Origin of the sequence: Serratia sp. BNK-12, from assembly GCF_047456085.1 — a bacterium.
Taxonomy (GTDB): Bacteria; Pseudomonadota; Gammaproteobacteria; order Enterobacterales; family Enterobacteriaceae; genus Serratia; species Serratia liquefaciens.
In genome coordinates this window covers 2,179,632-2,237,302 of sequence record NZ_CP179896.1, presented here as the reverse complement: position 1 = coordinate 2,237,302, position 57,671 = coordinate 2,179,632, and the positions used below count along the sequence as shown (strand labels likewise).

The 57,671-nt window shown below is 53.3% G+C and carries 52 protein-coding genes, 2 tRNA genes and 3 other RNA genes (1 of these 57 only partly in view); 28 read left to right on the top strand and 29 right to left on the bottom strand.

The features are described from left to right. Window positions 1-129, top strand: the final stretch of a protein-coding gene (locus ACMGG1_RS10305; protein ID WP_128864684.1) for a DUF1937 family protein. It extends 228 nt beyond the left edge of the window; 129 of the gene's 357 nt are visible here — the last part of the coding sequence; the start codon falls outside the window, past its left edge; the stop codon is at window positions 127-129. Window positions 130-199: 70 nt separating this feature from the next. On the opposite strand, the gene ACMGG1_RS10300 is transcribed toward ACMGG1_RS10305, so the two are convergent. The 9 genes from ACMGG1_RS10300 to ACMGG1_RS10260 all read right to left on the bottom strand — a co-directional run bounded on the left by ACMGG1_RS10300 (window position 200) and on the right by ACMGG1_RS10260 (window position 11,814). Next, the gene (locus ACMGG1_RS10300) at window positions 200-1,417 is read right to left on the bottom strand and encodes an FAD-dependent oxidoreductase (RefSeq protein WP_414161346.1); all 1,218 of its coding nucleotides are present in this window, start codon (window positions 1,415-1,417) and stop codon (window positions 200-202) included. Then, a complete protein-coding gene (locus tag ACMGG1_RS10295; protein WP_130016747.1) occupies window positions 1,414-2,811 on the bottom strand; it encodes an NAD(P)/FAD-dependent oxidoreductase in 1,398 nt (465 codons plus the stop codon). Before ACMGG1_RS10295 ends, ACMGG1_RS10300 begins: the two co-directional genes overlap by 4 nt. A gap of 287 nt (window positions 2,812-3,098) precedes the next feature. After that, entirely contained in the window at window positions 3,099-4,100 is a 1,002-nt protein-coding gene (oppF, locus tag ACMGG1_RS10290) for a murein tripeptide/oligopeptide ABC transporter ATP binding protein OppF (protein ID WP_020827182.1), read from the bottom strand. Further along, window positions 4,097-5,113, bottom strand: a complete 1,017-nt coding sequence (locus tag ACMGG1_RS10285) for an ABC transporter ATP-binding protein (RefSeq protein ID WP_020827183.1) — start codon at window positions 5,111-5,113, stop codon at window positions 4,097-4,099. The genes oppF and ACMGG1_RS10285 overlap by 4 nt, the downstream gene beginning before the upstream one ends. A gap of 11 nt (window positions 5,114-5,124) precedes the next feature. After that, window positions 5,125-6,033 carry an oligopeptide ABC transporter permease OppC gene (gene oppC / locus ACMGG1_RS10280; RefSeq protein ID WP_020827184.1) on the bottom strand — a complete coding sequence of 303 codons (909 nt, stop codon included), beginning with the start codon at window positions 6,031-6,033 and terminating at the stop codon, window positions 5,125-5,127. A 14-nt stretch (window positions 6,034-6,047) separates the two neighbouring features. Beyond that, complete coding sequence (oppB, locus tag ACMGG1_RS10275; RefSeq protein ID WP_020827185.1) at window positions 6,048-6,968, bottom strand: oligopeptide ABC transporter permease OppB; 921 nt, start codon at window positions 6,966-6,968, stop codon at window positions 6,048-6,050. Between the two features lie 83 nt (window positions 6,969-7,051). Continuing rightward, window positions 7,052-8,689, bottom strand: coding sequence for an oligopeptide ABC transporter substrate-binding protein OppA (gene oppA, locus ACMGG1_RS10270; protein ID WP_020827186.1), 1,638 nt, complete (start codon window positions 8,687-8,689; stop codon window positions 7,052-7,054). 151 nt (window positions 8,690-8,840) lie between these two features. After that, the gene (locus ACMGG1_RS10265; RefSeq protein ID WP_410528762.1) at window positions 8,841-10,478 is read right to left on the bottom strand and encodes an ABC transporter substrate-binding protein; all 1,638 of its coding nucleotides are present in this window, start codon (window positions 10,476-10,478) and stop codon (window positions 8,841-8,843) included. A gap of 691 nt (window positions 10,479-11,169) precedes the next feature. Next, the gene (locus ACMGG1_RS10260) at window positions 11,170-11,814 is read right to left on the bottom strand and encodes a YchE family NAAT transporter (protein ID WP_020827188.1); all 645 of its coding nucleotides are present in this window, start codon (window positions 11,812-11,814) and stop codon (window positions 11,170-11,172) included. Between the two features lie 524 nt (window positions 11,815-12,338). Between ACMGG1_RS10260 and adhE the strand changes: the two genes are divergently transcribed. Then, the gene (gene adhE, locus ACMGG1_RS10255; protein WP_020827189.1) at window positions 12,339-15,011 is read left to right on the top strand and encodes a bifunctional acetaldehyde-CoA/alcohol dehydrogenase; all 2,673 of its coding nucleotides are present in this window, start codon (window positions 12,339-12,341) and stop codon (window positions 15,009-15,011) included. Window positions 15,012-15,145: 134 nt separating this feature from the next. On the opposite strand, the gene ACMGG1_RS10250 is transcribed toward adhE, so the two are convergent. Further along, window positions 15,146-15,730 (bottom strand): thymidine kinase, encoded by a 585-nt coding sequence (locus ACMGG1_RS10250; protein ID WP_122079517.1) that lies wholly within the window; start codon window positions 15,728-15,730, stop codon window positions 15,146-15,148. A 701-nt stretch (window positions 15,731-16,431) separates the two neighbouring features. Between ACMGG1_RS10250 and hns the strand changes: the two genes are divergently transcribed. Beyond that, entirely contained in the window at window positions 16,432-16,839 is a 408-nt protein-coding gene (hns, locus tag ACMGG1_RS10245) for a histone-like nucleoid-structuring protein H-NS (protein ID WP_006321188.1), read from the top strand. A gap of 206 nt (window positions 16,840-17,045) precedes the next feature. Here the strand turns inward: hns and ACMGG1_RS10240 are convergent, their stop codons facing one another. The 5 genes from ACMGG1_RS10240 to rssA form a co-directional block, all read right to left on the bottom strand. After that, window positions 17,046-18,056: an NAD-dependent epimerase gene (locus ACMGG1_RS10240; protein WP_128864688.1), complete on the bottom strand. Its 1,011-nt coding sequence runs from the start codon at window positions 18,054-18,056 to the stop codon at window positions 17,046-17,048. A 9-nt stretch (window positions 18,057-18,065) separates the two neighbouring features. Beyond that, window positions 18,066-19,409, bottom strand: a complete 1,344-nt coding sequence (locus ACMGG1_RS10235) for a UDP-glucose dehydrogenase family protein (RefSeq protein WP_061069108.1) — start codon at window positions 19,407-19,409, stop codon at window positions 18,066-18,068. A 43-nt stretch (window positions 19,410-19,452) separates the two neighbouring features. Continuing rightward, window positions 19,453-20,370: a UTP--glucose-1-phosphate uridylyltransferase GalU gene (gene galU, locus ACMGG1_RS10230; protein WP_130016750.1), complete on the bottom strand. Its 918-nt coding sequence runs from the start codon at window positions 20,368-20,370 to the stop codon at window positions 19,453-19,455. 197 nt (window positions 20,371-20,567) lie between these two features. Then, a complete protein-coding gene (rssB, locus tag ACMGG1_RS10225; protein WP_041415428.1) occupies window positions 20,568-21,581 on the bottom strand; it encodes a two-component system response regulator RssB in 1,014 nt (337 codons plus the stop codon). Between the two features lie 105 nt (window positions 21,582-21,686). Then, window positions 21,687-22,592 (bottom strand): patatin-like phospholipase RssA, encoded by a 906-nt coding sequence (rssA, locus tag ACMGG1_RS10220; RefSeq protein ID WP_122079521.1) that lies wholly within the window; start codon window positions 22,590-22,592, stop codon window positions 21,687-21,689. A gap of 143 nt (window positions 22,593-22,735) precedes the next feature. On the opposite strand from rssA, the gene ACMGG1_RS10215 reads away from it, so the two are divergent. From ACMGG1_RS10215 to ACMGG1_RS10170, 10 genes are all read left to right on the top strand, one after another. Next, window positions 22,736-23,200 carry a YchJ family protein gene (locus tag ACMGG1_RS10215; RefSeq protein ID WP_046373374.1) on the top strand — a complete coding sequence of 155 codons (465 nt, stop codon included), beginning with the start codon at window positions 22,736-22,738 and terminating at the stop codon, window positions 23,198-23,200. Between the two features lie 110 nt (window positions 23,201-23,310). Next, complete coding sequence (gene purU, locus ACMGG1_RS10210; protein ID WP_020827197.1) at window positions 23,311-24,159, top strand: formyltetrahydrofolate deformylase; 849 nt, start codon at window positions 23,311-23,313, stop codon at window positions 24,157-24,159. Window positions 24,160-24,317: 158 nt separating this feature from the next. Further along, window positions 24,318-24,402: transfer RNA gene (locus ACMGG1_RS10205), tRNA-Tyr, on the top strand. A gap of 96 nt (window positions 24,403-24,498) precedes the next feature. Further along, window positions 24,499-24,583: transfer RNA gene (locus ACMGG1_RS10200), tRNA-Tyr, on the top strand. A 44-nt stretch (window positions 24,584-24,627) separates the two neighbouring features. Continuing rightward, a non-coding RNA gene (locus ACMGG1_RS10195) (RtT sRNA) lies at window positions 24,628-24,754 on the top strand. A gap of 44 nt (window positions 24,755-24,798) precedes the next feature. Continuing rightward, window positions 24,799-24,925, top strand: a non-coding RNA gene (locus ACMGG1_RS10190) — RtT sRNA. Between the two features lie 44 nt (window positions 24,926-24,969). Next, window positions 24,970-25,096: non-coding RNA, RtT sRNA (locus ACMGG1_RS10185), on the top strand. Window positions 25,097-25,247: 151 nt separating this feature from the next. After that, window positions 25,248-25,820, top strand: coding sequence for a TIGR00730 family Rossman fold protein (locus ACMGG1_RS10180; protein WP_020827198.1), 573 nt, complete (start codon window positions 25,248-25,250; stop codon window positions 25,818-25,820). Window positions 25,821-25,922: 102 nt separating this feature from the next. Continuing rightward, window positions 25,923-26,729 carry an exodeoxyribonuclease III gene (gene xthA / locus ACMGG1_RS10175; RefSeq protein ID WP_020827199.1) on the top strand — a complete coding sequence of 269 codons (807 nt, stop codon included), beginning with the start codon at window positions 25,923-25,925 and terminating at the stop codon, window positions 26,727-26,729. 49 nt (window positions 26,730-26,778) lie between these two features. Next, a complete protein-coding gene (locus tag ACMGG1_RS10170; protein WP_130015427.1) occupies window positions 26,779-27,180 on the top strand; it encodes a pyrimidine (deoxy)nucleoside triphosphate diphosphatase in 402 nt (133 codons plus the stop codon). Window positions 27,181-27,198: 18 nt separating this feature from the next. Here ACMGG1_RS10170 and ACMGG1_RS10165 read toward each other — a convergent pair whose 3' ends face one another. The 5 genes from ACMGG1_RS10165 to ACMGG1_RS10145 all read right to left on the bottom strand — a co-directional run bounded on the left by ACMGG1_RS10165 (window position 27,199) and on the right by ACMGG1_RS10145 (window position 32,287). Further along, on the bottom strand, window positions 27,199-27,492 hold the full coding sequence (locus tag ACMGG1_RS10165; RefSeq protein ID WP_129940711.1) for a DUF1496 domain-containing protein: 294 nt from the start codon (window positions 27,490-27,492) through the stop codon (window positions 27,199-27,201). Beyond that, window positions 27,489-29,414, bottom strand: coding sequence for a DNA topoisomerase III (locus ACMGG1_RS10160; protein WP_414161345.1), 1,926 nt, complete (start codon window positions 29,412-29,414; stop codon window positions 27,489-27,491). Before ACMGG1_RS10160 ends, ACMGG1_RS10165 begins: the two co-directional genes overlap by 4 nt. Then, complete coding sequence (gene mnmH, locus ACMGG1_RS10155; RefSeq protein ID WP_176983480.1) at window positions 29,414-30,532, bottom strand: tRNA 2-selenouridine(34) synthase MnmH; 1,119 nt, start codon at window positions 30,530-30,532, stop codon at window positions 29,414-29,416. Before mnmH ends, ACMGG1_RS10160 begins: the two co-directional genes overlap by 1 nt. Continuing rightward, window positions 30,532-31,575: a selenide, water dikinase SelD gene (selD, locus tag ACMGG1_RS10150; RefSeq protein ID WP_414161344.1), complete on the bottom strand. Its 1,044-nt coding sequence runs from the start codon at window positions 31,573-31,575 to the stop codon at window positions 30,532-30,534. The genes mnmH and selD overlap by 1 nt, the downstream gene beginning before the upstream one ends. 160 nt (window positions 31,576-31,735) lie before the next feature. After that, a complete protein-coding gene (locus ACMGG1_RS10145; protein ID WP_020827205.1) occupies window positions 31,736-32,287 on the bottom strand; it encodes an NAD(P)H nitroreductase in 552 nt (183 codons plus the stop codon). Window positions 32,288-32,447: 160 nt separating this feature from the next. Here ACMGG1_RS10145 and sppA point away from each other — a divergent pair, with 160 nt between their 5' ends. The 4 genes from sppA to ACMGG1_RS10125 all read left to right on the top strand — a co-directional run bounded on the left by sppA (window position 32,448) and on the right by ACMGG1_RS10125 (window position 37,583). Next, complete coding sequence (gene sppA, locus ACMGG1_RS10140) at window positions 32,448-34,304, top strand: signal peptide peptidase SppA (protein WP_020827206.1); 1,857 nt, start codon at window positions 32,448-32,450, stop codon at window positions 34,302-34,304. 93 nt (window positions 34,305-34,397) lie between these two features. Continuing rightward, window positions 34,398-35,414 carry an asparaginase gene (gene ansA, locus ACMGG1_RS10135; RefSeq protein ID WP_041415430.1) on the top strand — a complete coding sequence of 339 codons (1,017 nt, stop codon included), beginning with the start codon at window positions 34,398-34,400 and terminating at the stop codon, window positions 35,412-35,414. Window positions 35,415-35,438: 24 nt separating this feature from the next. Next, window positions 35,439-36,071, top strand: coding sequence for a bifunctional nicotinamidase/pyrazinamidase (gene pncA, locus ACMGG1_RS10130; RefSeq protein ID WP_413510114.1), 633 nt, complete (start codon window positions 35,439-35,441; stop codon window positions 36,069-36,071). A 231-nt stretch (window positions 36,072-36,302) separates the two neighbouring features. Then, complete coding sequence (locus ACMGG1_RS10125) at window positions 36,303-37,583, top strand: glycoside hydrolase family 18 protein (RefSeq protein ID WP_201896319.1); 1,281 nt, start codon at window positions 36,303-36,305, stop codon at window positions 37,581-37,583. Between the two features lie 38 nt (window positions 37,584-37,621). Here ACMGG1_RS10125 and ACMGG1_RS10120 read toward each other — a convergent pair whose 3' ends face one another. Then, window positions 37,622-37,894 carry a YeaC family protein gene (locus ACMGG1_RS10120; RefSeq protein ID WP_020827210.1) on the bottom strand — a complete coding sequence of 91 codons (273 nt, stop codon included), beginning with the start codon at window positions 37,892-37,894 and terminating at the stop codon, window positions 37,622-37,624. A 65-nt stretch (window positions 37,895-37,959) separates the two neighbouring features. Beyond that, window positions 37,960-38,373 carry a peptide-methionine (R)-S-oxide reductase MsrB gene (msrB, locus tag ACMGG1_RS10115; RefSeq protein WP_020827211.1) on the bottom strand — a complete coding sequence of 138 codons (414 nt, stop codon included), beginning with the start codon at window positions 38,371-38,373 and terminating at the stop codon, window positions 37,960-37,962. A 348-nt stretch (window positions 38,374-38,721) separates the two neighbouring features. Here msrB and gapA point away from each other — a divergent pair, with 348 nt between their 5' ends. Next, a complete protein-coding gene (gene gapA, locus ACMGG1_RS10110; RefSeq protein ID WP_012145453.1) occupies window positions 38,722-39,717 on the top strand; it encodes a glyceraldehyde-3-phosphate dehydrogenase in 996 nt (331 codons plus the stop codon). 80 nt (window positions 39,718-39,797) lie between these two features. Then, window positions 39,798-40,673 (top strand): D-hexose-6-phosphate mutarotase, encoded by an 876-nt coding sequence (locus tag ACMGG1_RS10105; protein ID WP_020827212.1) that lies wholly within the window; start codon window positions 39,798-39,800, stop codon window positions 40,671-40,673. 115 nt (window positions 40,674-40,788) lie between these two features. On the opposite strand, the gene ACMGG1_RS10100 is transcribed toward ACMGG1_RS10105, so the two are convergent. Together ACMGG1_RS10100 and ACMGG1_RS10095 are read right to left on the bottom strand one after the other, a co-directional pair. Continuing rightward, a complete protein-coding gene (locus ACMGG1_RS10100; RefSeq protein WP_130015429.1) occupies window positions 40,789-41,553 on the bottom strand; it encodes a MipA/OmpV family protein in 765 nt (254 codons plus the stop codon). A 108-nt stretch (window positions 41,554-41,661) separates the two neighbouring features. Beyond that, window positions 41,662-41,901, bottom strand: a complete 240-nt coding sequence (locus ACMGG1_RS10095; RefSeq protein WP_414161343.1) for a hypothetical protein — start codon at window positions 41,899-41,901, stop codon at window positions 41,662-41,664. 82 nt (window positions 41,902-41,983) lie between these two features. Here ACMGG1_RS10095 and yeaG point away from each other — a divergent pair, with 82 nt between their 5' ends. Beyond that, the gene (gene yeaG / locus ACMGG1_RS10090; protein WP_020827214.1) at window positions 41,984-43,918 is read left to right on the top strand and encodes a protein kinase YeaG; all 1,935 of its coding nucleotides are present in this window, start codon (window positions 41,984-41,986) and stop codon (window positions 43,916-43,918) included. 189 nt (window positions 43,919-44,107) lie between these two features. Continuing rightward, window positions 44,108-45,376, top strand: a complete 1,269-nt coding sequence (locus ACMGG1_RS10085; RefSeq protein ID WP_020827215.1) for a YeaH/YhbH family protein — start codon at window positions 44,108-44,110, stop codon at window positions 45,374-45,376. A 30-nt stretch (window positions 45,377-45,406) separates the two neighbouring features. On the opposite strand, the gene ACMGG1_RS10080 is transcribed toward ACMGG1_RS10085, so the two are convergent. Beyond that, window positions 45,407-45,886, bottom strand: coding sequence for a GNAT family N-acetyltransferase (locus ACMGG1_RS10080; RefSeq protein WP_240504876.1), 480 nt, complete (start codon window positions 45,884-45,886; stop codon window positions 45,407-45,409). A 614-nt stretch (window positions 45,887-46,500) separates the two neighbouring features. Between ACMGG1_RS10080 and ACMGG1_RS10075 the strand changes: the two genes are divergently transcribed. Then, entirely contained in the window at window positions 46,501-47,073 is a 573-nt protein-coding gene (locus ACMGG1_RS10075; protein WP_128864696.1) for a type 1 glutamine amidotransferase family protein, read from the top strand. 99 nt (window positions 47,074-47,172) lie between these two features. On the opposite strand, the gene ACMGG1_RS10070 is transcribed toward ACMGG1_RS10075, so the two are convergent. Both ACMGG1_RS10070 and ACMGG1_RS10065 read right to left on the bottom strand, forming a co-directional pair. Next, window positions 47,173-47,862 carry an alpha/beta hydrolase gene (locus tag ACMGG1_RS10070; protein ID WP_128864697.1) on the bottom strand — a complete coding sequence of 230 codons (690 nt, stop codon included), beginning with the start codon at window positions 47,860-47,862 and terminating at the stop codon, window positions 47,173-47,175. A 519-nt stretch (window positions 47,863-48,381) separates the two neighbouring features. Next, window positions 48,382-48,540 carry a YqaE/Pmp3 family membrane protein gene (locus ACMGG1_RS10065; protein ID WP_020827220.1) on the bottom strand — a complete coding sequence of 53 codons (159 nt, stop codon included), beginning with the start codon at window positions 48,538-48,540 and terminating at the stop codon, window positions 48,382-48,384. Between the two features lie 223 nt (window positions 48,541-48,763). Here ACMGG1_RS10065 and ACMGG1_RS10060 point away from each other — a divergent pair, with 223 nt between their 5' ends. Further along, window positions 48,764-48,940 carry a GhoT/OrtT family toxin gene (locus ACMGG1_RS10060; protein ID WP_020827221.1) on the top strand — a complete coding sequence of 59 codons (177 nt, stop codon included), beginning with the start codon at window positions 48,764-48,766 and terminating at the stop codon, window positions 48,938-48,940. Window positions 48,941-48,995: 55 nt separating this feature from the next. On the opposite strand, the gene ACMGG1_RS10055 is transcribed toward ACMGG1_RS10060, so the two are convergent. After that, window positions 48,996-51,113 carry a TonB-dependent siderophore receptor gene (locus ACMGG1_RS10055; RefSeq protein WP_414161342.1) on the bottom strand — a complete coding sequence of 706 codons (2,118 nt, stop codon included), beginning with the start codon at window positions 51,111-51,113 and terminating at the stop codon, window positions 48,996-48,998. Between the two features lie 438 nt (window positions 51,114-51,551). Then, window positions 51,552-51,845, bottom strand: a complete 294-nt coding sequence (locus ACMGG1_RS10050; RefSeq protein ID WP_130015432.1) for a hypothetical protein — start codon at window positions 51,843-51,845, stop codon at window positions 51,552-51,554. 170 nt (window positions 51,846-52,015) lie between these two features. Here ACMGG1_RS10050 and ACMGG1_RS10045 point away from each other — a divergent pair, with 170 nt between their 5' ends. From ACMGG1_RS10045 to ACMGG1_RS10025, 5 genes are all read left to right on the top strand, one after another. Next, window positions 52,016-52,498, top strand: coding sequence for a hypothetical protein (locus ACMGG1_RS10045; RefSeq protein ID WP_122079535.1), 483 nt, complete (start codon window positions 52,016-52,018; stop codon window positions 52,496-52,498). 318 nt (window positions 52,499-52,816) lie between these two features. Next, the gene (locus ACMGG1_RS10040) at window positions 52,817-53,626 is read left to right on the top strand and encodes an ABC transporter ATP-binding protein (RefSeq protein WP_128864699.1); all 810 of its coding nucleotides are present in this window, start codon (window positions 52,817-52,819) and stop codon (window positions 53,624-53,626) included. 4 nt (window positions 53,627-53,630) lie between these two features. Continuing rightward, entirely contained in the window at window positions 53,631-54,422 is a 792-nt protein-coding gene (locus tag ACMGG1_RS10035) for an ABC transporter ATP-binding protein (RefSeq protein ID WP_414161341.1), read from the top strand. Between the two features lie 18 nt (window positions 54,423-54,440). After that, window positions 54,441-55,949 carry an ABC transporter substrate-binding protein gene (locus ACMGG1_RS10030; protein ID WP_414161340.1) on the top strand — a complete coding sequence of 503 codons (1,509 nt, stop codon included), beginning with the start codon at window positions 54,441-54,443 and terminating at the stop codon, window positions 55,947-55,949. After that, the gene (locus ACMGG1_RS10025; RefSeq protein WP_414161339.1) at window positions 55,949-57,667 is read left to right on the top strand and encodes an ABC transporter permease subunit; all 1,719 of its coding nucleotides are present in this window, start codon (window positions 55,949-55,951) and stop codon (window positions 57,665-57,667) included. Before ACMGG1_RS10030 ends, ACMGG1_RS10025 begins: the two co-directional genes overlap by 1 nt. The last annotated feature ends 4 nt before the right edge of the window (window positions 57,668-57,671 follow it).

The following is a 57,671-nucleotide window of genomic DNA, read 5'->3' as shown; positions in this document are numbered from 1 at the left end:
GAAGAGTTGATTATTTTGGATCTTCCCGGTTGGGATCAAAGCGCAGGCATTAAACGAGAAATTGAGTTCTATCAATCACGCAATCAACGCGTAAGTCTGTGGTCAGAGGTTGAACACGAATTCAAATAGCTCTCTGGGCATCAGAATAAACCAAGCCTGCATATGCAGGCTTTTTCATTGTGCTGAGTGGGGAAAATCGCTATCGGGCGATAACGGTCAAGTGACTGTTCGGTGTGAGATCGGAAATATCGATATTTTTAAGAAGAATGCGACGTTCAGGCAAGCAGCGGTGCTTTCCGCGGTAAAGCTCTTTTTCACCGTCGCGTACGATGATTTCGCCTTTATGGTAACGGTTAACACGGACATTGAGCGTGACGCGATCGGCGGCCAGTGCTGACACGGAAACCCGATTTGGCGCAGCAAGACGGAATACCTCGTCCAGTTGAATAGGAATCTCAAATCGCACGGCGTCATCCTGTTGCAGAGATCGGGTAACTTGCCGACCTACGCGCAACCCTTCCTGGTAACACTGATCGCCCATATCGGCGGGGTGCGTCATATTACCTGCAACATAATAGGCCGGATCGGAACAGCGACCGTGCTGGTCGAACCATGGGCGGCCAGTCTCAGGCTCATAGGCCAAATGGCTGTTACGGATCAGCGTATACTCGCCGGTAAAGCGTCCGGTAAAAATAATGCTGTCGCAGGCCAATTGTTGTGAGCTGCCGTCCGCGGCGGTAAATTCGATACTTTCCACCCGCTCGCCGCCATTGATTTGAGTGATGTGCGCACCCAGATGGAGCTTAACGCCCATAATACGGGCATATAACGCGGCCACGCGGAACGCCGTTGGCCGGGGGTTTTCATCAATCAGAGCCAGCGCCTTGATGCCCGCATTGCGCAGCGTCCAGATAGTGGAAAAGCTGACCAGCTCAGACCCGACGATCACCGGCTTAATGCCCGGCTTGAGTTTTTTCAGATAGATAAACTGCTGTAACGCCCCTGCGGTCAGAACCCCCTGCGGCCTTACGCCGCTGACCAGCCTGGCATGGCGTGGCGTTTCGCGCACGCCCGTGGCAATAATCACGCGTTTGGCACGCAAGGTTTCAAGGCCCCGATCGCCAGAGATGATTACCTCACCGCCGGGCTTGATATTTACCACCGTGGTACCGGTTCTGATTTCACAATTGTTTTGCACCAGATTCAGAATGCGCTCGGCCCAGAGGTGCCCTTTCATCGGCCGGTAGAACGTCTGCATGCCGAACGTAGGATGACGGCAATGGCGCGGTACGCCACCCGCCTGTTTTTCTCTTTCCAACAGCAGAACGCGATTTACGCCTTCATCCCATAAAGCGCGGGCGGCGGCCAAACCGGCCGGCCCGGCGCCAATAATAATCACGTCATATGACTGACTCATTCCACCCTCCCAACGACCAGCGTGTTGTCCAGACGATCGCCCACGATTTCGGCAACCTGATTACTGCAGAAAAAGCCGTTGCAGCGTCCCATCATGACGCGGGTACGGCGACGCAAACCACCGATACATTCAGGCGGTACCGCCGAGTGGAATGCCGCCTCCAGCTCACGCCGCGTGACCAATTCGCAGTGACAGACAATGCCGCCATTGCCCGAACAGGCATAATCACGCGGCTGATAATCAGACAGCATCGGCATCACCGGCCACTGGAGTTCAGCAGGCGGTTGATCGGTAAAGAGTGGGTTAAAATGGTCGTGATAAAGTGTTTCTACATGGGCGGCAATCCCCAACGCAGCCGTCAGCCCGGTAGAACGGATCCCGCCCACGCTGATCCAATTTTCCTGCGGATAGTGATAAATTCGGTACTCTTTCTTTTCCGTTGCCGGCCGTAGCCCAGCGTAGGTGGCGGTCACGCCGTATTGCGTCAAAGTCGGCAACATCCGGCTGCCTTTTTCAATCAGCCCTTTGAGCACCGATTCATCGACATCGGCCCGGTTACGGTCGGTTTGCTCTTCAGCCGTCGGCCCCAGGATCATATTGCCGAAAATGGTTCGACACAGCAGAACGCCTTTGGTGGTGGGCGTTGGAACCGGCAGGATGATGGCATTGATATCCGCCGCGGCGGCTTTGTCATAGACCAGAAACTGCCCTTTCCTTGGGCGGATTTCATAATCCGGTTTCCGCCACAGGCCATCGATCAAATCGCCATGGTTACCCGCACAGTTGATCACCAACTTAGTACGCACGCTGCCTTGGCTAGTCTGCAATAACCAACCTTGCTCATCGCGCGTCGCCTTGGTCACTTCACAGTTAAAACGGTAAGCCCCACCGTGCATTACGGCCTGCGTAACGTAAGCGAGCGGCGCACTCCAGGGATCGATGACATATTCACCGGGGACTAATACCCCACCCAGCACGCCCTCCGCTAATTTTGGCTCTCTCTGGTAAACTTCGGCGGCAGAAATCTGCGCCACGTCCGTCACCCCATTTTCATGTGCCTGTTTCACTATGCCAGGCAGCGCCGCGAGCTGTTCTTCGTTCCAGGCCACCACGATGGCCGTGGTCTGCAACAGCGGAAGGTTCATCTTTTCTCTGATCGCCAAATACTCGTCGTAACCCGCCTGCATGCATTGCAGCTCCAGGCTTCCCGTCGGCGCATCAAAACCGGTATGGAGGATCGCGCTGTTGGCCTTGCTGGCGCCGGACAAGATATCGCCGCCTCGCTCCAGCAATAACGTTTTCGCGCCCATCAGGGTGAAACGTCGGAAAACGGCGCATCCCACTACGCCGCCTCCGATAACTACCACATCAACATTTTCATTTAGCTGTGTCATACGCGTTTTCTCACCACGAAACATGTGATAATAAAACCACATAAACCACACCATTACAACATCAAAACCACATTTTAAAATCGCAAAGGGAACAACAAAAACCATAGATAAATAGAATTACCCATTGAAATTTATTTATTATTTTAAATGAATACGATGAACTTCATTTTTAGCCGCGTGCGTTATTTGTGGTTTTTGTTGGTTTTTCCTTGTGGCGGAAATGCCATAAAAAAAGGGTTCATGCAAACATGAACCCTTCAGGCAACAAAATGGAATGAAATGGCCGTTTACAGCGGATCGACCTTCAGACAGGACACGGCATGGCGGAAGCTGCCTTCCAGCAGCGGACGCGTCTTGGCACATTCCGGCCCGGCGATCGGGCAGCGGGTGCGGAACACGCAGCCAGAGGGCGGGTTGATCGGCGAAGGCAGTTCCCCTTCCAGTAACTGGATCTGCTTTTCCTTCTCCTTGTCCGGATCCGGGATCGGCACCGCCGACATCAACGCTTTGGTGTAAGGATGCTGTGGATTGTGGTACACCTCATCATACGTACCCAGCTCCACCGCATGGCCCAGATACATCACCAACACACGGTCGGAGATGTGTTTGACCACCGCCAGATCGTGGGCGATAAAGATCAGCGACAGGCCCATTTCACGCTGCAGCTGCTGCAGCAGGTTCACCACCTGTGCCTGAATCGACACGTCTAACGCCGAGACTGGTTCATCGCAAATCACCAACTTAGGTTCGAGGATCAAGGCGCGTGCAATGCCGATACGCTGGCACTGACCGCCAGAGAACTCATGCGGATAGCGGTTGATCAGGTTAGGCAACAGACCAACCTTCAGCATCATCGCCTTTACCTTGTCTTTCACTTCCTGACGCGGCATTTTTGGATAATAGGTACGCAGCGGTTCCGCGATGATTTCACCGATGGTCATGCGCGGGTTCAGCGAAGCCAGTGGATCCTGGAAGATCATCTGGATATCACTGCGGGTTTTGCGCCAGTCGACATCGCTCATGCCAAGCAGGTCTTTACCCAACCAGGCCACGCGGCCGCTGGTAGCCTTCACCAAGCCGATAATGGCGCGGGCGAACGTCGATTTGCCACAGCCTGATTCGCCCACCACGCCCAGGGTTTCCCCTTCGAACAGGCGCAGCGTCACGCCATCAACGGCCTTGAGCGTTTTTGGCGGCTGCCAGAACCACTGTTTGTCATCATGAATGTCGAAGTGCACTTTCAGATCGGCCACTTCGAGCAGCACTTTCTTGTCGGTTACCGCAGTCATACCAACGCCTCCACCGGTTTAAAGCAGGCGCGCAGGCGCCCTTCACCAAACTGCTCCAATGGCGGAGCGCTCGAACATTGCGCCATCGCGTACGCACAACGCGGTTGGAACGGACAGCCCTTCGGCAGGCGCAGCAGATTCGGCGGGTTGCCGGGAATGGTCATCAGCGCTTCGCCTTCGGCGTCCAGACGCGGTACCGCATTCAGCAAACCAATGGAATAAGGATGGCTCGGGTGATAGAACACATCCCGTGCGCTACCGTATTCCATGGTACGTCCGGCATACATCACCAAGACCTTATTACAGATACCGGCCACAACGCCCAGGTCGTGGGTGATCATGATGATCGCGGTATTGAACTCGCGCTTCAGCTCGTTCAGCAGCGTCATGATCTGCGCCTGCACCGTCACATCCAATGCGGTGGTCGGCTCATCGGCAATCAGCAGCTTGGGCCGGCACAGCAGTGCCATGGCGATCATCACGCGCTGGCGCATGCCGCCGGAAAACTCATGCGGGTACATGCGCATGCGCTTGCGCGCTTCCGGCATTTTGACCGCATCTAACATGCGAACCGACTCTTCGAAAGCTTCGCTTTTGCTCATGTTTTTATGCAGCATCAGCACTTCCATCAGCTGCTCACCAACGCGCATATAAGGGTTGAGCGAGGTCATCGGGTCCTGGAAAATCATCGAAATTTCTTCTGCCCGCAGCTTGTTGAGCTGTTTTTCCGGCAGGTTGAGGATTTCACGACCGTTAAATTTGGCCGAACCGCCAATGCGGCCATTGCTGGCCAGCAGTCCCATCAACGCGAAGGCGGTCTGGGATTTGCCGGAACCGGATTCGCCCACGATACCCAGCGTTTCACCGGCGCGCAGATCAAAATTCAGATCGTTCACTGCCGTCACGTCACCGTCCGGGGTGCCGAAGGTCACGCGCAGATCTTTTACATCCAGCAACAGCGACGACTTCACGCTGCCGGCGGTTTGCAACTGCGGATTTTCAATGGTGCTCATGATTGCACTCCTTAACGATCTTTCGGGTCGAGGGCGTCACGCAGGCCATCGCCGATAAAGTTGAAACAAAACAGAGTGACAACCAGGAAACCCGCCGGGAACAGCAGCAACCACGGTGAAACTTCCATCGAGTTGGCGCCATCGCTCAGCAATGCACCCCAGCTGCTTAACGGCTCTTGCGTACCCAGCCCCAGGAAGCTGAGGAAAGATTCGAACAAGATCATGCTCGGTACCAGCAGTGAGGCGTAAACCACCACCACACCCAGCACGTTCGGCACGATATGGCGCAGCACGATGTTGCGGCTCGAAACCCCACACACCAACGCCGCTTCGATAAATTCTTTACGCTTCAGGCTCAGAGTTTGGCCACGCACGATACGCGCCATATCCAGCCACGACACCATGCCGATAGCGACAAAGATCAGCAGGATATTCTGCCCGAAGAAGGTCACCAGCAGGATCACGAAGAACATGAACGGGAAGGAGTTGAGGATCTCCAGCAGACGCATCATCACCGAGTCGATTTTACCACCCAGGTAACCCGACATTGCGCCGTACAGGGTGCCAACAATCACCGCCACCAGCGCAGCCGACACGCCAACCATCAGCGAGATACGCCCGCCAATTGCCACGCGCACCAGCAGATCGCGCCCCGACGAGTCCGTACCGAAGTAGTGCGCCGATTCGAGACTTGGTGCGGCCGACATCATCGCCCAATCGGTATCGTCATAGGCAAACTGCGACAGCCACGGCGCCGCAATCACAAACAGAGTAATCAAAGCCAATACGAACAGGCTGCTGAGCGCCGCCCGGTTGTGCACAAAGCGGCGACGGGCATCCTGCCACAGGCTGCGTCCTTCCACTTCGAGCTTCTCGCTGAAGTTCTCCAGAGCCTCGCTGTTCTTTTTCGTCAACATCATTTGCGTGCTCCAGCTTAATAACGAATTTTTGGATCGATAACGGCGTACAGCACGTCCACGATCGCGTTAAACAGGATAGTCAGAGCGCCAACCAGAATGGTCAGACTCAATACCAAAGAGTAGTCGCGGTTAAGCGCGCCGTTAACAAACAGCTGGCCGATACCCGGCAGGCCGTAAATGGTTTCGATAACCATTGACCCCGTGATGATGCCGACAAACGCCGGGCCCATATAGGAAAGCACGGGCAATAACGCAGGCTTCAACGCATGGCGCAATATAATGCGGCGCATAGGCAAACCCTTGGCGCGCGCGGTACGGATAAAGTTTGAATGCAGCACTTCAATCATCGAGCCACGCGTGATACGGGCGATACTGGCGATATAGGCCAACGACAGCGCCACCATTGGCAAGATGATAAATTTCGGTGCCCCGCCGTTCCAGCCCCCACCCGGCAGCCATTTCAGCGTGATGGCGAAGATCAGTACCAGTAACGGCGCCACCACGAAACTGGGGATCACCACCCCGGTCATGGCAAAACCCATCACCGTATAGTCCCATTTGGTATTTTGATTCAGCGCAGCCACCACACCGGCGCTAACCCCCAGGATCACCGCCAGCAAAAATGCGGCCAGGCCCAGTTTGGCAGAGACCGGGAATGAAGCAGCCACCAGATCGTTGACCGAATAATCTTTATATTTGAATGAAGGGCCAAAATCGCCCTGCGACAGCTGGGCCAGATAATGGCCGTACTGTTTCCAGATAGGATCGTTCAAATGATATTTGGCTTCGATGTTGGCCATCACTTCCGGCGGCAACGCGCGTTCGCCGGTAAATGGGCTGCCGGGCGCCAGGCGCATCATAAAGAAGGAGATGGTGATCAGAATAAATAGTGTCGGGATCGCTTCCAATAAGCGACGAAATATAAATTTAAGCATTGCCCTAACCCTGTGTTGCAGCCTGATAACGGCTTATTATTCACAACATGGGCCGGCGGTTAACACCGCCGGCACTTACCGTATCAATGCTTGATGATGTACAGGTTTTTATCGTATACGTTATCAAGCGGGTCTTTACCGGTGTAACCCCCAACATAAGGTTTCACCAGACGGGCATTCACGTAGTAATAAACCGGAACGATGGCAGAATCTTTATCCAGCTGAACTTCGGCTTTCTGATACAGCTCGGCACGTTCTTCTTTGGTTTTCGCCGTCAGCACATTGGCCATCAGCTTATCGAATTCGGCGCTCTTATAGTGCGGGGTGTTACTGCTGCTGTCAGACAGCATCATGTTCAGGAACGAGCTAGGTTCGTTGTAGTCTGCACACCAGCCGGCACGCGCAACGTCGTAGGTCCCCTGATGGCGGGTATCCAGGAAGGTTTTCCACTCCTGGTTCACCAACTTCACATCCACACCCAGGTTTTTCTTCCAGATGGAGGCTGCGGCAATCGCCAGCTTCTTATGCAGATCTGAAGTGTTGTACAACAGGGAGAAGGTCAGCGGTTTGCCTGGGCCATAGCCTGCATCGGCCAGCAGCTTTTTCGCCACTTCATTGCGTTTTTCTTGCGTCCAGCTGAACCACTCAGGCGGAGTCAGTTTGGCGCCGTCGGTGTATGGTGGTGTGAAGCTGTAAGCCGGCAGATCGCCCTGGTTTTTCACTTTATTGGTGATGATGTCGCGATCCAGACCCAATTTCAGCGCTTCACGCACGCGTGCGTCGGTAAATGGCGCTTTCTGGTTGTTGATTTCGTAGTAGTAGGTACACAGATAAGGATCTACGTGAACCTCTTTCGGGATCTCTTTTTTCAACTTCTGGAACAGTTCGATCGGCATGTTGTTATAGGTCATGTCGATTTCGCCGGTGCGGTAACGGTTAACGTCGGTCACTTCCGAAGAAATTGGCAGGAAGGTCACTTTGTTGATGATGGTTTTCGCGTTATCCCAATATTCCGGGTTACGTTCCAGCACAATACGTTCGTTAACCACCCAATCTTTCAGTTTGTAAGCGCCGTTGCTGACGTAGTTGGCCGGTAAGGTCCACTTCTCGCCAAACTTCTCGACGGCTTCTTTATATACGGGCTTCATCGCATAGTGCGGCGTCATTTCAACCAGGTATGGCACCGGCTCGGTCAGAGTCACCTGGAAGGTATGGTCATCAATGGCTTTCACGCCCAGGGTAGACTTATCTTTCTTGCCGGCGATGACGTCATCCACGTTTTCTACGTGGGCATATTGCAGGTAGCTGGCATAAGGTGATGCGGTTTTTGGATCCACCACGCGCTGCCAGCTATACACGAAATCTTGCGCCGTGACCGGCTTGCCGTTCGACCATTTTGCGTCTTTACGCAGATGGAAGGTCCAGACTTTAAAATCTTTGTTATCCCAGCTTTCCGCTACGCCCGGGACAATGGAACCATCCAGGCCGTTGTTGGCCAGGCCTTCCATCAGATCGCGCGTTACGTTGTTTTCAGGTACGCCTTCGATTTTATGCGGGTCGAGCGATTGCACTTCCGAACCGTTGTTCTTAACGATCTCTTGTTTGTCCGCCAGTTGCACGCCCGCCGGCACGTCGGCCGCAAAAGCACTTCCGGTTGCTGTGATACCCAGCGCGGCAATAATGCCGGCCGCAAGGATGGTTTTTTTCGTGATGTTGGTCATGTGTATACTCCAGTTTTTATTATCACAGGCTCATCGTGGAGCCTGCGTTGCCCGTGAGCGGACCTTGTTATACCGGCTGCCGCTGAACGAATACGGCAGGCGGCCTTCCCTGTATTACTCCACCGCTGATGGCGTGGCGTAATACCCCTCGTTACTGCTTGATGATGTACAGATTTTTCACATCGGTGTAGTCCAGCGGATCTTTACCGGTAAAGCCCCCCACCGACGGTCTGATCAGGCGGGCGCTGACGCGGTAATACACCGGAATCAACGCCGAATCTTTATCTAACTGAGCTTCTGCCTGCTGATAAAGGGCGGCGCGTGTAGCCTCGTCCGGCGCTTTTAGCGTGCCGCCCATCAGGGCGTCAAACGCCGGGCTCTTGTAAAAAATGGTGTTGATGCTGCTGTTGGAAAGCACCAGATTGAGGAATGCGCTCGGCTCGTTATAGTCACCGCACCAGGTGGCACGCGCTATGTCGTACTGACCCTGATGGCGGCTTTCAAGCGAGGTTTTCCATTCTTGATTGCGCAGTGTCACCTCAGCGCCGAGGTTTTTCTTCCACATCGAAGCGGCGGCGATCGCCTGCTGCTTATTTTGGTCGGAGGTGTTGTACAGCAGCGTGAACTTAAGCGGTTTGGCGGCGCTGAAACCGGCTTGCTCCAGCAGCTTCCTGGCCTCGGCATTGCGCTGTTCCTGGCTCCAACTCGCCCACGCCGGCGCGGTGAATTTGGCGCCCTCAGTAAAGGTTGGGGTGAAACTGAACGCCGGGATCTGCCCCTGGCCCATGATTTTGTTGGCGATAATGTCGCGGTCCAGCGTAAGTTTCACGGCAGCGCGCACTCGCGGATCGGTAAAGGGCGCACGCTGGTTGTTAATCTCGTAATAAAAGGTGCACAGATAAGGGTTAACGTGCAATTGCTCAGGGATCTCTTTCTTCATCTTCGCGAACAGGTTCGGCGGGATGGCGCTGTTGGTGATATCAATTTCACCACTGCGGAAGCGGTTAACGTCACTGACCTCGGAGGCGATCGGCAAGAACGTCGCCTTATCGATCACCGTTTTCTTGTTGTTCCAATAGCTCGGGCTGCGTTCAAGCACAATACGCTCATTCACCACCCACTCTTTCAAGCGATAGGCTCCATTGCCGACATAGTTCGCCGGTAGCGTCCATTTCTCGCCAAACTTCTCGATCACCGAACGTTTTACCGGCTTCAGCGAGGTGTGGCTCAGCATGCTAATGAAGTAAGGCACCGGTTCGCTCAGCGTGACCTGCAGCGTTTTATCATCGATGGCTTTAATGCCCAGGCTTTGCGGCCCTTTCTTGCCGGTCAGGATGTCGTCGATATTTTCAATTTTTGCGTACTGCAGATAGCTGGCGTAAGGCGAGCCGGTTTTCGGATCGGCCAGGCGCTGCCAGCTATAAACGAAGTCCTGTGCGGTAACCGGGGAGCCGTCGCTCCACACCGCGTCCGGACGCAGGTGGAAAGTCCAGGTTTTGAAATCCTGATTTTCCCATTGGGCTGCCGCCGCCGGTACCACATGCCCATTGGCATCGGTGCTGACCAGCCCTTCCAACAGGTTAAGAATAATATTACTTTCCGGTATCCCCTCGACCTTATGCGGATCCAACGAAGCCACTTCCGTGCCGTTGTTAATTACAATGTTCTGCTGCTGAGCCAATTGCACTCCGGCCGGAACGTCGGCCGCCTGAGCAGAATATACGGCGCTGATACTCAGCAAGCCGGCAATGAACATAGCCAATGGAGTGCGCTTTCGGGTTTGCTGCATGGTCGAGGCTCCTTTTCACCAACAAGCATTGCTTATCGATATTCGTGAAGTATTTATAAGAATTCTAAATAAACAGACACCAGCAAAAATCATTCCCACTTTGACGACGCAATCGCGTTAATTGCGCGTAGAAAGTTGCTCGGAAATTAGCAGAAGGCAAATTCCATAGCCAATAATTTTTACAGAAATGTTAAGCAATTCTCTTTTATTGCATCAAGCCCGATCTGTACCCCCCGGACGAGGGTGACAGTTGCACAACATAACTAATTGATTTTAATCAGATAAAATAAAGCAAGCCTTATCCTGACGGCACGAAGCAAACTGGCAAAACAGACAAAGAAACATTCAGTTAACAAACCAGCCGTTCAAAGAACAAACACCTGCTTATGTGCGGTTAATCACTAATAACACCTGGATGAAAGCGAGACAAGCCCTACAGAATGATGTGATTAAATTAACAGCGGATTTGATGTTAGGAGGCAGAAAAAGGGCAAAAACTGGGGAGGATAAGGGGTAAAAACAACGCTTAGCGTTTTTATTGAGCAACAAATTGAGATTTATGCCACATCCTGGTGCAAGTGAATAAAATTCATTCATATTGCGCACTATATTAATGCGAACCAATAATTGATTTTAATTTTTAAAATTAATTTGAGTCGCGAATCGCCCTATTCACGACTCCGTCGCCGGATTACAACAGTCCCGGGAATATGGCCTTAATACCGGTAACGATAAATTCGATACCCAAAGCCATCAGCAATAAACCCATGATTCGGGTGATGACGTTAATGCCGGTTTGCCCCAATAAACGCACCAACAAAGGCGCGGCCCGGAACAACAGCCAACAACAAAAGGCAAACAACGCGATAGCAAGAGTAAAGCCCAACAGGTTCTGCCAGCTATGGTAGCGGGAACTCCAAACGATGGTGGAGCTGATCGCACCCGGCCCGGCCATAAGCGGTAATGCCAGCGGCACGACGCCAATGCTTTCGCGGATCGCGCTTTCTGATTTTTCCTGTTTGTTCTGTTTGTCTTCCCCCAGTTTGCCGCTGATCATCGACATCGCAATGGTAACCACCAGGATGCCACCGGCAATGCGGAAGGAATCGATTGAGATGCCGAACATGCGCAAAATCCCTTCCCCCAAAAATAGTGAGGTCCACAGGATAATGGCGACCGACAGATTGGCGGTCAGGTTGGTTTTGTTGCGCCCGGCAGCTGCCTGGTAGCTGGTCATGCTGATAAATACCGGCAAAATGCCCACCGGGTTCACCAGCGCAAACAGGCCGACAAAAAATTTAATGTAGCCGGAAAAATCCAACAGAGATTGGCCCACAAATGACTCCGCTTTAATAGCTTTAAAAGTGACACTGCCTACGCGCGCTAATGTAATGGAATTACCACAGGTTATCCATTGGTCATCAGCAGGATTTTTATCTATTAATGCGTGTATTGATAAAGCAAATCACCATTGTTAACGCAATGTACGGTTTATGATTTTTTATGTTGAAAAAAGTGCCTGACATCGCAGTTATTAAGAATGGTTCTCAAAAACCATGGCTGAATGGTGTCAGCATGCGATTTTTTTGATTTAAATCACATAATCACTACCCAAGAGTAGTTAAGCTCTTAGTCGTAGTCAGGGAGTAGAACAGGTTAAGGAAAAAGTGGCATCTCTGTTCGGCCCGCTGTCTTCTCCTGCTGAGGCATCGGGTAAAGCTCTTTAAGCAAATCAGCAACATGCAGCACAAAAAGATGGGAAACCTTTGTTTTTAAAACAGCATTTTCCACCGATCTGTCTATACTAGTTGCTCGCACGGCTGATTTACTGAAAGAGTTTAACATTATCAGGAGAGCATTATGGCTGTAACAAATGTCGCTGAACTGAACGAGCTAGTTGCACGTGTCAAAAAAGCCCAGCGCGAATATGCCAACTTCACTCAAGAGCAAGTTGATAAAATTTTCCGCGCTGCTGCCCTCGCCGCTGCCGATGCCCGTATTCCTCTGGCTAAAATGGCCGTTGAAGAATCCGGTATGGGTATCGTTGAAGATAAAGTGATCAAGAACCACTTCGCATCAGAGTTTATCTATAACGCCTATAAAGATGAAAAAACCTGCGGTATCCTGTCTGAAGACGATACTTTCGGTACCATCACCATCGCCGAGCCTATCGGCCTGATTTGCGGTATCGTGCCCACCACCAACCCAACTTCCACGGCCATTTTCAAAGCGTTAATCAGCCTGAAAACCCGTAACGGCATCATCTTCTCTCCGCACCCACGTGCGAAGAACGCCACCAACAAAGCGGCTGATATCGTGCTGCAGGCAGCGATTGCCGCCGGTGCGCCAAAAGACATCGTCGGCTGGATCGATCAACCTACCGTTGAACTCTCCAACCAGCTGATGCACCACCCTGACATCAACCTGATCCTGGCCACCGGTGGCCCAGGCATGGTGAAAGCAGCCTACAGCTCCGGCAAACCGGCCATCGGCGTGGGTGCGGGTAATACCCCGGTAGTGGTTGACGAAACGGCGGATATCAAACGCGTCGTGGCCTCTATTCTGATGTCTAAAACCTTCGACAGCGGTGTGATTTGCGCCTCTGAGCAATCCGTCATCGTGGTTGACTCCATCTATGACGCAGTGCGCGAACGTTTCGCTTCCCATGGCGGCTACATGCTGCAGGGTAAAGAGCTGAAAGCCGTACAGGACATCATCCTGAAAAACGGTGGCCTCAATGCGGCTATCGTCGGTCAGTCAGCACCGAAAATCGCTGAAATGGCAGGCATCAAAGTCCCGGCAAGCACTAAAGTGCTGATCGGTGAAGTGAAGCTGGTCGATGAGTCAGAACCTTTCGCTCACGAAAAACTGTCGCCAACGCTGGCTATGTATCGCGCCAAAGACTTTGAAGACGCCGTCAGCAAAGCGGAAAAACTGGTCGCCATGGGCGGTATCGGTCACACCTCTTGTCTGTACACCGACCAGGATAACCAGCCGGAACGCGTAGCCTTCTTCGGCGACAAGATGAAAACCGCGCGTATCCTGATCAACACCCCTGCTTCTCAGGGTGGGATCGGTGACCTGTACAACTTCAAACTCGCTCCGTCTCTGACGCTGGGCTGCGGTTCCTGGGGCGGTAACTCCATCTCTGAAAACGTCGGTCCAAAACACCTGATCAACAAGAAAACTGTAGCGAAGCGAGCAGAAAACATGTTGTGGCATAAACTTCCGAAATCAATCTACTTCCGCCGTGGCTCACTGCCAATCGCGCTGGAAGAAGTAGCGACCGACGGGGCAAAACGCGCCTTCATTGTGACCGACCGCTACCTGTTCAACAACGGCTATGCAGACCAGATTACCTCCGTTCTGAAATCGCACGGCATTGAAACAGAAGTATTCTTTGAAGTTGAAGCGGATCCAACGCTGTCCATCGTGCGTAAAGGCGCTGAACAGATGAACTCCTTCAAGCCAGACGTGATCATCGCGCTGGGCGGCGGTTCACCGATGGATGCTGCGAAGATCATGTGGGTGCTGTACGAACACCCTGAAACCCACTTCGAAGACCTGGCGCTGCGCTTTATGGATATCCGTAAACGCATCTACAAGTTCCCGAAAATGGGCGTGAAGGCAAAAATGATTGCCGTCACCACCACCTCAGGTACCGGTTCAGAAGTTACGCCGTTTGCAGTAGTGACCGACGACGTAACCGGCCAGAAATATCCTCTGGCGGATTATGCATTGACACCAGACATGGCGATTGTTGACGCCAACCTGGTCATGAACATGCCGAAATCCCTGTGCGCCTTCGGTGGCTTGGATGCGGTAACTCACGCGCTGGAAGCTTATGTTTCAGTCCTGGCGAACGAATACTCCGACGGTCAGGCGCTGCAAGCGTTGAAACTGCTGAAAGAGTATCTGCCAACCAGCTATAAAGAAGGTGCCAAGAACCCGGTAGCCCGTGAGCGCGTGCACAATGCTGCGACCATCGCCGGTATCGCGTTCGCCAACGCCTTCCTCGGGGTTTGCCACTCAATGGCCCACAAACTGGGCTCCGAGTTCCACATCCCACACGGTTTGGCCAACGCCATGCTGATTTCCAACGTCATTCGCTATAACGCGAACGACAACCCAACTAAGCAAACGGCTTTCAGCCAGTACGACCGCCCACAAGCGCGTCGCCGCTACGCTGAAATCGCTGACCATCTGGGCCTGAGCGCACCGGGCGACCGTACCGCACAGAAAATCGAGAAGCTGCTGACCTGGCTGGACGAAATCAAGGCCGAACTGGGCATCCCTGCTTCAATCCGCGAAGCCGGCGTGCTCGAAGCCGATTTCCTGGCGAAAGTAGACAAGCTGTCTGAAGACGCCTTTGATGACCAATGTACCGGCGCTAACCCTCGTTATCCGCTGATTGCTGAACTTAAGCAAATCATGCTGGATACCTTCTACGGCCGTAAATTCAGCGAAGCGGTTGATGAAGAGGTTCTGGCCGCACCGGTTGTCGCCAAGACGGTAAAGAAGACCAAAAAATAACGGTTCATTGAGTTGAGCCAACAAAAAACCGCCGAAAGGCGGTTTTTTTATGCGGTGATATTATTCATCAATCCGGTAGTGTCTACGCAATAGCGTCAAAACGAGCTGCAAGGCTCTCTGTTGCACGCTGGAGGCTATTCCAATGCCTGTATCGCTTCTTTGTAATGTTTGCGGCAGACGGAGACGTAGCTTTCGTTACCGCCAATCACCACCTGTTCACCGGCATGCATCGCCTTCCCGCTCTCATCAAGTCGCAGCACCATATTCGCCTTGCGCCCGCAGTGGCAAATGGTTTTCAGCTCCACCAACTTGTCTGCCCAGGCCAGCAGATATTGACTGCCAATAAACAGTTCCCCCAGGAAGTCGGTACGCAAACCGTAACACAGCACCGGAATATCCAACTGATCGACAACATCGCACAATTGCTCGACCTGCTGTTTCGTCAGGAACTGGCTTTCATCAAGCAAAACGCAGTGCACAGGTTGCTGCTGATGTTCCTGCGCAATCATCGTAAAAAGCATAGAGTCATTATTATACAGCTGTGCCTGGGAAGACAGGCCGATCCGCGAGCTCACCTTACCCACGCCAAAACGGTGATCTATTTCGGCGGTAAACACCAGCGTACGCATACCACGTTCTTGATAATTATATGAAGATTGCAGCAACGCGGTAGATTTCCCTGCATTCATAGCAGAGTAATAAAAATAAAGTTGAGCCATGGGCCCGCTACTCCAATGGTATAAGAAATATTCAGCGGTTGATTCAGCAGCCAAGTGTACCATAAGGCGACAACCGGCTTACACCTCGGGATTAATCAATATCCGGGCCAGACGAATAGTCGACTTTCAAATGAAACATTCCGTTCTGCTACCATAGCGCTTTTACATCTATTTACAGGATGGTTTCTGTCCGTCATCACATTTAATTACTACTAATGATTAGCGCCCAACATTAATGGTTATGCCAATGCCGTGAAGCGGCCCTGCAACAGGTGCCAGCGCGTAAGATTAAATCTATTAACCCCTCCAGACGCCGCGCCTGAGTATTTAATGACATAAAACAGACCGGGTACAGTTCTTGACGTTACCTTTACTGATATACCCCTATTGTTTACAGTGTTGGCAGACTAAAACTCGTGATTTAACCCACAGAATTCAGAGTTATATTGATATAAAACACAATTATAACTTAGCCATGAATGCCTTTGTGGCGCAGCAAACATAGCGCTGCTGTAGAAAATTTGACTTAAAAAGGGAGGTTGTAATACTTATCTCCCCCGCTTATATTAGCCAGAGAGTTCTGGTTAGGTCTTTTAAAAGGTAAATTTGAGCGTTCCTTTCAATTTGGCTATTGCAGAAAAGAAAAGAGCACTCTATTATTATCCAGACGCCCCCCACCAATATAATTTGAGACTAGGACAATGAGCGAAGCATTAAAGATTTTGAACAACATCCGTACTCTCCGCGCTCAGGCAAGAGAATGCAGCCTGGAAACGCTGGAAGAGATGCTTGAAAAACTGGAAGTTGTTGTGAACGAACGTCGCGAAGAAGACAGCCAGGCTCAAGCAGAAGTTGAAGAACGTACCCGTAAACTGCAGCAATATCGTGAAATGCTGATTGCTGACGGTATTGATCCAAATGAACTGCTGCAAACTATGGCTGCAACTAAAGCCGCAGGTAAAGCGAAACGTGCAGCACGTCCAGCTAAATACCAATATAAAGACGAAAACGGTGAACTGAAAACCTGGACTGGCCAGGGCCGTACCCCAGCAGTGATTAAGAAAGCTATCGAAGAGCAAGGTAAATCTCTGGACGATTTCCTGCTGTAATAGCATTCCAGTCACATGTTAAAAAGGCTCCCAAGGGAGCCTTTTTGTTATGCTTATTTTCAGGTTTCTTAGAGCCCCCACTGGGCTTTGCGTAATTATCCTAATGGACAGCCCCATTTATCCGCCAGCTAACGGCAGAGCCTTTCATTTTTCCAAAGCATAAAAAAAGGGGCCTGAGCCCCTTATAGCATTAACGCACTGCTCAATTACTGAGCTTTATAAAATGATTTATACCATTCAACAAAGCGTTTCACGCCTTCTTCAACGCTGGTTTCCGGTTTAAATCCAATCACGCGATAGAGCTCGGCGGTATCGGCACTGGTATCTAACACGTCGCCAGGTTGCATAGGCAGCATATTTTTACGCGCTTCAATCCCTAACGCCTGTTCCAGTGCACTGATATATTTCATCAGCTTCACCGGGCTGCTATTGCCGATATTATAAACATGGTATGGGGCAGAACTGGTCGCCGGCGATCCCTGCTCTACCGTCCAGTCAGCATTTGGCTGAGGAATAACCGCCTGCAAGCGGACAATAGACTCGGCAATATCGTCGATGTAGGTAAAGTCACGGTGCATCTCACCGTGGTTATATACATCGATACTGTCACCCGCCAATATGGCCTTGGTGAATTTGAACAGCGCCATATCTGGACGCCCCCACGGGCCATAGACGGTAAAGAAACGCAGGCCGGTGGTTGGGAGACCATACAGGTGAGAATAGCTGTGCGACATCAACTCATTGGCTTTCTTGGTTGCCGCATACAATGATACAGGGTGATCGACCGAATCTTCAGTCGCAAACGGCAGCTTACGATTCAGGCCATATACCGAGCTGGACGAAGCATATAACAGATGTTCGACCTTATTGTGTCGGCAGCCTTCCAGCACGTTTAAATGCCCGATGAGATTTGCGTCCGCATACGCCAGTGGATTCTCCAGCGAATAGCGCACGCCAGCTTGCGCACCCAGATGGATCACTCGCTGGAACTGGTGTTCTGCGAATAACTGCGCCATCCCCTCTCGATCGGCCAAATCCAGCTTAATAAACTGGAAAGCTGGCTTATCCGCCAGCAGCTCAAGACGGGCCATTTTCAGGCCCACATCGTAATAATCATTCAGGTTATCGATACCGACAACCTGATGCCCCGCAGCTAATAGCCGCTCAGCAACGTGAAAACCGACAAAACCGGCCGCGCCCGTAACCAGGAATTTCATAGTTAACCCTTAAATAACCGGCTGAATGGACGCACCGCGACCAATCGCATAATAAGTGAAGCCTCGGCTTTCCAGACGCTCTGGATCAAACAGGTTGCGACCATCAAAGATCACCGGCTGCTTCAGCGCACCCTTAATCACATCGAAGTCCGGCGCACGGAAATTCTGCCACTCAGTACAGATAACCAACGCATCAGCCCCATGCAGCGCCGCTTCTTTGGTCCCTACCAGCTTCAGATCGTCACGTTGACCGTAAATACGTTGCACTTCATTCATCGCTTCAGGATCGTAAGCCTGAACGATAGCGCCCGCTTCCCACAGTTGCTCCATCAGCACCCGGCTGGAGGCTTCGCGCATATCGTCGGTATTCGGTTTGAATGCCAAGCCCCATAGCGCAAAGGTTTTGCCTTTCAGGTCATCACCGAAATGCTGCTTGATAAATTTGGTCAGCTTATACTTCTGCTGGTAGTTAACCTGCTCTACGGCCTGCAACAGTTTTGGCTGGTAGCCAATATGTTCCGCAGTGCGGATCAGCGCCTGAACGTCTTTCGGGAAACAGGAGCCGCCGTAGCCGCAGCCTGGATAGATAAAGTGATAACCGATACGGGAGTCTGAACCGATACCCTGGCGTACTTTCTCAATATCCGCCCCCAGCATTTCGGCCAGGTTGGACATTTCGTTCATAAAGCTGATTTTGGTCGCCAGCATGCAGTTGGCGGCATATTTAGTCAACTCGGCACTGCGAATATCCATCATGATCATGCGATCGTGATTGCGGTTAAACGGCTCGTACAGTTCACGAATAGGCTCGATCACATCTTTGTTATCGGTACCGATTACGATGCGCTCAGGACGCATGCAGTCTGCTACCGCTGCCCCTTCCTTCAGGAACTCTGGGTTGGAAACCACATCGAAAGGCACTTTGCTGCCACGTTTTTGCAGGGTTTCTTCCATCACCTGGCGGACTTTATCTGCGGTGCCGACCGGCACGGTAGATTTGTCGATCACCACTTTGTGTTCGGTCATGTGCTCCGCGATGGTGCGCGCAACGGCAGTCACGTATTTCAAATCGGCAGAACCGTCTTCATCCGGCGGTGTTCCCACCGCGATAAATTGAATGGCACCATGCGCCACCCCAGCCTTGGCATCGGTGGTAAAATGCAGGCGGCCGGCTTCATAGTTCTGCTGAACCAATGGCGTTAAGCCTGGCTCAAAAATAGGGATATTCCCTTTCTTCAGGTTTTCGACTTTACGTTCGTCTATATCAATACACATAACGTCATGGCCGACTTCAGCCAACACCGCAGCCTGCACCAGGCCAACATAGCCAATACCAAAAACTGTTACTTTCATGGGAAAATCCTAGTTTTTCAAATTAAGACGAAAGATAAATAAATTATTCTTTATCAGCGGCGAGTAACTGATTCAACCACTGCGAAAAATCTTTGCCGAGTGTCGGATGACGCATGCCGTATTCGACAAACGCCTGCATATAGCCCAGCTTGTTGCCGCAGTCATGGCTGATCCCTTTCAGGTGATAGGCTTCAACCGTTTCTTGCTGCATCAGCATTTCGATGCTGTCGGTAAGCTGGATTTCATTGCCGGCGCCCGGAGGGGTTTTCGACAGCAGCGGCCAAATATCCGCAGAAAGCACATAGCGTCCTACAATCGCCAGATTGGAAGGCGCTTCGTCCGGTGATGGCTTCTCGACGACGCTGACCATCGGAGCACTTTCACCCGGCTGCAGTGCATAGCCTTTGCAGTCGGCTACGCCGTAATTACCGACATCTTTATGCGGTACGGGTTCAACCATGATCTGGCTGATGCCGGTTTGCTCAAACCGCTGCAGCATTTCGTGCAAGTTGTCTTTTTTAAGATCGGAGCTGTACTCATCAAGGATTACGTCAGGCAAAATCACGGCCACCGGCTCGTCACCCACCAGCGGATAGGCACACATAATGGCGTGCCCAAGCCCTTTGGCAACGCCCTGACGTACCTGCATCACGGTCACGCCCTTCGGACAGATGGACTGCACTTCGTCCAGCAACTGGCGCTTAACGCGCTTTTCCAGCATCGCTTCCAACTCAAAGCTGGTATCGAAATGGTTTTCGATCGAATTCTTGGAGGAATGGGTAACCAGCACAATCTCGTTAATCCCCGCGGCAATACATTCATTAACCACGTATTGGATCAGGGGTTTGTCGACCAGCGGCAGCATTTCTTTTGGAATGGCTTTTGTCGCCGGTAACATCCGTGTTCCCAAGCCTGCAACCGGGATCACAGCCTTTCTGACTTTACGATTTACAGCAGGCATTATTTCCTCTCTTAATAGCGCTCACTTTATGAGCTTTTTCGCCATATAAAAACCTTCGGAGTATACCAGCTTATGACTGTCTGGCATTAACCGCAGCACAAATAGAAAGAATTTAGGACAATTACCCAAGGGGTTAACTGAGGTAAAAATAAGCATCTCAAATATCTGGATTTCAAATACTATTTTAGCCGTTGGGATTATTCGGCACTGAGCATCAACCGCAGTCGCCCGCCAGAACCCCAAACCTGACACTGCCAGGCAGCACAGTGCTGGCTGATTTGATTCATGTAGGTGGCACCCAGCGTGCCGAGCGGCACGCCGTTGCTCAATTGAATTTGATTGTCGCCGGTATTCACATTGGCATGCAGGCCGGCGGAGACCAGAATCAGGTTTTTATATTCGGCGTGGTAATAACCCACCAGCAGTGGGAATTGCCCTTCCAACTTGCCTTGGCGTAATAATTGATTAACTTGCTTTAACAATGCGCTCATTTGCGGCAGCCTTTGACGCTGATTCGCTAAATGATCTTGCAGTAACCCATTAAATAAAGCTCGCAACAGTAGCGCCGCCAATACGCCATTATCCCCTGCACGCGTCACATCCAGACAATAGAAAGCCAGATCCTTATCCGACAGCGCCGCAATATCCAGTACCAGCCCGGGGTTTTCACCGGTGGTTAATTGCCGATAATTAATCCGGCAATGGGCAACGGTCTGCTGCACTGGAGGCTGCAACTGTTTGAGTAGCTTCACCGCTTCGGAGGGGTTTTTACTCAGCGCGTCCCAGTCCTGTAACAGCTCCACTTCTTCAATCGCCGGGGACGTGAACATATTGGGATACAGACAACCCAGCACCGCTTCACGCAGACGATTAAGATCGGTCACCGGCTTTAACAACACGTCCTGTACGCCTAACCGCAGCATTTTGGCGATATCGGCCATTTTATCGGTTGCCGATATCACCAACACCGGAATTTGTACGCCCTGCAGGCGAAGATGTTCGACAAACTCTATCCCGTCCATTTCCGGCATCGCCAGATCGCACAGGATTAAATCCGGATGAACGTCATCCACCAGACTCAAGGCCAGCAAACCATTGGGCGCCTCACTGGTTTCTGCTCCCAACGATTTCAAATAGCCAACAAGCACCGAACGAAAAACCAGTTCGTCCTCGACCACCAAAATGCGCTTGTGAGTCAATGGTAATGCCATCAGCCGTGCCTCTTCCCTTTCCATAGTGTAATAGTGGCTCAAAAAGGCCATTTATGCTTGCCGGAAATTTTTCCAACGGTGGAGTATTTTCCCGCAAACCGGTAGTTATTTGTTTTTTATCAACGGCAACAGCATATCGATCTGTTTTTCTACCGCCAATTTCCCAGCTGCGATTGCCTCATCCGCTCGATGGAAATCCAGCGTGGAAATCTGCGGACAATAGGGCTGAATCAACACATCTGGCGGGTCGCCGGCCATGCGGTTACGTTTCAGGCGATTTTCCAGAACCTGGATCGACGTCCCCATGATTTCCATCGCCGTTGGGGTGAAATTAGGCTTTCTGGCCGTCATTTTGCTGATTCGTTCTCTTAAACGCCCCCGCCAGTTGCGGGCGGGGAGATCTTGTGGCGCTTCTACGTCATGATTACGTACCGAAAACAAATCTTGCTGCATTAAATGAGCATCATGCTGCAAATCGACGGCGATGACGATGTCGGCGCCCAATGCACGGGTCAATGAAATAGGCACAGGATTCACCACTGCGCCATCCACCAGCCAATAGCCATCAAACCAGACCGGTGCCAACAGGCCCGGCATGCTGCACGACGCACGCACCGCCTGATGAATATCGCCTTCCGTCAACCACAGCTCACGCCCGGTACTGAGATTGGTTGCCACGGCGCCGAATTTGAGTGAGCACTCGGCGATATCATCGATCTTCAGCAATTGTCCCACCGCGTTGAAAACCCGTTCACCGCGTAGCAGCCCGCCCCGTTGCCAGGACAAGTCCATCAATCGGATCACGTCCCAATAGCTGAACGAACGCACCCAGGTTTCCATAGCGGGCAAACGATGGCTGGCAAAAGCGGCCCCCACCAGGGCACCCACCGAGCAGCCGGCTACTATATCGACCTCAACGCCCAACTTCTTTAGCGCGTTGATCACGCCGATATGCGCCCACCCCTTCGCCGAACCCGCGCCCAATGCCAATCCAATCTTTATTTTTCGCATAGTTTCCGCCCTTTGCCCGGTGAATTGTATCAATGACGCTGTCAGCGTAGATTGTCACGATCGAATAATGTTAGGTAACATATGCGCTAAATTTCTTTCGGCATCGGCCCGTTCCTCAGGTTCCGGCCATTTTAGGAGTCACCTTGTCCGAATTATGCCCCTGCGGCGGCGGAGTGGAGTATAGCGCATGCTGCGAGCCCTACATCAACGGTAGCCAAACGCCATCGACCCCCGGACAGTTAATGCGTTCGCGCTTTAGCGCTTACGTAAAACACAACGTGGATTATCTGATTGCTACCTGGCACCCCGACTGCCACGCGGCAGAATGGCGCAATGGCATCGTCGACAGTTTCAAAGACACCGAATGGCTCGGCCTGACGGTGGTGGAAGAAAAACCCGGCCATGAGGCCAGTGAAGGTTTTGTCGAGTTCATTGCCCGCTTCATCGACGGCAGCACCGGTGAGCAAAGGGCGATGCACGAACGCTCGCGCTTCCTTCAGCTTGGCCAACGCTGGTATTATATTGACGGAACCAAACCTCAGCCTGGCAGAAATGCCATTTGCCCATGCGGCTCAGGAAAAAAATATAAAAAGTGCTGCGGGCGTTAGCCGGCAGTCACCGTGCTCAAGAGATTTCAGGCGATGGCCTGAAAATGAAAGCGATAAAATTCTCGCCTGCGCAGACAGGACATACCGTATCAGACAGGATCCTCATCCCCATGCCACACCAAAATGTACAAAGAAAAGTTTTGCGCACCATTTGCCCGGATGCCAAAGGCCTGATCGCCAAGATCACCAATATTTGCTATAAGCATGAGCTCAACATTGTTCAGAACAACGAGTTCGTCGATCACCGTACCGGTCGCTTCTTTATGCGTACCGAGTTGGAAGGCATTTTCAACGACACCACGTTGCTGGCGGATCTCGACAGCGCGCTGCCGGCAGGCTCGGTTCGTGAACTGCATAACTCCGGCCGCCGCCGCATTGTCGTGCTGGTGACCAAAGAAGCACATTGCCTGGGCGACCTGCTGATGAAAAGCGCCTACGGTGGCCTGGACGTGGAGATCGCGGCGGTTATCGGCAACCACGATACGCTGCAAACGCTGGTAGAACGTTTCGACATCCCATTCCATCTGGTCAGCCATGAAGGCCTGACTCGCGATCAGCACGATCAGAAAATGATGGCCCAGATCGACCAATACCAACCGGACTACGTGGTACTGGCCAAATATATGCGCGTATTGACGCCAGCATTCGTACAGCACTACCCGAACCAGGTGATCAATATTCACCACTCCTTCCTGCCGGCCTTTATCGGCGCAAGGCCTTATCATCAGGCTTACGAGCGCGGCGTAAAAATCATCGGCGCCACGGCGCACTACGTTAACGATAATCTGGATGAAGGCCCGATCATCATGCAGGACGTGATCCACGTCGATCACACCTACTCTGCCGAAGATATGATGCGCGCCGGACGTGACGTTGAGAAAAACGCGCTTAGCCGTGCGCTTTATCACGTGTTGGCGCAGCGCGTATTTGTATACGGCAACCGGACGGTTATTCTGTAATTGCTCAATAAAGCGGTGCCTTTCGTTCAGGGATGCACCGCCAAGGGTAAAAAATCGGCAAACGATTCATTTTCTGCATTTCAATACTTTACACGCGCGCTTCATTTGATATGATGCGCCCCGCTTACCGCGACAGACGTTTCGCAAGCAAGGCCAGTGGTGGGGTTCCCGAGCGGCCAAAGGGAGCAGACTGTAAATCTGCCGTCACAGACTTCGAAGGTTCGAATCCTTCCCCCACCACCATCTTCTCTCTGCCAAGAGCGAAGACGCAGTAAGGAAACCGGCCAGGTTTCTTCCGGATAAAACCGGAACTACAATTTGTAAAGCCATGAATACCATGGTGGGGTTCCCGAGCGGCCAAAGGGAGCAGACTGTAAATCTGCCGTCACAGACTTCGAAGGTTCGAATCCTTCCCCCACCACCATCCTTGTATACTCCCCATAATAAAATCAAACCTGTAAATCCCAATATCATTCCTTTACGGGAAGGATGAGAAGCTTCGACAAGGTTCGAGTCTCACGCAGTGAGACAACGCGCTTTAGCGCGGCCCGCAGGGTGAGTCGCCCAGCGACGAATAATCCTTCCCCCACCACCATCCTTGTATACTCCCCATAATAAAATCAAACCTGTAAATCCCAATATCACTCCTTTACGGGAATGATAAGAAGCTTCGACAAGGTTCGAGTCTCACGCAGTGAGACAACGCGCTTTAGCGCGGCCCGCAGGGTGAGGAACGAAGAGACGAATAATCCTTCCCCCACAACCATCCCTATATGCTCCCTTGAATCAAATCAAACCTGTAAATCCCAATATCACTCCTTTACGGGAATGATAAGAAGCTTCGACAAGGTTCGAGTCTCACGCAGTGAGACAACGCGCTTTAGCGCGGCCCGCAGGGTGAGGAACGAAGAGACGAATACTCCTTCCCCCACCACCATCCTTGTATGCTCCCCTGAATCAAATCAATCCTTGGCAATCCAATATCTCATTTATCAATTCCCTTAACCCTTCAGCACATCCTCAACTTGAACTCCGGCCAACAATTCGCTATACCACTGGCTTCTTTAATGCAGTAAGGAAAAAAGTGCATGCGTAACAATATCTGCGTTTTTTGCGGAGCAAGCGAAGGTGTTAACCCTGCATATGCCGAAAATGCACGGCAACTGGGCCAAACTCTCGCGGCCCAGGGTCGACGTTTAATCTACGGTGGCGGTAAAAAAGGGCTAATGGGCATTGTCGCGGATGCCGTGTTAGCCGCCGGTGGCGAAGCCGTTGGCATCATTCCTGAGCGATTGGTCGAAGCAGAAACCGCGCATCGTGGCCTGACCGAGCTGGAAGTGGTCCCTGACATGCATACCCGCAAGGCGCGTATGGCGGCGCTGGCAGACGGTTTTATCGCCCTGCCCGGCGGCATAGGAACGCTGGAAGAACTGTTTGAAATCTGGACCTGGGGCCAGATTGGCTATCACAGCAAACCGGTGGGCCTGCTCGACGTGAACGGTTTCTACCGTCCGCTAAACAATTTCCTGCAGCACGTGGCCGATCAGGGCTTTATGCGCCATGACTACCTCGGCACCATGCACATCAGCGAATCCGCACAAACCTTGCTGCAACAATTCGACGACTATCAGCCCAAAAATTACGACCGCTGGGCGAAATAATCCGGCTTGCCAGCGGCGGCCATTGCCGCTGGCCCGCGTTACATTTCCGGCCAAACTCTGCTACTATCTCAACACATTTTTCTCGCATAAACGGCACCGCTCATGAAGTTTGTCTCTTTTAATATCAATGGACTGCGCGCGCGTCCGCACCAACTGGCCGCAATTATCGAGCAGCACCAACCCGACGTGATCGGTCTGCAAGAAACCAAAGTTCACGATGATATGTTTCCATTGGAAGACGTCAGCCAGTACGGCTATCACGTGTTCTATCACGGGCAAAAAGGCCATTACGGCGTAGCACTGCTGACCAAAGAAAAGCCGCTGGCCGTGCGTCGCGGTTTCCCTACCGATGAGGAAGACGCACAGCGCCGCATCATCATGGCCGACCTGGCTACGCCGCAGGGCACTTTGACGGTGATCAACGGCTACTTCCCACAGGGTGAAAGCCGTGACCACCCGATCAAATTCCCTGCCAAAACGCGCTTCTATCAGGATCTGCAAAACTACCTGGAGCAGCAGATGTCGGTAGACTCACCGGTACTGGTGATGGGCGACGTCAATATCAGCCCAAGCGATTATGATATCGGTATCGGCGAAGAGAACCGCAAGCGCTGGTTGCGCACCGGTAAATGCTCTTTCCTGCCGGAAGAGCGTGAATGGATGGATCGCCTGCTGAACTGGGGCCTGGTGGATACCTATCGCCACGCCAACCCAGAACGCAACGATCAGTTCTCTTGGTTCGACTACCGTTCGCGCGGCTTTGATGAAAACCGCGGCCTGCGCATTGATCTGCTGTTAGCCAGCACGCCACTGGCCGCGCGTTGTATCGCCACCGGCATCGATTATGATATCCGCGGGATGGAAAAACCTTCGGATCACGCGCCGGTTTGGGCGGAGTTCTCGCTGTAATTAACCCAACCAACCCCGGCCCCGGCCGGGGTTTCTCTCTGTGGTAAAGATGAAAATTATCGATGTCGTCGCCGCCATTATCGAAAAGAATGGCAAAATTTTACTGGCGCAACGCGATGCCGACAGCGATCAAGCCGGCCTGTGGGAGTTCCCCGGCGGAAAAGTTGAAGTGGGCGAAAGTCAGCCTCAAGCCCTGGCGCGTGAACTGGACGAAGAGTTGGGGATTGTGGCCAGCGTCGGCAATTACGTCGCCAGTAATACGTGGCAGCAAACTGAGCGGGTGATTAGGTTACATGCATGGCGTGTCGAGGCATTCAGTGGCGAATTACAGAACCGCTGCCATGCCGACTTTGTTTGGATCACGCCGGAGCAGGCGTTTGACTATCCGCTGGCTCCGGCCGACGTACCGCTGCTGACGGCGTATATTGCCAGTTTAACTTCAGAAGCCTGAGTCGCTGACGTTACCGCGTCACTTCTTCAGACGGATCCAGATCAGCGGATTGGTTCCCACCACGTTGGGATCGCGCACGCACTGCAGCACTTCCCCTTCCACCTTCAGTACCGCCCCTTCAGAATAGTTTTGGTCCTGATAAATACAGCAGCGGCTGCAAGGTTGCACGACAGGTTGAGCCGCCGCGCTTTTCGCCGCACCCCAAATTTCCGGTGACACCGGCACCACCACGTCCACATCGCCACGGTTGGCCATGACTGCCGACGAAAATAGCAGTACGCCAGTGGTCAGCATCAGTAAGGCGTAATTCATTCACTCTTCTCCCGCGCCTTGCCGGCGCTTTTCTTGCGTTTTTTTGCCCCGGAGGAAGGTGGCGGCGGCAACCCGCGAAACGCCATACTCGCCCGGCTCTGCTTGGCCTGATAAATCAGCTCCTGCAAAGTCCCCACAAGAGGTTGCATAAAGTCCTGATAGCGACAGGATTTCTCACTGATTTGCGTCAGCGTAGCCTCCCAGTTCGCCGTCATATCCGGACGGGCTGCAATATCCGGCAGCGAATGGATCAACGCCCGACCGGTTTCGCTGGAATGAATATAACGCCCTTTCTTATACAAAAACGCCCGCTTGAACAGCAACTCAATAATGCCTGCGCGCGTGGCCTCGGTCCCTAAACCATCGGTCGCTCGCAGGATTTTCTTTAGCGCTTTATCCTGAACAAAACGTGCAATACCGGTCATGGCGGAAAGCAGACTGGCATCGGTGAACGGACGCGGCGGCTGCGTCTGACGCTCAACCACTTCACTGCGTTCGCACAGCAGTTCGTCATCCTTCGCCACAACCGGTAACGGTGCGCCTTCGTTTTCTTCATCGCGCTCTTTGCTGCCCAAGAGCGTGCGCCACCCTGCTTCAGCCAGGAAGCGGGCCTTGGCGATAAACTTGCCTCCGGCGATATCCAGCTCAATGACGCATTTGCGGAACATCGCATCCGGGCAAAACTGCATCAGGTACTGTCGGGCAACCAGCCCATAAACGTTCAGTTCGTCCTGACTCAGGCTGACTTTGCTGGCACGGGCTGTCGGAATAATAGCGTGGTGGGCATCCACCTTCTTGTCATCCCAGCAACGGTTACGACGATCGCTGTCGATCACCGGCTGCGGATAAAGATCCGGTTGATGAACACTGATGGCGTTCAACACCGAATGACGCCCGGCGAAATGCTCTTCCGGAAGGTAGCGGCAATCAGAACGCGGGTAAGTGATTAACTTATGGGTTTCGTACAGGCGCTGACAGACATCCAGCACCTGCTGGGCACTCAAGTTAAAACGTTTGGAAGCTTCGATTTGCAAGGTCGACAATGAAAACGGCAGCGGAGCGGTATCTGATTCCCGTTTATCATTATAGGAGGTGACTAGCGCCGGTTGGCCCTCGATGCGCTTAAGCACGTGCTCCGCCAAAGGTCGATGCAGCAGACGCCCTTCCTCATCCTGATAGGGTTCGCAGGAGTCGCTGGGTTGCCACAGGGCGACGAATCGCTCCTCTTTCGGCGTCACGATGTGCGCTTTCACTTCGAAAAAGTCTTTCGACACGAAGTTTTCGATATCTTCGTCCCGCCGTACCACCAGCCCCAATACTGGCGTTTGCACCCGTCCAACGGACAACACGCCGTCATAACCGGCATTGCGCCCCAAAATGGTGTAGGCACGGGTCATGTTGATGCCATACAACCAATCAGCGCGGGAACGCGCCAGGGCAGATACACACAAAGGGATAAAATCGCGGTTATCACGCAGCCGCTCTATGGCACGTTCCACCGCCTGCGGGTTGAGATCGTTGATCAGGCAACGGCGTACGCTGTGCCGTTTTTCCGGCGTCAGCGCCAGATAGTCGAGCACTTCGTCCACCAGCAGTTGGCCTTCGCGATCCGGGTCACCTGCGTGCACCACCTCATCGGCTTCATGCAGCAGTTTTTTGATCGCATTAAGCTGCTTGCTCACCGACGGGCGCGGCTGCAACTGCCACTTCTCTGGGATGATTGGCAAGTCCGCCAGCGACCAGCGCGCATAGCGGCTGTCGTAGGCATCAGGCTGCGCCTGCTCTAATAAGTGGCCCACACACCAGGTCACCACATCATTGTTACCGCAGGCGATAAATCCGTCGCCGCGGCGATGCGGCTTGGGAAGTACGTCGGCAATGGCGCGCGCCAAACTCGGTTTCTCGGCAATAAACAGTCGCATTATTCACCGTTATTCTGGCTGTACGTCATCAGGAATTCTCTTACTTCAGCATAATTCCCGCGGAATACGATCCGCTGGGATTTCTTTTCCAATTGATAGTGATACATCGGATCATAGTAGTGCTGCAACAACGGCACCAGCCACTCCTGATGCGCGTCACTATTACCGCTGACATAGTGGCGCTGTAACGCTGATTCCAGGCTCTTCGTCAGCTGCTGAAAACGCTCCAGACCCAAACGACGGCGAATGGCGAACAGCCCATGGTGCAGATACTCATCGTATTTTTGCCAACCCGGCTCCGCCCCCAGAGCCTGTTCAAACTCCAGGCGCATGCGATCGATATATTCATGCTGCAGCCGTGCCAGACGCACCTCGAACGGATCGTCGATAACGGCCACCGGCGCTTGCTGCATGCGGTTGAAGATGGGTAACGGCAGATTGTTGCTGCCGATAATGCGCCCTTCATCCTCCAACACCCAGCGGCGGCAGCCACCATGCTGTTTTTTCAGCAATAACACAGCCAGACGATTCTCAAAATCAATCTGGCCGCTTTGTGCCACCAGCGTTCGGCCAAAAGATGAACCGCGATGCCGGGCCGCGCCCTCCAGATCGATACCTTCGGCCAGCTCATTGACCAACACCGTTTTGCCGCTGCCGGTATTGCCGCCGATCAGCACCATCGGCAGTTCGGCACTTTGTTCCAACGTGGTCAGCAAGAACTGACGCAGCGCCTTGTAGCCGCCAATAATGCGCGGATAGGTCACTCCAGCCTCACGTAGCCATTGCTGTACCAGTTGCGAACGCAAACCGCCGCGAAAACAGTAGAGGTAACCTTCTGGCCATTGCGCGCATTGCGCCAGCCACGCCGCCGTGCGCTGCTCGCGCAATCGGCCGTTAACCAGGCTGTGGCCCAGGGCAATCGCCGCCTGCTGACCCTGCTGTTTGTAACAGGTGCCAACAGCCTGCCGTTCATCGTCGTTCATCAACGGCAGGTTTACCGCATTGGCAAAAGCGCCCTGCTGAAACTCAACCGGCGCGCGCACGTCAATCAGCGGGATGTCCTGCAAAAAAATACGTCGATAATCCTGGGTATCTACCCGCTTCAGCGTAGTAGACACTACACAACCTCGATCAGCGGCTTGCCCGCAACGGCCGTATGCAGTTCACCGATGGCCTGTAGCTGAATGCCGTGACGTTCGGCAATCGCCTGAACCTGCTGTTCCGCTTCCGGCAACACAGCCAGCAGCAAGCCACCGGAGGTTTGCGGATCGCATAACAATTGCCGCTGCAGGCTGGTCATTTCACCCACCAGATGGCCGTAACTTTCAAAGTTGCGCCCGGTGCCGCCCGGCACGCAGCCTTCGTCAATATAGCGCTCGATGTCCGGCAGTTTTGGCACTTGCTCAAACCAGACCGTCGCCTGTAATCCTGACCCCTGGCAAACCTCACTCAGGTGGCCCAGCAGACCGAAACCGGTCACGTCAGTCATCGCCGTTACGCCTTCGACATCGGCAAAATCCGCGCCCGGTTTGTTCAGTTGGCACATGACCTCGGTCGCCAGACCTTCATGTTCAGGCCGCAGCTTACTTTTCTTCTCGGCGGTGGTCAGCACGCCAATGCCCAGAGGTTTGGTCAGGAATAACCGCGCTCCGGCCTGGGCCGCGCTGTTTTTCTTCACCTGCTCGGTGCTGACGATGCCGGTAACCGCCAGGCCAAAAATCGGTTCAGGCGCATCGATAGAATGGCCGCCTGCCAACGCGATCCCCGCCTGTTGGCAGGCATAGCGCCCACCGTCGATCACCTGTTGCGCGACTTCCGGCGGCAGCTTGGCTATCGGCCAACCCAGAATGGCAATCGCCATGAACGGTTTACCGCCCATGGCATAAACGTCGCTGATGGCATTGGTTGCCGCGATGCGGCCGAAGTCGAACGGGTTATCAACGATAGGCATAAAGAAATCGGTAGTGCTGATAATGCCAACGCCGTTGCCGATGTCATACACCGCAGCATCGTCACGGGTTTCATTGCCCACCAGCAAACGCGGATCGACAAACTTCTCCCGCTCGCTGTGCAGAATAGTTTCGAGAACTTTCGGTGAGATTTTACAACCGCAGCCTGCGCCATGGCTGTACTGGGTTAAACGGATCGCTGGCGATGTCATATACCACTCCCTTCGGTTAACGGCATTCAAGATATCATAGGGTAGCGCTTGCCGAGGGGAATGGTAAGAGCGGGCTGTCGATAACCGAACAGCCTGCTCAGAAACAACACAGAATGGCGGGATTTAACGCATTTTTGCGGCAACCCTGCGCCGGAGTTTATTAGAAGTAGCTGACGAACGGCGTGCTGTCCGGTGCGACAACTTTGGTTGCGGCTTTCAACTGAGGAGTCCCCAAATACAGGAAGCCAACAATTTCGTCCTGCTCACGGCAGCCAAAGGCTTCGCGAACCAGAGGATGTTCGGTCCAGGCCCCGGTACGCCAGATGCCGTTGAAACCTTGCGCCAGCGCGGCCATCTGCATCGCCTGTACCGCACAACCGGCAGAAACTACCTGCTCCCAGCGCGGCACCTTGGTTTCTTCGGTGCAATGCGCCACTACGGTGATGATCAGCGGTGCACGGAACGGCGCTTTTGTCGCCTTCTCAATAGCCGCTTCGTCCATTTCGTCCTGCTTTGCAGCAGCTTGTAACAATTGGCTGAAGCGCTCCAGGCCCTGGTTTTCAATCATCACGAAACGCCATGGCTGCAATGCGCCGTGGTCGGGTGCCCGCAGGCCCGCGTTGATGATATTTTGACGAGCCTCATTGGTGGGCGCAGGCTCGGCGAGGCGTGAGGCCGAACGGCGGTTCAGTAAAAGATCCAGTGCATCCATCGTAAACTCCTGATAACAATTTTCATTACGATCACGTTAACATAGCTAAACGGCGAGTGACAGCGTCGGTAATACCCTCTGTGACACACGATTTAAAGCTGACATTTCCTCGGCCGCTCATTAGGATAGCGGAACATTCTCGACTCTTGCTGGAGAGCACATGCGCACATTGTGGCAAATCATTGCCGGCGTTTTCAGGTGGACATGGCGTCTGCTGAACTTTATCAGGGAACTGATCCTTAATCTGTTCCTGGTGTTGCTGATCCTGGTTGGGGTTGGCATCTATCTTTCATTCCAGAGCGCAACCACCCCTGCCGTGCCTACTCGCGGTGCGTTACTGGTGGACTTGAGCGGCGTGGTCGTTGACCAACCTTCGATGAACAACAAAGTGCGCCAATGGGGCCGTGAACTGCTGGGTGCGTCCAGTAACCGTCTGCAGGAAAACTCCCTGTTTGACGTGGTTGACAGCATCCGCAAAGCCAAGGACGACAAAAACATTACCGGTATGGTATTGCAGTTAAATGATTTTGCCGGTGCCGATCAACCTTCGCTGCAATACATCGGCAAGGCGCTGCGGGAATTCCGCGACAGCGGGAAACCGATTTTCGCCATTGGCGACAGCTATAACCAGACGCAATACTATCTGGCCAGCTACGCCAACAAGGTTTATCTGTCGCCACAGGGCGCCGTCGATCTGCACGGTTTCGCCACCAACAATCTTTACTACAAATCCCTGTTGGAGAAACTCAAGGTCACCACCAATATCTTCCGCGTGGGCACCTATAAATCTGCGGTAGAACCGCTGATCCGTGACGATATGTCACCGGCCGCCCGTGAGGCCGACAGCCGCTGGATTGGCGGGCTGTGGCAGAACTACCTGGATACGGTAGCCGCCAACCGTCAGATCACCGCGCAGCAACTGTTCCCCGGTGCGGCGGGCGTGTTGACCGGCTTGCAGGCCGCCGGTGGCGATACCGCCAAGTACGCGCTGGACAATAAACTGGTGGATGAGCTGGCTTCCCGCACCGTCATTGAGAACCAACTGATCAAGACTTTCGGTTGGGACAAGCAGGCGAACGATTTCAACGCCACCAGCATCTATGACTATCAGCCAAAAGCGGCGCCAGATCAGGGAGGCAAAATTGCCGTGATCTTCGCCAACGGCGCGATCATGGACGGCCCGCAGACGCCAGGCACCGTTGGGGGTGACACCACCGCCGCGGAACTGCGTCAGGCACGACTGGATCCGGCGATCAAAGCGGTTATCTTCCGGGTTAACAGCCCAGGGGGCAGCGTCAGCGCTTCTGAAGTGATCCGCTCCGAACTGGCCGCAGTACGCGCCGCCGGAAAACCAGTGGTGGTTTCCATGGGCGGTATGGCGGCATCGGGCGGTTATTGGGTCTCTACCCCGGCGGACTACATCATCGCCAGCCCGAGCACCCTCACCGGCTCTATCGGCATCTTCGGGGTGATCAACACCTATGAGCAGACGCTGGACAGCATTGGCGTGCATACCGACGGTGTGGCCACCTCGCCGCTGGCGGATCTGGCGGTGACCAAGGCGCTGCCACCAGAGTTCTCGCAGATGATGCAGTTGAACATCGAGAAAGGTTATCAAAACTTTATCGATCTGGTCGCCAAGGCCCGCAAAATGACGCCGCAGCAGGTTGACCAAATTGCTCAGGGGCACGTGTGGTTGGGCAGCGATGCCAAAACCAACGGTCTGGTCGATCAGTTGGGCGATTTTGACGACGCGGTGAAAAAAGCGGCCGAACTGGCGCAGTTGAAACAATGGCAGCTTAACTGGTTTGTCGATACGCCAAGCCTGACCGACATGGTACTCAGCCAGTTTGGCGTGTCTATTCACGCCATGCTGCCGGCAGCCATTCAGTCAATGCTGCCTGCGCCGCTGGCGTCGGTAGCCATGGCGGTGAAAGAACAGCCGGGTTTGTTCAACAACCTGAACGATCCGCAAAACCGCTATGCCATCTGTTTGACCTGCGGAGAAGTCCGCTAACAAATTAATCCTCAGCCCGGCACCCGCCGGGCTTTTTTTCTGCGCTTATCCCCCTATAATTCAGCCCATCATATTTCTGTTAAAACAATGACCATGCAAAAGAAATCGATTTACGTCGCTTATACCGGCGGTACCATCGGCATGCAACGCTCCGATCACGGCTACATCCCGGTGTCCGGTCACCTGCAGCGCCAACTAGCCTTGATGCCTGAGTTTCACCGGCCGGAGATGCCGGACTTCACCATTCATGAATATGCGCCGCTGATCGATTCCTCCGATATGACGCCGGAAGACTGGCAGCATATCGCCGACGACATCAAAAAGAATTACCACCTCTATGATGGCTTCGTGATCCTGCACGGTACCGACACCATGGCCTTCACTGCTTCGGCCCTGTCGTTCATGCTGGAAAACCTGGCCAAGCCGGTGATCGTCACCGGTTCGCAAATTCCTCTGGCTGAACTGCGTTCCGACGGTCAAACCAACCTGCTGAACGCGCTGTACCTGGCCGCCAACCATCCGGTGAATGAAGTCAGTCTGTTCTTCAACAACAAACTGTTCCGCGGCAACCGCACCACCAAGGCGCACGCTGACGGATTCGACGCCTTTGCCTCGCCTAACCTGCCGCCACTGCTGGAAGCAGGGATCCATATCCGTCGCCAGAACGGTATCGACAGCCCGGTCTGCAACGGTGAGCTGAAAGTGCATGACATTACCCCGCAGCCGATCGGTGTGGTGACGATTTACCCAGGGATCTCCGGCGCGGTAGTCCGCAACTTTTTGCTGCAACCGGTGAAAGCCTTGATCCTGCGCTCTTACGGCGTGGGCAACGCACCGCAAAAAGCGGAGCTGGTTGATGAATTGCGCGACGCTTCCGAACGCGGCATTGTGGTCGTGAACCTGACCCAGTGCATCTCCGGTCGGGTGAATATGGAAGGCTACGCCACCGGTAACGCGCTGGCCCATGCCGGGGTCATCAGCGGTTTCGACATGACGGTGGAAGCCGCCTTGACCAAGCTGCATTATTTGCTGAGCCAACCGCTGACGCCGGAGCAAATCCGCAGCCAGATGCAGCAAGACTTGCGCGGTGAACTAAGCATCAGTGGTTAACCCTAACCCCAAGACGGAGTCGCGATGAAAACAGCCCTGCTGCTAATCGATTTGCAAAACGATTTTTGCCCCGGCGGCGCACTGGCGGTGACAGACGGCGATGCCGTGATCGCCGTAGCCAATCGGGCAATAGAGGCCTGCAACGCGCGGGGCGAGCCTGTGGTCGCCAGCCAGGACTGGCATCCTGCCAATCACCGTAGCTTTGCGGTCAACGCCAACGCGCAGGTGGGTACGCTGGGCGAACTGGAGGGGTTGCCGCAGGTGTGGTGGCCGGTGCACTGCGTACAGGAAAGCCCAGGTGCCGAGCTTCATCCGCAATTAAACCAACGGGATATCGTCGCCGTATTCCGTAAAGGTCAAAATACGGATATCGACAGCTACAGCGCCTTCTTCGACAACGGGCATCGCTCACGCACCGAGTTGGACCGCTGGTTGAAAGCTCATGACGTGAGCCATTTGGCCGTGATGGGGCTGGCAACCGACTACTGCGTCAAATTCAGCGTCCTGGATGCTCTCGCGCTGGGATACCAGACCTCGATAATTACCGACGGTTGTCGCGGCGTTAATTTGCAACCTGGTGACAGTCAGGAAGCCCTTCAGGCCATGCAGCAGGCTGGTGCAAAACTCGTTACCCTGTCACAATTCATCGACCGATAATGCGTCGGGTGCTGATGGCACCCGCCCATTCCCCCACCGACAAATCTCGACATCGCTCACATTCCGACCATTCTCCTGTGATGACATCTTGTTCGCGTGCAGCACATTTGCTGTTATGACCGCTGATGCCTTGGCATCAATCAGTTATACGCATCCGGGGCCCATTGAGCCCGGCTTTATGTTACCGCCTGAGGCGGTTTCGGGTCGGCCTTGCCGACCAAAGGAGATAATATGGTTTTCACCCGTAAACTGCTGCCTTTGCTGGTGGCGGTGCAGTTTGGTATGGCTGGTGCCGGCATGGCGCATGCCGCCTCTTACCTCTCCGTCGGTTATTTCAACGGCGGGGGTGACGTTACCGCCGGTCCAGGCGGTGACATCAACAAGCTGGACGTCACGCAAATCACCCACCTCAATTACTCCTTCGGCCTGATCTACAACGATGAGAAAGACGAATCCAATCCGGCGCTAAAAGACCCGGCTCGCCTGCACCAGATTTATCTGTCACCTAAAGTGATGGCCGATCTGAAGCTGCTGCCGGTATTGCGTAAACAGAATCCGGAGTTGAAAGTGCTGCTGTCCGTCGGCGGTTGGGGGGCTCGCGGTTTTTCTGGTGCGGCGGCAACGCCAGAGAGCCGGAGCGTATTTATCCGTTCGGTGCTGGACGTCATCAAGCAGTACCAACTGGACGGCATCGATCTCGACTGGGAGTACCCGGTTAACGGCGCCTGGGGGCTGGTCGAAAGCCAACCGGCGGACCGGGCCAACTTCACAGTGCTGCTGAAAGAACTGCATAGCGCCCTGAATAAAAATAAATTGCTGACCATCGCCGTGGGTGCCAACGTCAAAAGTCCGCAGGAATGGGTGGACGTCAAAGGTATTGCGCCCTACCTCGATTACATCAACCTGATGACCTACGACATGGCGTACGGCACTCAGTATTTCAACTCCAATCTGTATGATTCCAAACAGTGGCCGACCGTCGCGGCGGCCGATCGCTACAGCGCCAATTTTGTCGTGGATAACTATTTGGCCGCTGGACTTAAACCGGCGCAGTTAAATCTGGGCATCGGTTTTTATGGTCGGGTACCCAAACGCGCCACTGAGCCCGGCATCGACTGGGATAAAGCCGACGCAGAGAAAAACCCTGTCACCCAACCCTATTTCACCGCGCGCGAAACCGCCGTCTTCAAATCACTGGGGTTGGACCTGACCAAAGACAGCTACTTCAAATATAACGATATCGTCAGCAAGCTGTTAAACGATCCACAGCGGCGCTTCAGCGCCCATTGGGACAGCGATGCCCAGGTTCCCTATCTGACGATGAAATCCGCCGAGGGCAAACCTTTATTCGCCATTTCGTACGAGAACCCGCGCTCGGTTGAGCTGAAGGCTGACTACATCAAAAGCAAGGGATTGGGGGGCGCGATGTTCTGGGAATATGGCGCAGACGACAATAACCGGCTCGCGCATCAACTGGCGGAATCGCTGGGGATCAACGGCGGGAAAGGATAAACCCACGGGGCGATGTCACTATCGCCCCGTTATTCGATTTACTGCGGTTTCAGCTTAGCCAAGGGTTCAGCGATAAACTGCTGTTTCAGCTCTTGCTTGCTCTTCATCACAATCTGGCCGTCGGTGCCGATACTCATGTGTTGCGGATCGGCATTGTGCAACGACTGCCACAGCATGACCGCCTGCAGGCTGTTTTCTTTCTGTTCCGGAGTCAGGGCTACGCCATCCGGCCACTTGCCCAGCTCAACGGCCAATACCAGCCGTTGATAGATTTCCGGCGTCATGGCGGCAATCAGGTCTTTCACATCCATCAGGGCCTTTCCTTACTCATGCAAGAATAATTAGCTGAATCGATTTTTCTAACAACGCACTAGCTCTAGCCAGCCGTTTTCTCACCGTTCTCACCGTCGGTAAAACTGAGCGACGCCGAGTTAACGCAAAAACGCTCGCCGGTCGGCTGCGGGCCGTCGGGGAAGACGTGGCCCAAATGCGCGTCACAGTGACCACAGCGGATCTCAACGCGATGCATATTATGTGAGTTATCATCAAGATAACGAATCGCATCGTCAGATACCGGCTGATAGAAGCTCGGCCAACCGCAGCCGGAGTCGTACTTGCTGTCTGAGTAGAACAGCGGGTGGTTGCAGCACAGGCAATGGTACACGCCCTCGCGTTTGTTGTGCAGCAATTTGCCGGAATACGGCGCCTCGGTACCACGTTCCTGAGTCACATAACGTTGGATTTCATTCAGTTCCGTGGCCGGATGGTCAGGGGTTGTCTCTTTAGCCATTTGTGCGTTTCTCTGAATGTGGATAATGTCAACGAAAACAATGAGTAATAATAACAAAAAATTAACAACACTGCAGCGCTTTTTGGCCTAAACTGTAGCCCATAAAGGTCACGTCGCGGCAATATGTGATACCGATCACATATCTTATATGGACTGACTTTATACTTGGCGGTTTGACCCCATATTACGGATGAGGCCGAACGCAAACGGAACGTGCAATAAGCGCTCAAACCAGGCTGCGAGGTTTGATTTGCAGCAAGTATTGACACGATTCCGCTTGACGCTTGGTAAGGTTTTTGTAATTTTACAGGCAACCTTTTATTCACTAACAAATAGCTGGTGGAATATATGACTATCAAAGTAGGTATCAACGGTTTTGGCCGTATCGGTCGCATTGTTTTTCGTGCTGCTCAAGAACGTTCTGACATCGAAATCGTTGCAATCAACGACCTGTTAGACGCAGAGTACATGGCTTACATGCTGAAATATGACTCTACTCACGGCCGCTTCAACGGCACTGTAGAAGTTAAAGACGGCCACCTGGTTGTTAACGGCAAAACCATCCGTTGTACCTCAGAAAGAGATCCGGCTAACCTGAAGTGGAACGAAGTCAACGTTGACGTCGTTGCAGAAGCAACTGGCCTGTTCCTGACTGACGAAACTGCACGTAAACACATCGCTGCAGGCGCTAAGAAAGTTGTTCTGACTGGCCCATCCAAAGACGACACCCCAATGTTCGTTATGGGTGTGAACCACAAATCTTACGCTGGTCAGGAAATCGTTTCTAACGCTTCTTGTACCACCAACTGCCTGGCACCACTGGCTAAAGTTATCAACGACAAGTTCGGCATCGTTGAAGCGCTGATGACCACCGTGCATGCAACTACCGCAACTCAGAAAACCGTTGATGGCCCGTCTCACAAAGACTGGCGCGGCGGCCGCGGCGCATCTCAAAACATCATCCCTTCTTCTACCGGTGCTGCTAAAGCAGTAGGTAAAGTTATCCCAGAACTGAACGGCAAACTGACCGGTATGGCGTTCCGCGTTCCTACCCCGAACGTTTCTGTGGTTGACCTGACTGCTCGTCTGGCAAAACCAGCTTCTTACAAAGAAATCTGTGCTGCTATCAAAGCTGCATCTGAAGGCGAGCTGAAAGGCGTGCTGGGCTACACCGAAGACGAAGTGGTTTCTACCGATTTCAACGGCGAAACTCTGACTTCCGTATTCGATGCCAAAGCCGGTATCGCTCTGAGCGACACCTTCGTGAAACTGGTTTCTTGGTACGATAACGAAACTGGTTACTCCAACAAGGTTCTGGATCTGATCGCTCACATCTCCAAATAATGGATTGATGCCAAGCTGATGATGAGGGCGACATTTTTGTCGCCCTTTTTTTGTTTCTACGGCGAACAAAAGGCCAACCGATGAACGAAAAAATTTTCACCCTACCCGTTACTCAGCAAATTTCTCCTTATATCAGCCAACGGCAACTCGACGAACTGCCCGTGGTGGTGGTTTCCCACCCGAAAGTGCGTGCGGCTATCACGCTGCAAGGCGCGCATCTGTTGGCCTGGCAACCCAGCGGTGAAAAGCCGGTCATTTGGCTGAGCAACAACACGCCATTTAAAAAAGGCAATGCTATCCGCGGCGGCGTCCCCATTTGCTGGCCCTGGTTTGGTCCGGTGGCAAAACCTTCGCACGGTTTCGCCCGCAATCAGCCCTGGAGTCTGACGGCGCATGATGAAGATGATAACGGCGTCATTCTGACCTTCACGCTGAAAGACAATGAGCAAACCCGTAGCCTGTGGCCACACGCCTTTACGCTGATTGCCCGCTTCAAGCTAGGCGAAGAGTGTGAGATAGAGCTGGAGTCCCACGGTGATTATCAGGCCACTGCGGCGCTGCATAGCTACTTCCAGATCGGGGACATTGAACAGGTTAAGGTAGCCGGGCTCGGCGTGCCTTATATCGATAAAGTCGCTGGGGGCGCCGAAGCCAAACAGACCGGTGACGTGACCTTCGTTGGCCAGACCGATCGGGTTTATACCCAGCCGGAGGCCTTTAGCCTGATAAAAGATGCGGCGCTCCAACGCACCATTGAGGTTCATCACCATCACATGAGTGATGTGATTGCCTGGAACCCTGGCGTAGAGCTTTCTTGCAGCATGGCGGACATGCCTAACGACGGGTATAAAACCATGGTTTGCGTGGAAACCGGCCGCGTCAGCAAACCGCTGATCGCAGCAGGGGAACAACCGGCACGGCTGGCAGTGACCTTCCGCACCCGCAAGAACGCGTGATCGCAGCAGGGGCGGTGAAAACGCCTGCCCTGCATCATTGCACTACAGATGTGCAAAAGGGGCGCCAGCGCCCCTTTATGATGCCTACATTGCACTTTTTTTGTGCATTCGCTTTTTAGAAGCTGTAGCTCACACCCGTCATTAACACCCCGGTGTAAGATTTATCCACCATCGGGCTGTCTTTCACTTCATCAGACAGTTTGATGTAACGCCCCATAAAGAAGGCATTCCAGTCTTTGTTGATCTTGTAGTTGGCGCTCAGCTCAACGTAAGGTGCCCAGCTGTCGCTTGGCGTATAGCTGTCCAGACCGCTGCGGCGAGATTCGTTATCGCTAACGCCGTAGTAGTATTTGTTCTGGTTTTTGCTGCTCCACGTCACACCCACACCCGGCACCAAGGTGAAGGCGTCCAGCTCAAACTTGTACAGATAGGCGAAGTCACCAATCATGCCGTTGCTGTAATCCAGGGTATCACCGGTAAAGGTGGTACGCAGGATGCCCCAATCAGCATTATGCGTATAAGCCAGACCGGCCATCAACGTGCCGCGACGCTTGTTCAACTTCTTCATGCGATCGTCGTCACTGTCACCCGGACGGTAGCCCAACGGTGAGTAGTAACCCATCAGACTCAGTTGGTTTTCCTGATCTTTCCACAGGTAATAACCGGCGGTCAGGGTACGGAAGTAGAAGTCATCCCCTTCATAGTTGATGACGGGTACCGGATACACGCGGTCCTGATAGCCACGATACGGATCCGGGCTAACCAGCGCGGAAGCACCGAGTGACCAGGTCCCAGCCTGAGCACTTTGCGCACAAACCATTGCGGAAGCGATAATTGCTAGCGTTTTGAGTTGAAAAATCTTCACTGGTTCTTTTTCCATAAATAACAGAGTTAATAGCTGGCTTAGTTTATGTGAAATTGTCGTTACGCGCCTAATCTTTACAATAGAAAACAACCAAGATCGAATAACTTAGAATAGAAATATGAATTAATCATGGCGGAACAGTGACGTTTTTTGCCGCAGGCCGCGCCAGACAAGGCATTTGGCTATCTCTGTCATAACTGAGTCATTGATATGACTTAAAAAAAGCTTTTTACCACGCAGGAAATTTTCTGGTATGCAAACTAAGCTTAAATCAGAAGGTGAATGAATCCTGAGCCCAGTGGCAATACAGCGCAACTCGCGATAATAAGCGCACCAAGTTGGCATACGGGTTGCTGTACTCAAGGATAACTTCTTCTTTCGGGGGCCAAAACACAATCATCAGCTCCCTTTAACCTGTGCTAATAACGAAAGGACGGGCATCGCCATGAACATATTTGACCACTATCGCCAGCGCTACGAAGCTGCCAAGGACGAAGAGTTCACACTGCAGGAATTTCTTACCATCTGCCGGCAAGATCGCAGTGCATATGCCAATGCGGCAGAACGTCTACTCATGGCTATCGGTGAACCAGTTATGGTGGATACCGCGCTTGAGTCGCGTATGTCTCGCCTGTTCTCCAACCGCGTGATCGCACGCTATCCGGCATTCGAAGAGTTCTACGGTATGGAAGAAGCTATCGAACAGATAGTCTCTTACCTGAAACATGCCGCTCAGGGCCTCGAAGAGAAGAAACAAATTCTTTATCTGTTGGGCCCCGTCGGCGGCGGTAAATCATCGCTGGCAGAACGCCTGAAGGCGCTGATGCAACGCGTGCCCATTTATACCCTGAGCGCCAATGGCGAACGCAGCCCGGTAAACGACCACCCGCTGTGCCTTTTCAATCCGCAGGAAGATGCCACTATTCTGGAAAAAGAATATAACATTCCGAATCGTTACCTCGGCACCATCATGTCCCCTTGGGCGGCAAAACGCCTGCATGAATTTGGCGGCGACATCACCAAATTCAAAGTGGTCAAGGTGCGTCCGTCCATCCTGGAACAGATCGCCATCGCCAAGACGGAACCGGGTGACGAGAACAACCAGGATATCTCCGCGCTGGTCGGCAAGGTCGATATTCGCAAGCTGGAAAACCACGCACAAAACGATCCGGATGCCTATGGTTATTCCGGCGCCCTGTGCCGTGCCAACCAGGGGATTATGGAGTTCGTGGAGATGTTCAAAGCGCCGATCAAGGTGCTGCATCCTCTGCTGACCGCCACCCAGGAAGGTAACTACAACGGTACCGAAGGGATCTCTGCCCTGCCGTTCAGCGGCATTATTCTGGCGCACTCCAACGAATCCGAATGGGTGACCTTCCGTAACAACAAAAACAACGAGGCCTTCCTCGACCGCGTTTACATCGTCAAGGTGCCTTACTGCCTGCGAGTCTCGGAAGAGATCAAAATCTACGACAAACTCCTGGATCACAGCGAACTGACCCATGCGCCGTGCGCCCCTGGCACGCTGGAAACCTTGGCGCGCTTTACCGTGCTCTCACGCATGAAAGAACCGGAAAACTCCAGCATCTACTCGAAGATGCGCGTCTATGACGGCGAAAGCCTGAAGGATACCGATCCGAAAGCCAAGTCGTACCAGGAATACCGCGACTACGCCGGGGTCGATGAAGGCATGAACGGCCTGTCCACCCGCTTCGCATTTAAAATTCTGTCGCGGGTGTTCAACTTTGATCACGCAGAGGTCGCCGCTAACCCGGTTCACCTGTTCTATGTGTTGGAACAGCAGATCGAACGTGAGCAATTCCCGCAAGATCTGGCAGAGAAATACCTGGAGCACCTGAAAGGCTATCTGATCCCGAAATACGCCGAATTTATCGGCAAAGAGATCCAGACGGCTTATCTGGAATCTTACTCGGAATACGGTCAGAACATTTTTGACCGCTACGTGACCTATGCAGACTTCTGGATCCAGGATCAAGAGTACCGTGATCCGGACACCGGCCAGCTGTTCGATCGCGAGTCCCTGAACGCTGAACTGGAGAAAATCGAGAAACCGGCCGGCATCAGCAACCCGAAAGATTTCCGCAACGAAATAGTCAACTTCGTGCTGCGCGCCCGTGCTAACAATAGTGGCCGTAACCCTAACTGGACCAGCTATGAGAAGCTGCGTACCGTGATCGAGAAGAAAATGTTCTCGAACACCGAAGAGTTACTGCCGGTGATTTCCTTTAACGCAAAAACCTCAACGGATGAGCAGAAAAAACACGACGACTTCGTCGACCGTATGATGGAGAAAGGCTACACCCGCAAACAGGTTCGTCTGCTGTGTGAATGGTATCTGCGGGTCAGAAAGTCTTCGTAACGTCTAATGAGAATTAGCGTCATGGAGATGGCGTATACCCAAAATAATTGGCGTTGCATCAAGGCGGTAAGAGCGCTTATCCCGATGAGCTTACTCTGGTAAGTGATTCGGGTAAGTGAACGCAACCAACACAGAGGCAACGGCAAGTATAACGAGTATAGAAAGTTGGCAACGTCGTTTGGGGGAAGTATGGCCTATTTCATTGACCGACGGCTTAACGGCAAAAACAAGAGCATGGTTAACCGCCAACGCTTCTTGCGCCGCTACAAGTCGCAAATCAAACAGTCGATTGCCGAAGCCATCAACAAGCGTTCGGTCACCGACGTAGACAGTGGGGAGTCCGTCTCGATCCCCGCTGGCGACATCAACGAACCTATGTTTCATCAGGGTCGCGGTGGCACACGCCACCGCGTTCATCCGGGCAATGACCACTTTGTGCAGAATGACCGCGTCGAACGCCCTCAGGGTGGCGGCGGTGGCGGCGGCGGTCAGGGCAATGCCAGCCAGGATGGTGAAGGCGAAGACGAGTTTGTTTTCCAGATATCCAAGGACGAGTATCTCGACCTGCTGTTTGAAGATCTGGCGCTGCCGAACCTGAAAAAGAATCAGTATAAGCAGCTCACCGAGTACAAAACCCATCGGGCCGGTTACACCGCCAACGGCGTGCCGGCCAATATCAGCGTGGTGCGTTCGTTGCAAAACTCGCTGGCGCGCCGCACTGCCATGACCGCAGGAAAACGTCGCGCTTTGCATGAGTTGGAAGACGAACTCACCCAGATGGAAAACACCGAGCCGGTGCAACTGCTGGAAGAGGAACGACTGCGCAAGGAAATTGCCGAACTGAGAAAGAAAATCGAAAGCGTGCCATTTATCGACACCTTTGATTTACGCTATAAGAACTATGAGCGCCGACCGGAGCCTTCCAGCCAGGCGGTGATGTTCTGCCTGATGGACGTGTCCGGCTCCATGGATCAGGCCACCAAGGATATGGCCAAGCGTTTCTATATTCTGCTCTATCTGTTCCTGAGCCGAACCTATAAAAACGTCGAGGTGGTGTATATACGCCACCATACCCAAGCGAAGGAAGTGGATGAGCAGGAGTTCTTCTACTCGCAGGAGACTGGCGGCACCATTGTGTCCAGCGCATTAAAACTGATGAATGAAGTGGTTGAGGAACGTTACGATCCGGCGCAATGGAACATCTACGCCGCGCAGGCGTCGGATGGCGACAACTGGGCCGATGACTCGCCGCTGTGCCACGAACTGCTGGCGAAAAAGCTGCTGCCGATGGTTCGCTACTACAGCTACATTGAAATCACCCGCCGCGCCCACCAGACGCTGTGGCGCGAATACGAGGACCTGCAGGCAAAATTCGAAAACTTTGCCATGCAGCATATCCGCGAACCGGACGATATTTACCCGGTATTCCGCGAACTTTTCCACAAGCAGACCGTATAATTACACATAAATTCATTTTAAATCAGCCGGTTAACTCTGTTTTCCGGCTGTTTTTTTAACCGGTAAAAAGAAAACCACTTCAGGATCCTGCTCATCAAGATTATCAATACGGCCACTCTCAATAAATCCGGCCTTCGACAGTAGCTTTATCATCGGTAAATTCGAGCTATTGGTTGAGGTAAAAAGTTTTGGACGCATGCAGATCGATTTAAAATATTCGATAAATTTTAACCCCACCTCTTTACGCCTCATCAGGTTGCCAACCATAAGAATTTCTATAAATCCACTGTCGTAAAAGTGATAGTGCAATACGCCGTAAGCCACGACCATGCCCTCAATTTCGGCTACGTGGCAGACACCAGCCTCGCACCACTCGCCGATCTGAGCATAGCGACGTGGGTCCTGTGATGCCAAGGTATCAATGTCAATCAATAGGTTAGCATCCGTTACTGTTGCCAGGCGAAAAATCAATTTCGGCTCCCCGTTATTTTTGTGGTTAGTGAGCATCATCCGCTGAGGTAATTCCTAATTACGTTTTTACCCATTGCGCTAATTAGGAATATTCCTATTTAATGAATAGCCAAATTGCCATCTCAGGTGAATGCTATGGAATTACTTCCCTTCGCAATCATCGTCGTTTTGATCGCAGTTGTCGTATTTTCCTTTGTCATGTATTTGCGACAAAGACGAATAAGTACTTTCAACGCCAAGCGGAAACGACGTTAGGACGCCCTCACACAAGGAAGTGGTTCAACAATCCCCTATTAGCCACAGCCTCACCCTATCCCCTCCGGCTGGCTTTATCATCGAACCGATACCCAGCGTTTTTTCTGAGGATATTCTGATACCTGCATCATTACAGATTTTCTGCTTGTCGCTGAAATTCAGGTGCGCTACTGTCGCCATCTGGAGACACACACCATCACATAACCAGAACAACATCCAGTTTGTCGCTATCATCCCTTGATCCCGCCGCTGCGCGGGATTTTTTTATGCGTCCGAAAAGCCAAAAGTATCAAGCCCTGCGTCCTGCTGCCAGAAACTGACAGTGGCTGCCATTACACTTTGCCTTCCTGCAGGAGACACCTCTTGCCCTTGTTCAACACAGAGGGAAATCGCCGCCAATGACGCGCATTGTGACCATTCTTACCGATAATTTCTCTGATTGGGAAACTGCCCTGATCAACTCTACTTGCCGCGGCTATTACGGTTTCGATACTCGTTTTGCCTCCCCCAATGGCGCCCCTGTCATTTCCTCCGGCGGCATGCACGTGACCCCCAATATGGCGCTCGAGGCTATCCAACTGAGCGAGACAGATCTGTTGATCCTATGCGGAGGCACGGTATGGCGAACCGATCAGGCCCCAGATATCGCTGGGATGGTAGCGGAGGCCCACAGCAAAAACATCGTCGTCGCCGCCATTTGCGATGGAACCCGCGTTTTGGCACAGGCGGGCATACTTGATCATCTTCGCCACACCTCCAATTCCGCTGAGAATTTATCGCAGCTTAACTACGGCGGAGCTGAATATTATCAGGATGTGCCCTATGCCGTAGCCGACCAGCGCGTGGTAACCGCCCCCGGTAGCGCACCGGTCAGTTTTATGGCGGAGATCCTGGATATGTTAGGGGTTAGCGATAACAACCTTAAAACCTACCTGGCCATGCACGCCGCTGAACACAGCAAACCAATTTAGTCCCGTTGGTTTCAGCCGAGTCAAACACGGCCCCCGCCCCCACTTTTCAGCATAAAAAAGCCCCGCAAGTTGGACGGGGCTCCATCTAATAGAAATGCCTTATAAGCCGTTGGCAGCTTCATCTATCAAAGCGGCGATTTCTTTCGGATGCGAAGCAAGAGAAGCGTGGCTGGCGTCCAGCGTAATCACCTTTTTGGCCTGCAAACGCGCAGACATTCGCTGCTGGTTTTCGGGGGCTATCATCCGGTCATTGCTGGAGATTTGGTACCAGGAAGGTTTGTGTTTCCACGCCGGCTCAGCGATCGTATTGCCGAAGGTGCTGGCCAACGGCGCCTTTTGCGTTACCGCCATCACCAATGCCTCATCAGCAGGCAGATCCTGACAGAAGCTTTCGTGGAACTTGTCTGTCTTAATCCATAAATAGCCGTCGCTGTCCGGCGCCAGGTTCGCCGCCGCAATTGGCGGATGTTGCTGGGTAATGCCTCCGGGGCTTTCGCCGGCGTCCGGTGCGAAGGCGGCGATATACACCAATCCCACCACGTTGGGTTGATTGCCCATTTCACTGAGCACCGCGCCACCATAAGAATGGCCGACCAACAGCACCGGCCCCTGCTGCTGCGCCACCATCTTGCGCGTACGTTCAGCATCGTCTGCCAGCGATGTCAGCGGCATTTCAACCGCGTGAATCGAGTGATATCCCTTGTGCGATAATTCGGTAATGACTTTGCTCCAGTGCGCTGCACCGCCCCAAAATCCGTGGACCAGGACTACGGTAGGTTTTGCCTTCATTACAAGATTCCTTCTTTCGCGTGGAGACGCTACACCAAACTTGAGCGTCCGCACTGTTCACTTCCAGCACCCTCTGGCTCAAGCCCAAACGTCTTTATATACCCCCTTGTATATAGTTCACATCAAGAGTTTCCAGCAATAGCTACGAATAGTTAATCGAGATCGAAGCTCTTCTGATTCACCCACCAGCTCACGCCATTCTCCAAATATCAGTCGCCATAGGAGTAGCGTTCGCCAGTGCAACAAGATTAAAACTAGGATTTATACCTATAACGATCTAAAATCCCATGAAAAAACAAAGAGAAGTATTTTCAACAATATCAATAGGGAATTTTTACGTGAAGGAAATGATCTCCATTCTTTTTATCGTAAGCCTGCTGGCGACGCTTTTTTCGTGGTTATTTGTTTATAGCCTCAATATTCATTAACGCCGTGCGAGAATAAAAAAACCCCGGCATGCGCTGATGCCAGGGTTATCAAAGCCACACTATAGCCGTCCAGGTTTTACAACCACGGTGACTACTGTTTCGTCTGGATCCAGAATGCGTGGATCAGCCCCGGGAAGTAGCCAAACAAGGTGAGGATAATATTGAGGATAAACGCGCCGCCTATACCTTTATCCAGCAGTACGCCCAGCGGTGGCAGGATGATGGTAAATACGATTCTCCAAAAACTCATAATAGCGCCTCATTTTGTTCCATAAGCCACCAACATATTATATCTGCTTAACATTTTCAAATCTCACCCAGCAAATCGGTCTTCAACGTGGCATGAAAAATGCGTATAGCCACAGCAATTGTGTTGATACCTGCCTAAATTGAAGAAACAATTAATAAGCATTGATTATGTGGGGTTAAGCCCTTAAAATTTGTAACTTAACAATACAACTGGGTAAGGTTTCATGTCGTCGCTGTGGGTTGCAACACAATACTTTTATTTGATTGGCTTGGTAGTTTCTATGATTTTCACCTACCTGGTCAGCCGGGATACCATAAAAATTCGTTTTCTCAGTGCCTTAACGATTGGTTTAACCTGGCCCCTGAGCCTACCGGTAGTGTTGATGTTCTCCTTGTTCTGACGCTGCAGAAACCACCCCGTCAAACGCTGACGGGGCGATAGCACCGCCTACTACATCAAAAATCGTACCCAACCGTCGCCACCACGGAGCGTTCTGCGCCCCAGTAGCAATAGCCGGTCCCATAGCAGGCCGCGACATATTTCCTGTCAGTCAGGTTATTCACATTCAGTTGCACATAGGCACCTTTCAACGACGGATTCACCCTGTCCAAATTCATCCGCACCGAGGCATCCAACAGCGTAACGGAAGGGATCCTCAACGTATTTTCGTTATCGGCCCATTGCTTGCCGATGTAACGCGCCCCAGCACCAAGATCCACACCGTATGAGGTGGCATATTTGCCCCACAGTGAAGCCATTTGGTTCGGTGCGAGATACGGTGTGTTGCCGTCGTTGCCATCAATGGCATCTTTGAATTTCACTTTATTGTAGGTATAGCCTGCGATCAGATCGAAGCGTTCGGTGATCTTGCTGCGGGCCTCCAGCTCAAGCCCCTGAGAATGCACCTTGCCGGCCGGCAGGTAATAGCTTTGCTGCACCACGCGGTTAGCCACGTCTTTCTGCGTCAGGTCATACAGCGCCACGCTGTATATCGAGGAACTGCCTGGTGGCTGGTACTTCAGGCCCACCTCATACTGCTCGCTGGTGCTGGGTTTCAGCATATGGCCGTTTTGATCGGGCAATGCCTCCGGGGTAACTGCGGTGCTATAACTGACGTAAGGCGAGAAACCGTTATCAAAGCGGTACAACAGTGAGCCGCGGCCGCTAAAATTGTCGTCGGTGCGGGCATCGCTGGTGCCGGTGTTGAGCACCGTATTTTTAGATTCGATACGGTCGAAGCGCCCTGACAGATTCAGATACCAATTCTGTAAGCTGATTTCATCCTGCAGATAAACGCCGGTCTGCTCATAACGACGTCGGGAATCGGTATGCGTCAGGTTGGTTAATGCGTCACCGCCGGACACGCCGGTGTAAGGATTAAGCTGCGAAGCTCCCGCAGACTCATCCCACAGATTATTACGCAGGCGCTGGTAATCCAAACCCAGCATCACCTTATGATCCAGCGGCCCGGTAGCAAAATCGGCTTCCAGTTGGTTATCAACGGCGAAGGCATCCAGCGAGGTGGCCGAACCGCTGTAATAGCGATTCAACAGGCTGTGATCGTCATTCCAGCCAATCTGGTACACCTGCTGTAATTCAACATTGGAGTGGGTGTAACTGGCGTTCTGGCGGAATGACCAAACGTCGTTAAAGCTGTGCGAGAAAGCGTAGCTGTAAATCTGTTCCCAACGTTTGAACACATTGCGGCTGCTCTCGCCATCAAAGAAGCCACGCCCCAGCTTGTCACCGGAACTGGAATAGAGGCTGCCATCTGCCGGTACCGCACTGTGATAACCGCCTGAGGGATCTTTTTGCAGATAAGCTTTCAGCAGCAGCGAAGTATTTTCATCCGGCTGCCACAGTAATGACGGTGAAATGGCATAGCGTTCCTCACGTTGATGGTCATACATGGTTTCGCTGCTGCGCGTCATCCCGGTCAACCGATAAGCCCACTGTTCCGACAGCGCGCCGGTCACATCGAAAGCGCCACCCTGGGTGTTGTTATTGCCTGCCATCAGGTTAACGTGCCCTTCCGTGGCAAACTGGGGTCGCTTGGAGGTCAAAGCGACCAATCCGCCCGGAATGCTTTGCCCGTACATGACCGATGAAGGCCCTTTGATAACGTCGATGCGTTCCAGGAACCAGGGGTCAACCTGCAAGGCATTATAGGTGCCGCCGTCACTCAATAACCGCAGACCATCAAGGAAGGTGTTATTAACGTCGCCACCGTGAAAACCACGTAACGCAATGGTGTCATAGCGCGTTGCACCACCGGCGAAGTTAGTGAAAACACCAGGTGTATATTTCAGGGCATCGTTAACCGTTTGAGTATTCTGGTCGGTCATTTGTTGGCGCGTCACCACCGAAACGGACTGTGCAGTCAGGATCAAGGGTTTATCGGTTTTGGTCGCCCCCAGGCTGGTCGTAGCTTGATAGCCGTGCGTCGCTGCTTCCGCCGTATCCGCGGGTTTAGCAGTGACAACCAGTGTATCCTCAGCGAAAGACACCAGCGGCAGGAACATCGCAAACGCACACAAAACCCGTGACCGTTTGACAGGAAAAATCATCGGCATACCTGTAATCCCCAGTAAAAATCATTAAATGACACCCAAAAGCCCCCCTGTCAGCAGCGCTGGCTGACAACTTGCTCAGATGTTCAATCGGTGTGTTGAATGTAAACAAAGTGAAATATTAATGATAATTATTATCTTTATCGATAGTGAATTTCAAGCATCAGGCAACTTTTAATAAGCAAACAAAGCGTTCTGTTCAGCCCGCAAGCACATAAACCAGAAAGCGTTTATGCATATGAAAAAAAGACAAAAAAAAGCCAGCTCCAGGCTGGCAAGAAAACGGGATGTCATATGAACCCTGTCAGGCCAGACGAGCGGAGCGCATAAGGAGACAACCCTTCACCTCTCAACTGGCAACCAATAATGATAACGACTATCATTATCCTTTACGAACGAATTTCTATCTACAACTTTCTGCCGTTACGTCTCGATTGGCGTTCAACGAGAACGTTTAATGAACCAACCATGCAAACGGCCAGCCACCAGCAAAATACCACCAAGCAGAACATTCGCCATTACCCACAGCGTTAATATGTATATAAAAGTCTGGTAGAGTGGAATTCCCCGTGCGGCGGAAAAGGGATTAATGTGCCAAATCCGAATAATAAAGAAGGGATTTAGGTTAAACCATTGGCAAAATATAGCGACCAACAGCGGCGGCAGAAAAAAATAAAATCCCAGCGTAGCTATCAGCAAGCACAGAGCGAAGCGCTCGTTTTTATACTCTTTCATATCAATGAATTACCATTATAATTCGGCTGCAGCAAGCTTGAGCATGACGTTTTGAACAGACCCGATAGACCCCGAATAGTTCCCACTTTAAGGTAAAATAAAGCCTGTCTGGCGTTTAAATTTCATTTAGTTTTTTGGTGTTATAACGCTAGTCAGCTCAGGAGGCTCCAATGATACCGGACGATCGCCCTATCCCGCCAAACCGCAAAAAACTTAAAATCATCTTTGGTTGGTATATATATACCGTTTATGCGTTGCTGATCTTTAATATTTATCTGGCAGTATATAACGGCTGTGTCAGGCACCCGATTGAAGCGCCACTGATCTCAGCGTGCCACAGCCTGTTCATCGCGTTTATGCTTTACCACGTGTTGAAAAAACGCACCTATTTCGCTTGGGTCATGCTGGCTTACTATATCCTGATGCGCTTGTATTACGCCAACCTGCTGCACATCGAGTTTACTCTCTGGAGCCGTGGGCTGGTGTTCATTCTGCTGACGCTGCTGCTGGCGGGCACAGTCTCTGTCGGCCAGCTCGCGACACCGCCGCTGCGCCAAGATTGGCTGGCTAACCTGGGGTGGAGACAATGGGCTACCTTAGCCGTTCTGTCGGGGGTGCTGACGCCGTTAATTACCACCGATTATTTAGGCTGACGGCCAGCATCTAACGGGGGATATGGGGTTCCGAGATATCAACCAGACGGCAGACCTTGGTGTAGTTATTTGATTTTTCACATATTTTATCAGTGACAAATACGCCAAGGTAGCTCAGCACCAGCAAATAACCGGCCATGCATAAAATGAAAATAAGCGTTCTCACCGATAGGACCAACCTGACAACAAAACCCTGACTATCATACCTTGCTTATCCCTGTTTAGACTATTTCAAAGTATTTCATTAATCCGCTGGTCATTTCAGAGGTCGAAATGTTATGTTATTACATACCACAATAAGCCAACACAGATGCATTAATGGAAAGCCAAACCCCGCCGTTACTTACCGTAGAACACCTGACGCTCTCACTGAACGCGGAGGTCAAGGTCCACGATCTGAGCTTCACTTTGCATGCAGGTGAACGTTTATGCCTGCTGGGCGCATCGGGTTCCGGCAAATCACTGACCGCCGCCGCCATTCTGGGCACGCTGCCGGTCGGAGCAACGGTTAGCGGTTCGATTCGACTGCAAGGGCGAGAAGTTAATGGTCTGCGTTTGCAACGGCGCAAAAACACTGAATTGGCAGCCATTTTTCAGGATCCTTTTACCAGCCTCAATCCCCTGACCACCGTGGGCCAGCAATTGACCCTGGCGCTACGCAGCCAAAATCCCCTGACGAAATGCCAGGCCCAGCACTGCGCCGCGGAATTACTGACAGCGTTGGGAATGTCGCCGGACAACGTTATGACGCGTTACCCCAATCAACTGTCCGGGGGCCAATGTCAGCGAATATGTGCAGCACTGGCCTTACTCGGTGAGAAAAGCCTGCTGATCGCAGATGAACCTACCACCGCTCTGGACATGGTCAGCCAGCATCAGCTGATTGATATCCTGAAAAGCTACACCGAACGCCCCAGCGCGCCGGCGTTACTGTTTATTACTCACGATCTGGCCGTTGCCGCCGGTCTGTGTCAACGTGCCATCGTGCTGGTGAACGGGGAAATGGCCGAACAGGGCTCCTTCGGCCGATTGTTACAGCACCCCCAGCATCCATACACCCAACAGCTGGTCGCCAGTGCTCAACGCCCGGCATTTAACCGGCCCCCATCACTGAGCCTGGCAGGGTAACGGCATGAACAATCTGCCCATGAGCGGGGAAATGCCCTTTATCAGCCTGCAGCAGGTCTGCCGACAATTTTCATCAGGGGCCGGTGGGTTACAACCTACCGATCTGAACCTGTACTCTGCACAACGCGTTGGATTAGTGGGCTGCTCCGGGGCCGGGAAATCAACGCTGCTTAAGCTGTTGCTGGCGCTCGAAACGGCGGACGCCGGTCATATCATGTGTCAGGGCAAGGAAATTCGCCCCGACCCGGTTCATAGATTGCGCTGGTACCGACGGTTAGTGCAGTACGTACCTCAGGACGCCCATGCTTCGCTGAACCCTCGCCACAGGGTAGCGGAACTAATTACCGCTCCCTTGCGCCAACTTGGTCCACGTCAGGATTGGGGTATCGCGGCCGAACGGGCTTTGCGACAGGTCGAATTGGATGAAAGCCTGCTGTATGTGCGCGCCGGGCAACTTTCCGGCGGGCAGGCGCAACGGGTAGCCCTGGCGCGTGCTATTGCGCTGAAACCCCGTTTTTTACTGGCCGATGAACCGGTCAGCGGCCTGGATTTGCCGCTGCGTCAGCAGATCATCGCCCTGCTCGACCAGATTGCCCGTCAGCAAAATATGGGCATGTTGCTTGTTTCCCACGATATTTCACTGGTTGCCGCCTTATGTCAGCGCACGCTGGTGATGGCGTCGGGCGTCATTGTGGAAGACCGCCCCACCCATGAACTGCTTCACGCCCCGAGGCATTCCGCTACCCGCCGTTTGATCGACGCCATTCCGCTGTTGCCGTCCTTTTTCCAGCACTAAAATTTTGAGGAGTTTTGCATGTTCAACCCGCGCTTTATTGGCCCAACCGGCTGCCTGCTCGCCGGCAGTTTGCTGCTCGTCGGCTGCTTTGACCCTGTTGACCCCAAAGAAAGTACCGGCGACGAACGGCGCATCCGACTGGCGATGCTTCAGCCCCCACGCTCCGGGCTCACCCCGTTGAGCGATGACGCGTTTAAACTTTCGCGCTGGAGCACCGCCGAAACGCTGGTGGTGCTGAACGCCGACGGCGACGCTGAACCGGCGCTGGCAACCGAATGGCAACAGCTGGATCAACACCGCTGGCGCTTCGTACTACGATCGGGAGTCAATTTCCATGATGGTAGCGCGATGACCCCGGACAGCGTGGTGCGTTCGCTTTCAGCGGCGATGAACGCCGCCCCCAAACCGCGCATTCTTGACGGCGTCGAATTGGCTATCGTCCCAGAAGGTGATCATGCTGTCGTGATCACAACCGCCGTGCCCGATCCGCTCCTCCCGCAGCGGTTGTCCAGTCCACAATTGGCGATCCTCGCCGAACGGGCCTATGGCGCCAACGGGGTGGTTAATCCCTTGCAGGCCGGAACCGGCGCCTTTGTGCTAACAGAGATCAACGGCACCAGTAGCGCACGTTTAAACCGCTTCGACGGCTATTGGGGCGAGAAAGCGGCCGCCGCAGGAATCGACGTCAACTTTGTCCCGGATAGCGCCGCCCGCGCTGCCGCCCTGCGCACCGGCAGCGCCGATTTGGTAGAGGCGCTGCCAGTCTCGCAGTTACCGTTAATTGCGGCTGAATTGATCCACGAAGTACCCATGCCGCGCACCAATACGCTGTATCTGAACACCCGGGTCGGTGCTTTCCGCGATCCGGCCATGCGCGCCGCCGCCGCCGCGGCGATCCAGCGTCGCCCGTTGGTGGACAACGTTTACGAAGGCCGCGCCGATATTGCCTCCGGGCTGCTGGGGCCAGCCCTGCGTTGGGCCGCGCCGTTGCGCCAGCCGCAACCGACTCTGCCGCCAACCACGGTTGAAGGCAAAACCATCACTCTGGCCACTTTCAGCGATCGCGCCGAGCTACCCGAAGTGGCGGTATATCTGGCGCAGCAACTCAGCGCCGCCGGTTTTGTGGTAAAGCAGGAAGTGCGGGAATATGCGCACATTGAAGCCGATGCGCTGGCGGGTAAATTTGATGCTTTTATCTTGTCGCGAGCCACGGTGCTGGACTCTGGCGATCCACTGGCCTACATGTACAGTGACTTCGCCTGCCGGGGTTCCTTCAATATTGCTCAACTGTGCGATCCGCAGGTGGACGAAGCATTGACTCAGGCCGCAGCCATTCCTGCCGGGTCACAACGACGTCAGGCCATCATCGCGGCAGAAAGCCGCATTCTGGCAACCCATGCGGCGATACCCTTGCTGCATGAACGCGTGATCCAGGGGGAAGCTGCCGTAATGAGGAGCGTAGAACGTGATCCGCGTGAACGCCTGCTGGTGACGCCTCGCAGCTTCATCGCCCCAGAGCAACCTTGATGGAAAAAGCACTCCGGCTATTGCCACTCGCCTCACGCCTGTTCTCGCTGCTGGGGATGATCGTATTGATTGGCCTGATGCCTTGGCTGTCCGGGCGCGATCCTGCGCTCAGCTTGCTGCGGGCGCGTTCGGGTGAACAAGAGGCTACCCCGGAAGCCCTGAATGCCATTCGTCAGCAATATGGCCTGGACGACGGGCCCTTGCTGCTGCTTGGCCGCTGGTTTCACGGCGTGCTGCAGGGTGATGCCGGCAACTCGTGGATTTCCGGTCGCCCGGTGCTGGAAGGCATGTTGCAGGCCACAGGGGTTTCTCTGACGCTGATGGGCTACGCGCTGGCAATCGCAGTAGTGGTGGCGATACTGCTGGCGTTGCCAACCCTGTGGCGCGGCCTGCATGGCGAGAACTACCGTCCCGCAGGCGTGTTGGCGGTGTCCCTGACTGCACTGCCCGAATTTTTGCTGGCGGCGCTGCTGTTGATCCTTGGCGCCGTCTGGCTGCAGTGGTTTCCGCCCTACGGCTGGCAAAGCCTGCAACATGCCATTCTGCCGGCACTGGCCCTGGGCTTACCGGCCGGCGGCCTGCTGGCGCTGTTGCTCAATGACGGCCTGGCCGCAACCTTCTCCGAACGCTGGTTGCTGACCTGGAACCTTGCCGGCATCGCCCGGCGGCATTGCCTGTTGGCCGTTCTGCGCCGCACGCTGCCTGCACTGCTGCCTCAGGTCGGTTTAGTGCTGATTGGACTGACCGGCGGCGCGATCGCCGTCGAGAAAGTGTTCGCCATACCGGGACTTGGCCGGGCAACATTGGGGGCCGCCATCGCTCAGGATCTGCCCGCCTTGCAATGCGGGATCCTGATCCTGTTGCTGCTGGCCTTCGGCACCGGTTTCCTGATGCAGGGAGCCCATTACCTGTTGCTGGGCCGAATAGCCGCCGCATTACCCAATTCAACGCCGCCACAGCACAGCAGCCGGGCGAGTTATATTTTTGCCGCCGTCGCGGCGCTGTTGCTGTGTCTGTTAGTGCTGAGCGGGATCATCCGCGATCCCTTTTCGTCACTGCATATCCGTCTGCAGCCACCCAGCCTGGATCTGCCCTTTGGCGCAGACGCCACCGGCCGGGACATTCTGGCACGTGTCGCCTACGGTGCACTGAATACCAGCCTGTTGGCGCTGGCAGTCAGCTTCGCCTCGCTGTTCCTGGGGATAGTGTTCGGGTTGATGCCTCGCCTGATGTGCGGGATTATTGAGTTGGCAAACGCTACGCCGCCGATAGTCGCAGGGCTGTTGGTCACCGCTGTCACCGGGCCTTCCCCCTTCGGTGCTGCCTGCGCGGTAATGCTGGTCAGTTGGGCGCCGCTGTCCGCTCACTGCGCCTCGCTGTTGGCTGAGGCCCGCACTCAGCCCTATATCCGCATGTTGCCGGTGTTGGGGATCGGCCGCTGTCGTACTCTGACGCACTACCTCTTGCCGGCGCTGTGGGTTCCCCTGCTGCGCCACGCCATGCTGCGCCTGCCGGGTATTGCGCTGGCGCTGGCGGCGCTGGGTTTTCTTGGCCTGGGGCCACAGCCCCCGAGTGCGGAATGGGGACTGGTACTGGCCGAGGGCATGCCCTATATCGAACGGGCGCCGTGGGGCGTTTTGGCGCCAGCGGTAGCTCTGGTGCTGTTGGCCGTGCTGGCTGTCACGCTGGCAAATACCGCCGGCAATCGCCGACGCTGACGGC

Coding starts and splice junctions, on each gene's coding strand:
- ansA (WP_041415430.1), top strand. CDS start 34,398: ATGCAAAAGAAATCGATTTACGTCGCTTATACCGGCGGTACCATCGGC.
- ACMGG1_RS10250 (WP_122079517.1), bottom strand. CDS start 15,730: ATGGCTCAACTTTATTTTTATTACTCTGCTATGAATGCAGGGAAATCT.
- ACMGG1_RS10050 (WP_130015432.1), bottom strand. CDS start 51,845: ATGAAAGAGTATAAAAACGAGCGCTTCGCTCTGTGCTTGCTGATAGCT.
- ACMGG1_RS10240 (WP_128864688.1), bottom strand. CDS start 18,056: ATGAAATTCCTGGTTACGGGCGCGGCCGGTTTTGTCGGTTTTCACGTT.
- ACMGG1_RS10055 (WP_414161342.1), bottom strand. CDS start 51,113: ATGCCGATGATTTTTCCTGTCAAACGGTCACGGGTTTTGTGTGCGTTT.
- rssA (WP_122079521.1), bottom strand. CDS start 22,592: ATGCGAAAAATAAAGATTGGATTGGCATTGGGCGCGGGTTCGGCGAAG.
- ACMGG1_RS10105 (WP_020827212.1), top strand. CDS start 39,798: ATGAACGAAAAAATTTTCACCCTACCCGTTACTCAGCAAATTTCTCCT.
- ACMGG1_RS10125 (WP_201896319.1), top strand. CDS start 36,303: ATGGTTTTCACCCGTAAACTGCTGCCTTTGCTGGTGGCGGTGCAGTTT.
- ACMGG1_RS10030 (WP_414161340.1), top strand. CDS start 54,441: ATGTTCAACCCGCGCTTTATTGGCCCAACCGGCTGCCTGCTCGCCGGC.
- ACMGG1_RS10300 (WP_414161346.1), bottom strand. CDS start 1,417: ATGAGTCAGTCATATGACGTGATTATTATTGGCGCCGGGCCGGCCGGT.
- ACMGG1_RS10170 (WP_130015427.1), top strand. CDS start 26,779: ATGAAAATTATCGATGTCGTCGCCGCCATTATCGAAAAGAATGGCAAA.
- ACMGG1_RS10165 (WP_129940711.1), bottom strand. CDS start 27,492: ATGAATTACGCCTTACTGATGCTGACCACTGGCGTACTGCTATTTTCG.
- msrB (WP_020827211.1), bottom strand. CDS start 38,373: ATGGCTAAAGAGACAACCCCTGACCATCCGGCCACGGAACTGAATGAA.
- ACMGG1_RS10295 (WP_130016747.1), bottom strand. CDS start 2,811: ATGACACAGCTAAATGAAAATGTTGATGTGGTAGTTATCGGAGGCGGC.
- hns (WP_006321188.1), top strand. CDS start 16,432: ATGAGCGAAGCATTAAAGATTTTGAACAACATCCGTACTCTCCGCGCT.
- oppA (WP_020827186.1), bottom strand. CDS start 8,689: ATGACCAACATCACGAAAAAAACCATCCTTGCGGCCGGCATTATTGCC.
- oppC (WP_020827184.1), bottom strand. CDS start 6,033: ATGATGTTGACGAAAAAGAACAGCGAGGCTCTGGAGAACTTCAGCGAG.
- xthA (WP_020827199.1), top strand. CDS start 25,923: ATGAAGTTTGTCTCTTTTAATATCAATGGACTGCGCGCGCGTCCGCAC.
- ACMGG1_RS10160 (WP_414161345.1), bottom strand. CDS start 29,414: ATGCGACTGTTTATTGCCGAGAAACCGAGTTTGGCGCGCGCCATTGCC.
- ACMGG1_RS10075 (WP_128864696.1), top strand. CDS start 46,501: ATGACGCGCATTGTGACCATTCTTACCGATAATTTCTCTGATTGGGAA.
- rssB (WP_041415428.1), bottom strand. CDS start 21,581: ATGGCATTACCATTGACTCACAAGCGCATTTTGGTGGTCGAGGACGAA.
- ACMGG1_RS10070 (WP_128864697.1), bottom strand. CDS start 47,862: ATGAAGGCAAAACCTACCGTAGTCCTGGTCCACGGATTTTGGGGCGGT.
- ACMGG1_RS10060 (WP_020827221.1), top strand. CDS start 48,764: ATGTCGTCGCTGTGGGTTGCAACACAATACTTTTATTTGATTGGCTTG.
- ACMGG1_RS10065 (WP_020827220.1), bottom strand. CDS start 48,540: ATGAGTTTTTGGAGAATCGTATTTACCATCATCCTGCCACCGCTGGGC.
- sppA (WP_020827206.1), top strand. CDS start 32,448: ATGCGCACATTGTGGCAAATCATTGCCGGCGTTTTCAGGTGGACATGG.
- galU (WP_130016750.1), bottom strand. CDS start 20,370: ATGCCTGCTGTAAATCGTAAAGTCAGAAAGGCTGTGATCCCGGTTGCA.
- ACMGG1_RS10100 (WP_130015429.1), bottom strand. CDS start 41,553: ATGGAAAAAGAACCAGTGAAGATTTTTCAACTCAAAACGCTAGCAATT.
- ACMGG1_RS10085 (WP_020827215.1), top strand. CDS start 44,108: ATGGCCTATTTCATTGACCGACGGCTTAACGGCAAAAACAAGAGCATG.
- pncA (WP_413510114.1), top strand. CDS start 35,439: ATGAAAACAGCCCTGCTGCTAATCGATTTGCAAAACGATTTTTGCCCC.
- ACMGG1_RS10045 (WP_122079535.1), top strand. CDS start 52,016: ATGATACCGGACGATCGCCCTATCCCGCCAAACCGCAAAAAACTTAAA.
- ACMGG1_RS10080 (WP_240504876.1), bottom strand. CDS start 45,886: ATGATGCTCACTAACCACAAAAATAACGGGGAGCCGAAATTGATTTTT.
- ACMGG1_RS10285 (WP_020827183.1), bottom strand. CDS start 5,113: ATGAGCACCATTGAAAATCCGCAGTTGCAAACCGCCGGCAGCGTGAAG.
- ACMGG1_RS10145 (WP_020827205.1), bottom strand. CDS start 32,287: ATGGATGCACTGGATCTTTTACTGAACCGCCGTTCGGCCTCACGCCTC.
- gapA (WP_012145453.1), top strand. CDS start 38,722: ATGACTATCAAAGTAGGTATCAACGGTTTTGGCCGTATCGGTCGCATT.
- ACMGG1_RS10040 (WP_128864699.1), top strand. CDS start 52,817: ATGGAAAGCCAAACCCCGCCGTTACTTACCGTAGAACACCTGACGCTC.
- oppF (WP_020827182.1), bottom strand. CDS start 4,100: ATGACTGCGGTAACCGACAAGAAAGTGCTGCTCGAAGTGGCCGATCTG.
- selD (WP_414161344.1), bottom strand. CDS start 31,575: ATGACATCGCCAGCGATCCGTTTAACCCAGTACAGCCATGGCGCAGGC.
- ACMGG1_RS10265 (WP_410528762.1), bottom strand. CDS start 10,478: ATGCAGCAAACCCGAAAGCGCACTCCATTGGCTATGTTCATTGCCGGC.
- ACMGG1_RS10025 (WP_414161339.1), top strand. CDS start 55,949: ATGGAAAAAGCACTCCGGCTATTGCCACTCGCCTCACGCCTGTTCTCG.
- ACMGG1_RS10035 (WP_414161341.1), top strand. CDS start 53,631: ATGAACAATCTGCCCATGAGCGGGGAAATGCCCTTTATCAGCCTGCAG.
- yeaG (WP_020827214.1), top strand. CDS start 41,984: ATGAACATATTTGACCACTATCGCCAGCGCTACGAAGCTGCCAAGGAC.
- adhE (WP_020827189.1), top strand. CDS start 12,339: ATGGCTGTAACAAATGTCGCTGAACTGAACGAGCTAGTTGCACGTGTC.
- oppB (WP_020827185.1), bottom strand. CDS start 6,968: ATGCTTAAATTTATATTTCGTCGCTTATTGGAAGCGATCCCGACACTA.
- purU (WP_020827197.1), top strand. CDS start 23,311: ATGCCACACCAAAATGTACAAAGAAAAGTTTTGCGCACCATTTGCCCG.
- ACMGG1_RS10235 (WP_061069108.1), bottom strand. CDS start 19,409: ATGAAAGTAACAGTTTTTGGTATTGGCTATGTTGGCCTGGTGCAGGCT.
- ACMGG1_RS10180 (WP_020827198.1), top strand. CDS start 25,248: ATGCGTAACAATATCTGCGTTTTTTGCGGAGCAAGCGAAGGTGTTAAC.
- ACMGG1_RS10120 (WP_020827210.1), bottom strand. CDS start 37,894: ATGGATGTGAAAGACCTGATTGCCGCCATGACGCCGGAAATCTATCAA.